This is a genomic window from Gloeocapsopsis crepidinum LEGE 06123 (genome assembly GCF_015207655.1).
GTDB classification, from domain to species: Bacteria; Cyanobacteriota; Cyanobacteriia; order Cyanobacteriales; family Chroococcidiopsidaceae; genus Gloeocapsopsis; species Gloeocapsopsis crepidinum.
Genome location: NZ_JADEWN010000024.1, coordinates 1 through 57,671, shown reverse-complemented (window position 1 = coordinate 57,671; position 57,671 = coordinate 1). Strand labels below are relative to the sequence as shown.

53 protein-coding genes and 1 pseudogene (1 of these 54 running past the window's edge) are annotated in these 57,671 nt (G+C 40.5%); 23 read left to right on the top strand and 31 right to left on the bottom strand.

Annotated features, from left to right (window positions below):
• Window positions 1-208 carry the 5' end (the start) of a sulfite reductase, ferredoxin dependent gene (sir, locus tag IQ230_RS11585; protein ID WP_193932144.1) on the bottom strand. It extends 1,778 nt beyond the left edge of the window, so the window shows 208 of its 1,986 coding nt (coding positions 1-208); its start codon is at window positions 206-208; its stop codon lies off the left edge, out of view.
• A gap of 697 nt (window positions 209-905) precedes the next feature.
• Between sir and IQ230_RS11580 the strand changes: the two genes are divergently transcribed.
• On the top strand, window positions 906-2,504 hold the full coding sequence (locus IQ230_RS11580; protein WP_193932143.1) for a polysaccharide biosynthesis protein: 1,599 nt from the start codon (window positions 906-908) through the stop codon (window positions 2,502-2,504).
• A gap of 166 nt (window positions 2,505-2,670) precedes the next feature.
• Here the strand turns inward: IQ230_RS11580 and IQ230_RS11575 are convergent, their stop codons facing one another.
• Window positions 2,671-3,192 carry an outer membrane beta-barrel protein gene (locus IQ230_RS11575; RefSeq protein ID WP_193932142.1) on the bottom strand — a complete coding sequence of 174 codons (522 nt, stop codon included), beginning with the start codon at window positions 3,190-3,192 and terminating at the stop codon, window positions 2,671-2,673.
• 858 nt (window positions 3,193-4,050) lie between these two features.
• Entirely contained in the window at window positions 4,051-5,508 is a 1,458-nt protein-coding gene (gene ffh, locus IQ230_RS11570) for a signal recognition particle protein (RefSeq protein WP_193932141.1), read from the bottom strand.
• Between the two features lie 368 nt (window positions 5,509-5,876).
• Between ffh and IQ230_RS11565 the strand changes: the two genes are divergently transcribed.
• Window positions 5,877-6,080: a hypothetical protein gene (locus tag IQ230_RS11565; protein WP_105219540.1), complete on the top strand. Its 204-nt coding sequence runs from the start codon at window positions 5,877-5,879 to the stop codon at window positions 6,078-6,080.
• A 330-nt stretch (window positions 6,081-6,410) separates the two neighbouring features.
• On the opposite strand, the gene IQ230_RS11560 is transcribed toward IQ230_RS11565, so the two are convergent.
• The 4 genes from IQ230_RS11560 to IQ230_RS11545 all read right to left on the bottom strand — a co-directional run bounded on the left by IQ230_RS11560 (window position 6,411) and on the right by IQ230_RS11545 (window position 11,074).
• On the bottom strand, window positions 6,411-7,193 hold the full coding sequence (locus IQ230_RS11560; protein WP_228054777.1) for an amino acid ABC transporter ATP-binding protein: 783 nt from the start codon (window positions 7,191-7,193) through the stop codon (window positions 6,411-6,413).
• 196 nt (window positions 7,194-7,389) lie between these two features.
• Entirely contained in the window at window positions 7,390-8,595 is a 1,206-nt protein-coding gene (locus IQ230_RS11555; RefSeq protein WP_193932140.1) for an amino acid ABC transporter permease, read from the bottom strand.
• Between the two features lie 85 nt (window positions 8,596-8,680).
• On the bottom strand, window positions 8,681-9,880 hold the full coding sequence (locus IQ230_RS11550; RefSeq protein WP_193932139.1) for an amino acid ABC transporter permease: 1,200 nt from the start codon (window positions 9,878-9,880) through the stop codon (window positions 8,681-8,683).
• Window positions 9,881-10,009: 129 nt separating this feature from the next.
• Window positions 10,010-11,074: an amino acid ABC transporter substrate-binding protein gene (locus IQ230_RS11545; RefSeq protein WP_193932138.1), complete on the bottom strand. Its 1,065-nt coding sequence runs from the start codon at window positions 11,072-11,074 to the stop codon at window positions 10,010-10,012.
• A gap of 218 nt (window positions 11,075-11,292) precedes the next feature.
• Here IQ230_RS11545 and IQ230_RS11540 point away from each other — a divergent pair, with 218 nt between their 5' ends.
• The 6 genes from IQ230_RS11540 to IQ230_RS11515 all read left to right on the top strand — a co-directional run bounded on the left by IQ230_RS11540 (window position 11,293) and on the right by IQ230_RS11515 (window position 18,680).
• Complete coding sequence (locus IQ230_RS11540) at window positions 11,293-12,267, top strand: phosphotransferase (protein WP_193932137.1); 975 nt, start codon at window positions 11,293-11,295, stop codon at window positions 12,265-12,267.
• A gap of 485 nt (window positions 12,268-12,752) precedes the next feature.
• Window positions 12,753-14,063 (top strand): ABC transporter substrate-binding protein, encoded by a 1,311-nt coding sequence (locus tag IQ230_RS11535; protein WP_193932136.1) that lies wholly within the window; start codon window positions 12,753-12,755, stop codon window positions 14,061-14,063.
• Window positions 14,064-14,146: 83 nt separating this feature from the next.
• Window positions 14,147-15,058 (top strand): carbohydrate ABC transporter permease, encoded by a 912-nt coding sequence (locus IQ230_RS11530; RefSeq protein WP_193932135.1) that lies wholly within the window; start codon window positions 14,147-14,149, stop codon window positions 15,056-15,058.
• Between the two features lie 22 nt (window positions 15,059-15,080).
• Entirely contained in the window at window positions 15,081-15,965 is an 885-nt protein-coding gene (locus tag IQ230_RS11525; protein ID WP_099701511.1) for a carbohydrate ABC transporter permease, read from the top strand.
• A 53-nt stretch (window positions 15,966-16,018) separates the two neighbouring features.
• A complete protein-coding gene (locus IQ230_RS11520; protein ID WP_193932134.1) occupies window positions 16,019-17,119 on the top strand; it encodes an ABC transporter ATP-binding protein in 1,101 nt (366 codons plus the stop codon).
• A 49-nt stretch (window positions 17,120-17,168) separates the two neighbouring features.
• Window positions 17,169-18,680 (top strand): trehalase family glycosidase, encoded by a 1,512-nt coding sequence (locus IQ230_RS11515; RefSeq protein WP_193932133.1) that lies wholly within the window; start codon window positions 17,169-17,171, stop codon window positions 18,678-18,680.
• 118 nt (window positions 18,681-18,798) lie between these two features.
• Here IQ230_RS11515 and folB read toward each other — a convergent pair whose 3' ends face one another.
• Window positions 18,799-19,155: a dihydroneopterin aldolase gene (folB, locus tag IQ230_RS11510; protein ID WP_193932132.1), complete on the bottom strand. Its 357-nt coding sequence runs from the start codon at window positions 19,153-19,155 to the stop codon at window positions 18,799-18,801.
• Window positions 19,156-19,203: 48 nt separating this feature from the next.
• Here folB and menD point away from each other — a divergent pair, with 48 nt between their 5' ends.
• Entirely contained in the window at window positions 19,204-20,976 is a 1,773-nt protein-coding gene (menD, locus tag IQ230_RS11505; protein ID WP_193932131.1) for a 2-succinyl-5-enolpyruvyl-6-hydroxy-3-cyclohexene-1-carboxylic-acid synthase, read from the top strand.
• Window positions 20,977-20,986: 10 nt separating this feature from the next.
• Here the strand turns inward: menD and IQ230_RS11500 are convergent, their stop codons facing one another.
• The 5 genes from IQ230_RS11500 to IQ230_RS11480 all read right to left on the bottom strand — a co-directional run bounded on the left by IQ230_RS11500 (window position 20,987) and on the right by IQ230_RS11480 (window position 23,581).
• Window positions 20,987-21,172: a hypothetical protein gene (locus tag IQ230_RS11500; RefSeq protein WP_193932130.1), complete on the bottom strand. Its 186-nt coding sequence runs from the start codon at window positions 21,170-21,172 to the stop codon at window positions 20,987-20,989.
• Window positions 21,169-21,432: a hypothetical protein gene (locus tag IQ230_RS11495; protein WP_228054776.1), complete on the bottom strand. Its 264-nt coding sequence runs from the start codon at window positions 21,430-21,432 to the stop codon at window positions 21,169-21,171. The genes IQ230_RS11500 and IQ230_RS11495 overlap by 4 nt, the downstream gene beginning before the upstream one ends.
• A gap of 169 nt (window positions 21,433-21,601) precedes the next feature.
• A complete protein-coding gene (locus IQ230_RS11490; protein WP_193932129.1) occupies window positions 21,602-22,219 on the bottom strand; it encodes a cupin domain-containing protein in 618 nt (205 codons plus the stop codon).
• Between the two features lie 34 nt (window positions 22,220-22,253).
• Window positions 22,254-22,625: a nuclear transport factor 2 family protein gene (locus IQ230_RS11485; protein WP_193932128.1), complete on the bottom strand. Its 372-nt coding sequence runs from the start codon at window positions 22,623-22,625 to the stop codon at window positions 22,254-22,256.
• A gap of 92 nt (window positions 22,626-22,717) precedes the next feature.
• On the bottom strand, window positions 22,718-23,581 hold the full coding sequence (locus IQ230_RS11480; RefSeq protein ID WP_193932127.1) for a helix-turn-helix transcriptional regulator: 864 nt from the start codon (window positions 23,579-23,581) through the stop codon (window positions 22,718-22,720).
• 204 nt (window positions 23,582-23,785) lie between these two features.
• On the opposite strand from IQ230_RS11480, the gene menB reads away from it, so the two are divergent.
• Complete coding sequence (menB, locus tag IQ230_RS11475) at window positions 23,786-24,616, top strand: 1,4-dihydroxy-2-naphthoyl-CoA synthase (protein ID WP_099701518.1); 831 nt, start codon at window positions 23,786-23,788, stop codon at window positions 24,614-24,616.
• Here menB and IQ230_RS11470 read toward each other — a convergent pair.
• Together IQ230_RS11470 and IQ230_RS11465 are read right to left on the bottom strand one after the other, a co-directional pair.
• Complete coding sequence (locus IQ230_RS11470) at window positions 24,595-24,915, bottom strand: hypothetical protein (RefSeq protein ID WP_193932126.1); 321 nt, start codon at window positions 24,913-24,915, stop codon at window positions 24,595-24,597. The genes menB and IQ230_RS11470 overlap by 22 nt on opposite strands.
• Before the next feature lie 414 nt (window positions 24,916-25,329).
• Window positions 25,330-25,869, bottom strand: coding sequence for a DUF721 domain-containing protein (locus tag IQ230_RS11465; protein ID WP_193932125.1), 540 nt, complete (start codon window positions 25,867-25,869; stop codon window positions 25,330-25,332).
• A 147-nt stretch (window positions 25,870-26,016) separates the two neighbouring features.
• Between IQ230_RS11465 and IQ230_RS11460 the strand changes: the two genes are divergently transcribed.
• The 5 genes from IQ230_RS11460 (at window position 26,017) to IQ230_RS11440 (ending at window position 30,315) form a co-directional block, all read left to right on the top strand.
• Entirely contained in the window at window positions 26,017-26,736 is a 720-nt protein-coding gene (locus IQ230_RS11460) for a PspA/IM30 family protein (RefSeq protein WP_193932124.1), read from the top strand.
• 217 nt (window positions 26,737-26,953) lie between these two features.
• Window positions 26,954-27,727: a PspA/IM30 family protein gene (locus IQ230_RS11455; RefSeq protein ID WP_193932123.1), complete on the top strand. Its 774-nt coding sequence runs from the start codon at window positions 26,954-26,956 to the stop codon at window positions 27,725-27,727.
• 170 nt (window positions 27,728-27,897) lie between these two features.
• Window positions 27,898-28,227, top strand: a complete 330-nt coding sequence (gene trxA / locus IQ230_RS11450; RefSeq protein WP_193932122.1) for a thioredoxin — start codon at window positions 27,898-27,900, stop codon at window positions 28,225-28,227.
• A gap of 172 nt (window positions 28,228-28,399) precedes the next feature.
• Entirely contained in the window at window positions 28,400-29,587 is a 1,188-nt protein-coding gene (locus tag IQ230_RS11445) for an LL-diaminopimelate aminotransferase (RefSeq protein ID WP_193932121.1), read from the top strand.
• A gap of 290 nt (window positions 29,588-29,877) precedes the next feature.
• Window positions 29,878-30,315 (top strand): response regulator, encoded by a 438-nt coding sequence (locus tag IQ230_RS11440; RefSeq protein ID WP_322742392.1) that lies wholly within the window; start codon window positions 29,878-29,880, stop codon window positions 30,313-30,315.
• 16 nt (window positions 30,316-30,331) lie between these two features.
• On the opposite strand, the gene IQ230_RS11435 is transcribed toward IQ230_RS11440, so the two are convergent.
• Window positions 30,332-30,511, bottom strand: coding sequence for a hypothetical protein (locus IQ230_RS11435; protein ID WP_099701525.1), 180 nt, complete (start codon window positions 30,509-30,511; stop codon window positions 30,332-30,334).
• 486 nt (window positions 30,512-30,997) lie between these two features.
• Here IQ230_RS11435 and uvrC point away from each other — a divergent pair, with 486 nt between their 5' ends.
• Window positions 30,998-32,896: an excinuclease ABC subunit UvrC gene (gene uvrC / locus IQ230_RS11430; RefSeq protein ID WP_193932120.1), complete on the top strand. Its 1,899-nt coding sequence runs from the start codon at window positions 30,998-31,000 to the stop codon at window positions 32,894-32,896.
• A gap of 677 nt (window positions 32,897-33,573) precedes the next feature.
• Here the strand turns inward: uvrC and rlmN are convergent.
• Window positions 33,574-34,650 (bottom strand): 23S rRNA (adenine(2503)-C(2))-methyltransferase RlmN, encoded by a 1,077-nt coding sequence (gene rlmN / locus IQ230_RS11425; RefSeq protein WP_193932119.1) that lies wholly within the window; start codon window positions 34,648-34,650, stop codon window positions 33,574-33,576.
• Between the two features lie 146 nt (window positions 34,651-34,796).
• Here rlmN and lgt point away from each other — a divergent pair, with 146 nt between their 5' ends.
• The 4 genes from lgt to IQ230_RS11405 all read left to right on the top strand — a co-directional run bounded on the left by lgt (window position 34,797) and on the right by IQ230_RS11405 (window position 37,578).
• Window positions 34,797-35,654, top strand: coding sequence for a prolipoprotein diacylglyceryl transferase (gene lgt / locus IQ230_RS11420; RefSeq protein ID WP_193932118.1), 858 nt, complete (start codon window positions 34,797-34,799; stop codon window positions 35,652-35,654).
• A 35-nt stretch (window positions 35,655-35,689) separates the two neighbouring features.
• Window positions 35,690-36,481 (top strand): precorrin-4 C(11)-methyltransferase, encoded by a 792-nt coding sequence (gene cobM, locus IQ230_RS11415; protein WP_193932117.1) that lies wholly within the window; start codon window positions 35,690-35,692, stop codon window positions 36,479-36,481.
• A gap of 90 nt (window positions 36,482-36,571) precedes the next feature.
• Window positions 36,572-37,051: a flavin reductase family protein gene (locus IQ230_RS11410; protein ID WP_193932116.1), complete on the top strand. Its 480-nt coding sequence runs from the start codon at window positions 36,572-36,574 to the stop codon at window positions 37,049-37,051.
• A 173-nt stretch (window positions 37,052-37,224) separates the two neighbouring features.
• Entirely contained in the window at window positions 37,225-37,578 is a 354-nt protein-coding gene (locus tag IQ230_RS11405) for a phenylpyruvate tautomerase MIF-related protein (RefSeq protein WP_193932115.1), read from the top strand.
• A gap of 2 nt (window positions 37,579-37,580) precedes the next feature.
• Here IQ230_RS11405 and IQ230_RS11400 read toward each other — a convergent pair whose 3' ends face one another.
• The 5 genes from IQ230_RS11400 to IQ230_RS11385 all read right to left on the bottom strand — a co-directional run bounded on the left by IQ230_RS11400 (window position 37,581) and on the right by IQ230_RS11385 (window position 44,569).
• Complete coding sequence (locus IQ230_RS11400; protein WP_193932114.1) at window positions 37,581-38,252, bottom strand: OmpA family protein; 672 nt, start codon at window positions 38,250-38,252, stop codon at window positions 37,581-37,583.
• Between the two features lie 130 nt (window positions 38,253-38,382).
• On the bottom strand, window positions 38,383-39,900 hold the full coding sequence (locus IQ230_RS11395) for a hypothetical protein (protein WP_193932113.1): 1,518 nt from the start codon (window positions 39,898-39,900) through the stop codon (window positions 38,383-38,385).
• Between the two features lie 222 nt (window positions 39,901-40,122).
• The gene (locus tag IQ230_RS26615) at window positions 40,123-41,436 is read right to left on the bottom strand and encodes a hypothetical protein (protein ID WP_228054775.1); all 1,314 of its coding nucleotides are present in this window, start codon (window positions 41,434-41,436) and stop codon (window positions 40,123-40,125) included.
• Between the two features lie 275 nt (window positions 41,437-41,711).
• The gene (locus IQ230_RS26610; RefSeq protein WP_228054774.1) at window positions 41,712-43,376 is read right to left on the bottom strand and encodes a tubulin-like doman-containing protein; all 1,665 of its coding nucleotides are present in this window, start codon (window positions 43,374-43,376) and stop codon (window positions 41,712-41,714) included.
• Between the two features lie 38 nt (window positions 43,377-43,414).
• Entirely contained in the window at window positions 43,415-44,569 is a 1,155-nt protein-coding gene (locus IQ230_RS11385; RefSeq protein WP_193932112.1) for a VWA domain-containing protein, read from the bottom strand.
• 735 nt (window positions 44,570-45,304) lie between these two features.
• Between IQ230_RS11385 and dnaN the strand changes: the two genes are divergently transcribed.
• Window positions 45,305-46,447, top strand: a complete 1,143-nt coding sequence (gene dnaN / locus IQ230_RS11380) for a DNA polymerase III subunit beta (protein WP_193932111.1) — start codon at window positions 45,305-45,307, stop codon at window positions 46,445-46,447.
• A 2-nt stretch (window positions 46,448-46,449) separates the two neighbouring features.
• Here the strand turns inward: dnaN and IQ230_RS27665 are convergent.
• From IQ230_RS27665 to IQ230_RS11350, 5 genes and pseudogenes are all read right to left on the bottom strand, one after another.
• Window positions 46,450-46,926 (bottom strand): annotated as a pseudogene (locus tag IQ230_RS27665) (class I SAM-dependent methyltransferase).
• A gap of 383 nt (window positions 46,927-47,309) precedes the next feature.
• Window positions 47,310-48,497: a TRC40/GET3/ArsA family transport-energizing ATPase gene (locus tag IQ230_RS11365; protein ID WP_193932108.1), complete on the bottom strand. Its 1,188-nt coding sequence runs from the start codon at window positions 48,495-48,497 to the stop codon at window positions 47,310-47,312.
• Window positions 48,498-48,540: 43 nt separating this feature from the next.
• A complete protein-coding gene (locus tag IQ230_RS11360; protein WP_193932107.1) occupies window positions 48,541-48,927 on the bottom strand; it encodes a DUF2358 domain-containing protein in 387 nt (128 codons plus the stop codon).
• A gap of 139 nt (window positions 48,928-49,066) precedes the next feature.
• Window positions 49,067-49,633, bottom strand: a complete 567-nt coding sequence (locus IQ230_RS11355; protein ID WP_193932106.1) for a hypothetical protein — start codon at window positions 49,631-49,633, stop codon at window positions 49,067-49,069.
• Window positions 49,634-49,709: 76 nt separating this feature from the next.
• A complete protein-coding gene (locus IQ230_RS11350; protein ID WP_193932105.1) occupies window positions 49,710-50,963 on the bottom strand; it encodes a DUF4912 domain-containing protein in 1,254 nt (417 codons plus the stop codon).
• Window positions 50,964-51,496: 533 nt separating this feature from the next.
• Here IQ230_RS11350 and IQ230_RS11345 point away from each other — a divergent pair.
• Window positions 51,497-52,882, top strand: coding sequence for a cobyrinate a,c-diamide synthase (locus IQ230_RS11345; protein WP_193932104.1), 1,386 nt, complete (start codon window positions 51,497-51,499; stop codon window positions 52,880-52,882).
• A gap of 63 nt (window positions 52,883-52,945) precedes the next feature.
• On the opposite strand, the gene IQ230_RS11340 is transcribed toward IQ230_RS11345, so the two are convergent.
• Window positions 52,946-53,521, bottom strand: a complete 576-nt coding sequence (locus tag IQ230_RS11340; protein ID WP_193932103.1) for a Uma2 family endonuclease — start codon at window positions 53,519-53,521, stop codon at window positions 52,946-52,948.
• Between IQ230_RS11340 and IQ230_RS11335 the strand changes: the two genes are divergently transcribed.
• Window positions 53,520-53,723 carry a hypothetical protein gene (locus IQ230_RS11335; protein ID WP_193932102.1) on the top strand — a complete coding sequence of 68 codons (204 nt, stop codon included), beginning with the start codon at window positions 53,520-53,522 and terminating at the stop codon, window positions 53,721-53,723. The genes IQ230_RS11340 and IQ230_RS11335 overlap by 2 nt on opposite strands.
• Here the strand turns inward: IQ230_RS11335 and IQ230_RS11330 are convergent.
• From IQ230_RS11330 to IQ230_RS11320, 3 genes are all read right to left on the bottom strand, one after another.
• Complete coding sequence (locus tag IQ230_RS11330) at window positions 53,707-54,726, bottom strand: ABC transporter substrate-binding protein (RefSeq protein ID WP_193932101.1); 1,020 nt, start codon at window positions 54,724-54,726, stop codon at window positions 53,707-53,709. The two genes, IQ230_RS11335 and IQ230_RS11330, sit on opposite strands and share 17 nt — an antisense overlap.
• Before the next feature lie 59 nt (window positions 54,727-54,785).
• Window positions 54,786-57,119: a TonB-dependent siderophore receptor gene (locus IQ230_RS11325; RefSeq protein WP_322742391.1), complete on the bottom strand. Its 2,334-nt coding sequence runs from the start codon at window positions 57,117-57,119 to the stop codon at window positions 54,786-54,788.
• Window positions 57,120-57,122: 3 nt separating this feature from the next.
• Window positions 57,123-57,671: transposase (locus IQ230_RS11320; RefSeq protein ID WP_193932100.1), on the bottom strand; the 549-nt coding region annotated here is incomplete at its 5' end.

The following is a 57,671-nucleotide window of genomic DNA, read 5'->3' as shown; positions in this document are numbered from 1 at the left end:
TTTCCTGTCCCTTAACCCGATTGTCGCGGTTATCTTGCTGATATGAGCCGTGGAACTTTAAGATTTGAACAGCTTCTTCTGTAAAATGCGTAGTATCCTGTAGAAGTTCTGTAGCTACAGGTTCGCGTAAAAAACTACTGCGTTCTTTAATTCCTTCTACTTTAGAAGGCTTTCTTGTTGCGGGCGTAGGAATTGAAGAATTAACCATTGAATTTTGTTTAGCAGATTTTAACTTTAATATAGATTTATTACAGACGCGAATAGTTAATCACACTATCGGCTACTGAATCTCCAGTAAACCAGTCGGCATTATGGTGAATATTTCGATCTTAACACGATAGAAAAAGGAGTTACCCTTATGGTGTTAAACAACTCCTGTGCAGATAAAACAAGGATTATGTAGACCTGTTCCTTATTAAGTTGGTTAACCAAATTCAATTTTTTTAGCTATATATTCTATATATTTAAGTAAAATATCTACGCACGCTCAAAGGTCATTCTACATACATTTGGGGTGAAGCTTGGGTAGTGCGATCGCTTCTGTATTACAACTACTAAGTAATAATTCCTAGGCTGATTCCTCAATGGAGATTTGGGATAAACATTTGTTGATTAATCAGCATTCAGTCTCAATAGCTTTGTTTTGATCTAAATTTAGTCACCAACGTCTTCATCGATACCACAACTTGCAAGTGCTTTCTGTATCAATTACACAATCCTTAAGGTAATACAGACAAAAATTAACTAATCTACCCTATTTTTTAAGATTGCATCAATTCTCTGTTGATAGCTTACTAGATAGCTTTTATACAAGATATAAAAAGATGAATAAAGCTAGGTATATTTTTTTACCCACTTTTTAAAAAGTTAACTAATTAGCTAAAGCAGATAAAGGAGAGTATCAGGTGCCTTTACCAGTGGTTCGTGCTACTAGCAAATCTGAGATTATCAAGCGCATACAAGAGTTAGTTCCACTGGGTTCGCCAGAACCGCAACATTCTCAAGTACTTGCAAGCCTAACACAATTAACATCGGACTTGATTCAAGCTTATCAAGCAGAAGAGCAATTACAGGAAGATCCTTTTACTGACGTGTGGGGACGCACGATTCATTTGTATAAGTCTGCAGTATGCAACAAAGTACAAGGAAAAGTTGTCCTGGTAACAGGTGGAGAAGGCTGTGTTGGCAGTGAATTAGTCAAAAAACTTGTGGAATTAGGTGCAAGACAAGTTGTTTCAGTTGATAAAGCAAGGTGTGCGAGTTTATACGAGTCTAAACCAATCAAAGTGCAAAAGCAAGCGATCGCTTTATACGCAGCCGATGTCCGTAACTACCACGCCCTCAAGTATATTTTTGAAACAGAGAAACCAAACATTGTTTTTCATTTAGCAGCACAACGCCTTCCTGGGCTTGCAGAAATTCAAATTAGAGAAACAGTTTCCACAGCAATTTACGGTACTCAACATATCATTCAGCTTTGCGAAGAATATGGCATACAGCACTGTGTTTTCTCATCAACCGGTAAAGCAGCGAGGTACTTTACCGCAGAAGTTTACGCTGCATCCAAAAAACTCTGTGAGTGGTTGATAGCAAAAGCTGCACAAAACAGCAACGTGACTTATGGAATGGTGCGCTTCACTCATATGTTGAACAATAGTTCTGTATGTCAGCAAATATCAGACAAAGTACAGCAAGGCAAAATTATTAATATTCATACTCCTCATCGCTACATCACAGCACAAAATATTAACGAAGCATTACATCTATTACTCAATACCCTTGTAATATCGCAGCCAAAAAAACTAAAATTTCTTACTGTACGCAATTTAGGATGGCCTACAGAAACATTAGAAATAGCCCTCTACAAAATTCTCGAATCAGGCAAAAAGCTACCAATTTATTTCCAAGGACTTCTACCAGGTTATGAAGAACCTTGTTTTTTAGGGCAATTTAATTGGAGTAAGCCTACAGAAACTAATCTACTGATTAATGCTTTAGAAAACTCCCAATTAGAAGCATCAGGAGATATGATGATTGCAGAAATTGCTAATTTTTCTGGCGAAGTGTTAGATAAACATTTAGCAATTATACAAACACTAGTAAATAATTTAAATTTACCAGAAATTAATATCAAATACGGGCTTAAAACAGCAATCAAAGAGATTACAAATTCTATTTTTTCTCAAACTTCTCCCCAAGCTTTACTCAAAATTTTAAAATGGGGCACTAATCCTAAGCAACTCTTATCAGAAGGAACATCTATAGAATGCCATCAAGATATTGTTGAATTAGTTGTTAAGGGATTGTATGGTAGACTCACTCAGAATTGTTTGCTCAGTACTTATCAAAATACTTATGAATTTGAAGCTTTAGTCAATTTGCTAAAAACACTACCTTCAATCAAACAAGAAGTAACATATCTCAATGCAGTACTTCAATACAATTGGTGTGAATTAAGTTCTGTAGTTAGTATTCCTCCACCTGCTTTTACAGTTTCTGTTTAGTTATCTTATTGATTTGACTTATTACAAGCTTGAATTACCAAGTGTGGGCATCTTACCTACCCACTCCACGTCTTTTTTCAGAGACAAAAAAGGGGTTGTCTGTGACAGCCCCAACTAACTGTAATTAAGAAGCAAGTTTTAAAATACTTGCTTTTTTTGTATCAATCTAGAAGCGGTAAGCTGCACCAGCTTGGAAACTAACAGCAGAAGCTGGGCTATTTTCATAAGCACGAATGCCTAACTTAGCATCGCTGTAAAGAACAATGTCTCTAGCTACTTGAGTTTCTACTCCTGTTGTTAAAACAAAAGAGTTTCTGTTACCTAAAGGAGTAGGTCTACCGTTTTGTTCTACGAAGGAGTATCCTCCACCAACATAAACGTTGGTGTTATTAAAAACTGGTACGTCGTAAGAAACAATTGGCATAATAGCACTAGTTTCGTCGCTAAAAAGAATAGCACCACGAGCTGAAACAGGAGTATTAGGAATTGCATAACGAGCTTGAATATTTCCACCAAAGGTAGCAGCGTCTCCTGTTTGTCCGCCATTTGTTACTCCAGCAGCAATACCACCACCAATATAGCTAGCATTAGTACCAGTTGGTTGAGCAGCAGCTTGTTCGGCTGAGAGAATAGGTGCAATAACTAATGCTGACACAGAAATTATAGCAGCTTTTAAAGAGAGTTTCATAATCTTTACCCTTACATTAATTTAGTGTTTTGTGTCTTTAGTTATAAAGTCGAATTTCTTATAAAAAAGTTCCAATTTTATTTATAAAAATATATTTTATGTATCAAGAAAAGATTTAAAAAGTAAGGCTTTTCAACTAAATTGCTACACCGTTTGTATAGCAACTAATTATATTATTAGTTATTTTTATAGACTGTTTTGCAACTGTCACACTGCTACAGCGCTAATTATTTAACTCAAATAGATAAAAAATCTAGCTTAAGATAGAGTGGTTTTTTGGGCAGCGATATCACTCTAGGGAAAAAGCTTGCAGCTACAAATAAGAGAAAGACTAAAGTGAATGTGAGATTAAATGCGATTTATTACTTAAATTAGTAAAGAAGGTGATGATATGATGAGCAACTACTCAGCCATAATGGTCTAGCTACTCATTGGTGATGATATGGCTTGGTAAGCTAGCCTAGATCCAACAAACTATGATTTTTTACTGTTTTGCCTATCTTTACGCGTGAAGCACTCCTGCTTGACTTAATACCAATTTGAGCTTGGCGGATAAATTCGTAGTTAAACAAATCATATCCACTTCCGTAGACTCATTTATCAAATTGCAGCTTCAAGTAGGGCATTGAGTAGACCTCCTATGCGAATACTTAAAGTTGTCATGTTTGAGCGCAGCGAAACATCTCCTGAGATGCTTCACTGCACTGCGTTTCGTTCAGAATGACATCGATGATTTTTTGATTCATGCAGGAGGTCTAGTGAAATAGTAACGAACAAGGAAACGGGGGAAGGTTAAAGCACCACAATCTAGTAATTGTAGATGCATCTCTGCCACTCTGACCCCCGTCTGATCGCCGTCTAAAGATTGCCAAAACCTTTTTTCTTCTTCTCTTTTTTCTTCTTCTTGGCTGTGCCACCACCACTGTAACCACGCCAACCTGGTGCTGAGGGACGATTACCGCCTGCGGCGAGAGGATTGCCCATACCACCACCGAACATTCCTGGCATCCCAGGCAAGCCACCTTGAGTCATTTGTTGCATGAGCGATCGCATTTTTTGGAAATCACCCACCAACTTATTGACATCGGCTTCTTTGTAACCGGAACCATTGGCAATGCGTTTTCTTCGGTTGGGAGAACTTGCCAGTAAATCAGGATCGCGGCGTTCTTGTGTCGTCATAGAATTAATCATTGCCTCAGCACGCTTCAGCTGGGTTTCGCCTTGCTTGAGTTGATCTTCCGATAACTTATTCATACCTGGAATCATTTTCATGATTCCGCCAAGGGAACCCATGTTTTTCAACAGCCGCATTTGCTTAAGAAAATCGGTAAAGTCAAATTTAGCTGCCATCATTTTTTCTTGCATCTTGGCAGCATCAGCAAGATCGATTTCCTCTTGCGCTTTTTCTACCAACGTTAAGACATCTCCCATCCCTAAAATTCGCGATGCCATGCGATCGGGGTAAAACGGTTGCAGTGCTTCGACTTTCTCCCCAACGCCAACAAACTTAATTGGTTGACCTGAAATCTGTCTTACTGATAGCGCCGCCCCGCCTCGACTATCGCCGTCAAGTTTGGTCAGAATTGCTCCTGTAATGCCAATTTCATCGTGGAAGGTGCGCGTTAGATTTGCCGCTTCTTGACCTGTCATTGCATCCACAACGAGTAGAACTTCGTGAGGTTGCACTACTTCTTTAATTTGGGCTAACTCTGCCATCATGTCTTGGTCAATTTGCAAGCGCCCTGCAGTGTCGATAATGACGGTGTCTACACCTTCTGCTTTCGCACGTTCGACTCCTTGTCGAGCAATTTCTACAGGGTTAGCATCACTTCCCATCTCAAACACTGGCACATCAATTTGTTTACCTAGTGTCACCAGTTGATCGATCGCTGCTGGACGATAAACGTCGGTAGCTACCATCATGCAACTGCGTTCTAATTTGCGCAGATGTAATGCTAATTTGGCAGTTGCAGTTGTTTTTCCAGTTCCCTGTAAACCTGCCATCAGCACAATCGTTGGTGGCTGTTCTACTTGTGCTAGAGGAATATTCGTTTCTCCCATCACCTGCACAAGTTCTTCATAAACAATTTTGATGAACTGCTGATCGGGTTTTACCCCAGCAATCACTTCAGCACCCTGTGCCTTAGTTTCGACTTCGGTGATAAAGTCTTTAACTACTTGTAAATTAACGTCTGCTTCTAATAGCGCACGGCGCACTTCTCGGAGTGCTTCTTGAATGTTGGACTGGGTAATCTTGTCTTGACCCCGCAGCTTTTTCCAGGCAGAATCTAAACGGTCAGCAAGTGCATCAAACATAATTCGTCAAAATCCGCTCGTCTATATTATTGTGTCAGCCGATTTATTTGCTTTCTACTACTACGTTAAATGCTCAGCAACTAGGAAGCAGGCTTGGGGAACATCAATGAAACCTGGGCTTACGCAAAAGCTAGCTTTCCCGCAGGTAGGATGATTTCCCCGTAAGGATTGCCATTAGCTGCAGGTGTTAGGCTAGGGCGCAAACGAATGAATCCTCAATATAAAGAATTTGCGATCGTCTTACTAAAATAAGAGAAATATAAATTTTTATTAAAATAGCCCATTTTGTATTTTTCGTTACAGAATTGTCTGATATATTGAATATGTAAAGAAAAAGTGCAAACAAATTATTCAACGAGGAAGCCAGTATGTCTACTCAAGATCAAGCCCGTGCCCTAATGATGCGTCACCATCACCTCATTAGAAATCGTCAACAATCCATGCTCAATCGTGCAGCAGAAGAGATGGGTTTAGATGGCACAGAATATCTCCACTACATTCAAGATATTCAAGGCAAGGTCAATCCCAGCTTCCGCAGTACTTATGACCGTAGTTCAGCAACTATGAGCTGAGTACAAACACTAATACTTGCAGTAATCAAAGTATCACAAATAACTCAATAATTTTATCATTCTACAATCTGCCACGCAATTTCAGCGCGGGTAAAGTCATAAAGAACTAAATTCCTAGCTAGGAAGATAACAACTATTCTGTTGCTTTTTGTGGGCGTTCTTTTTTATACAAAGAACGCCTTTGTTTATGCTTAACATTCTGTCTTGGAACAAAAGAGATGACACATTTGTCGTGACTCGATATGGCAAGAGTCAACACAATTTCGTTTTTAACCCTGAACCGTAGGTCTGAGAAAAGCGCGTCCTCTGACCGCTGACCCTTGATCTCTACTATAGTATTTGAGACAAAAACTTCTGCGTACGTTCTTCTTTCGGGTTTTGAAAGAATTCTTGAGGTGTCGCTTCTTCGACTATTACGCCACCATCCATCAAGACAATGCGATCGGCAACCTCACGTGCAAAACCAACTTCGTGAGTGACAACAACCATTGTGATACCTGATTGCGCAAGCGATCGCATCACATCTAAAACTTCCCTCACCATTTCTGGATCGAGGGCAGATGTTGGTTCATCAAAAAGCATAATTTTTGGTTGCATCGCTAAAGCGCGGGCGATCGCGACTCGTTGTTGTTGACCGCCAGAGAGTTGACCTGGATATTTACGCGCTTGTTCTAAAATTCCGACTTTTTCAAGTAGCTGCATCGCAACTTCTTCTGCTCTTTTTTTCGCCCAGCGTCTTACCCAAATGGGTGCTAGGGTGACATTATCAAGTACCGTTAGATGGGGAAACAAGTTGAATTGTTGAAACACCATCCCGACCTCTTTGCGAATTGCATCGATGTTGCGTAAGTCATGGGATAATTCAATGCCATCAATTTCAATTCTGCCCTGCTGGTACTCTTCTAAAGCGTTAAATGTACGAATAAAGGTTGATTTCCCTGAACCAGAAGGTCCCATAATGACAACAACTTCACCACGGTAGACATTAAGACTGACACCGCGCAAGACATGGAATTTATTGCTGGCATACCATTTATGGACATTCTCAGCGATGATCGCGGGTTTTTGTGGTAGCGAAGCATCTGTTTCTGTTGTAATAGTCTGCTGTGTCATTGTTGTGTTTCTCCTTGGTTGAATGGTATTAAGTCATTGGTATTAGTAACGCTTTATACTGATTCCTCGATGTTAGTTGCTATAACGGAGGGCGACGAAGTCCGCTTGGAGCGCCGCGCCACCTGCGCATCGTACTGGCTCCTCTTTGCCCCTGTTACTAACTACTAGCCACTAGTCACTTTTTCACTCAGCCCTTCTACCGCTGACCAACATTTAACTTGCGTTCGAGATTGCGGCTGGCTTGCGACATTCCATAGCAGAAGATCCAGTAAATTAAACCAATAAATAAGTACACTTCAGCGTAGCGCCCAATAAATTCTGGTTGTGCCAAAATAGAGCGAGCGATTCCGGTTAATTCGAGTAAGCCAAATAGTGCTAGCAATGAAGTATCTTTGAATAAGCTGATAAACTGACCAACAATTGCTGGAATTACGGCTTTTAAGGCTTGAGGTAACACAATCAATGAAACTGTCAAAGGTGCGCCAAGTCCTAATGCTTTAGCAGCTTCGGCTTGTCCGCGGGGAACAGCTTGCAAACCACCACGAACGTTTTCGGCAAGATACGCAGCACTAAATAGTACTAGTCCAGCGATCGCACGTAGCACCCGATCCAAATCGCGAAACCACGGTGGAAGAAATAGGGGTAGCATCACTTGAGCTAAAAATAAGATACCGATTAATGGCAAGCCTCGGATGACTTCAATATAGAGCGTTGATAGACCACGAACAACAGGAAGCGGACTTTGCCTTCCTAACGCTAGTAACACTCCTAAAGGAAACGAAAGAATGATACTTGTTGTTGCGGTGAGTAATGTTAATAATAGTCCTGACCAAACAGTAGTTGGGGTAGGTGCTAAACCCAAGCCCCCTTTAATCAACCACCAGACAAGAAGAAACGCAACTCCCCACATGACAGGAAGCCAGCTACTAAGATTTGGTGGTAATTGCCGTCCGGCTGCATAGCCAATAGTTGCTACAAGAGCGATCGTCACTAACCACAACCGTGATGATAATGGTATTGGTAGCAAGATGACTGCAGCAACGATGACACCTAAAGCAATCAAAGTAGAATGACTTAACCAACGCGCATCCGTGCGACTAAAACCCCAAGCAATTCCGGCTAAACAGGCAAGGACTCCTAATGATAACCAAACGCGCCAGTAGAGTTCGGGAGGAAATCTACCAACAAAGAATAACTGCAAGTTCGTTACAACAACATTCCACTGCGCTATATCAAACACCCAGCGCAATAAATTACTGATTCCGACAACGATGATAACAACACAAACTATCGTCAGAATGATGTTGTACCAAGTACTGAACAAATTGACACGCATCCATTCCCAAGGCGAGGAAGCGCGACTAATTGGAGGTGCAACAGGAGGAGGTAATTCAGTTTGCATAAGTTTAAGAGAGTTACTCGTTAAGAGTGTTGAGTTATGAGTTATTTTCTTCAATTCAAAACTTAAAACTCAAAACCTTAAATCGTTATCTTTCTTTGAATTGCACAGTACGATTAAATAAGTTCATAGCCAGAGAGATAATTAAACTAATTGTGAGGTAGGTAATCATGATGAGAAACATCACTTCTACTGCACGACCTGTTTGGTTAAACGTTGTTGAAGCAACAAAATAAACATCAGGAAAACCAATCGCGATCGCTAGACTTGAGTTTTTCGCAAGATTAAGATATTGACTTGTCAGTGGCGGGATAATCACGCGTAAAGCTTGAGGTAAAACAACACTCTGCATGATTCTTCCTGATTTGAGTCCTAAAGCACGCGCTGCTTCCCACTGCCCTTGAGGAACTGCCTGAATTCCGGCGCGGACAATTTCGGCGATGAAACTTCCTGTATAAACAACAAGTCCCAGAAGCAAAGTTCCGAATTCAGGTGATAAACGCAGCCCACCTTCAATTTGCTCGGTATCTACCATTTGTGGCAAAGTGATCCTAAACGGAATTGCACCATTGATAATGTAAGCAAGTGCGATCGCCACAACAATTGGTGCTAAAGCCCACAACATCTGATTGCCACGAACGCCACGTTCTTGCATAACTTGGGTTCGCCACTGCCACACTGCGATCGCTCCAGCAATGCCTAACGCAAGTAATAATAACCATACTCCCGCACCCGCACCTCCTTGTATCCACGGTAGATATAACCCGCGACTTGATAAGTAAGTAGAACCAGGAAGAGTAATTTGGTTAGCGACATTTGGTAATTGTAAGAAGAAAGCAAAGTACCAAAAGAAGAGTTGTAAAAGTAGCGGGATGTTGCGAATTGTTTCAACATACACTAATGCCAACTGCCGCACTAACCAGTTATTTGATAATCGGGCGATTCCCGCAACTAAACCTAAAATTGTTGCTAAAACAAGCCCAACAACAATGACGCGCAGCGAGTTAACGAGTCCAACTAAAATCGCTCGACCGTAACTGTCTGCTGGATTGTATGAGATGAGAGTTTCACCAATGTCGAAAGAAGCTTGCGAACCGAGAAAGCCAAACCCTAGTTGAATGCCTAATGCACGCAGATTGTATATAACGTTATCGACGACTAAAATCACCAATAACAAAAACAGCAATACAGCAATTACTTGTCCGGCAACTCGCCAAAATCGGGTATCTCTGAGTAAATCCTTAAATTTAGGTGTATTGCGTGTAACCCGTGGACGCTGTGTAGTCATCAGTTTGATTAGTGGCTAGTGGTTAGTTTTGAGTTTTGAATTGAAGAAAATAACTCATAACTCAACACTCTTAACGAGTATCTTTCTTAAACTCAACACGTCACGACTCCCTGTGCACTTTTTGTTCTTTTACCGGAAGGGAGGTGCATAATGTAGTCCACCATCAGTCCATAACTCGTTTTGACCACGGGGGAGATTGAGTTGCGTATCAGGACCAAGGTTGCGGTTATAGATTTCGCCGTAGTTACCAACTTCACGAATTGCCCGTGCGATAAAGTCGTTTGTTAGACCTAAACCCTGTCCTAAGTCACCTTCAGTTCCTAGTAATCGGCGTACAACTGGATCTTCACTATTGGCAAAAGAATCGATGTTTTGTGAAGTAATTCCCAGTTCTTCAGCTTCAATTAAGCCAAAGATCACCCACTTCACGGTGTCATACCATTGCGGGTCGTTATTTCTGACCGCAGGTGCGAGTGGTTCTTTGGACATGACAATCTCTAAGAGAATGTGTTCGTCAGGGTTAGGTAAAGCACTGCGTTGCGCTACTAACTGTGAGCGATCGCTAGTGACACCTTCACAACGTCCTTGTTGATAGGCAGCAAAGGTTGCTTTGTCGTCTTCAAAGACAATAGGTGTATATTTAACTCCTAGCTTGCGCATTTGGTCAGCAAGGTTCTGTTCAGTACTTGTGCCTGTTTGAACGCAAACTGATCTTCCCTGCAATCCTTTTAAGTCTTTGATGCCGCTACTTTGTTTTACCATCATGCCCTGACCGTCGTAAAACACTGTAGGCGCAAACTCTAGACCAATTGATGTATCGCGACTAATTGTCCAGGTAGTGTTGCGGCTAAGGACATCAATTTCCCCTGCTTGTAATGCGGTAAATCGCTCTTTGGCAGTGAGATTGCGAAAATCTACCGCTTGTGGATCGTCAAACATTGCTGCTGCGATCGCCCGACAGATATCAACATCTAGTCCGTTATATTCACCTTGTTGAGTCACATAGCTAAATCCTGGCAAATTACCACTCACGCCACAAGATAACCTGCCACGGGTTTTCACCCGATTCAATACTGCCCCTGATGCCGCACCACCTTCTTGGGCAGATAATTGGGGATATAAAAACCGACTACAACCCGATAGCGGAGCCGCCAACAGTGCTGCACTCAACAGCAGGGAACTCCATTTGAGCATATTTTTCTTCCTGCATTTCCTCGTGTCGTTATCTACAACCTTAAACTCAAGCTCAACTGCAATCTTTTATAAAAGTTAATATTACCAATTTGACAGCCTTAACTTCGGTTTAATCTTATAATTTGATATACATGGTAAATGCAGTTGCTGATACAGTTTGTGATTTTTATTTACTAAATAGTACAGCGAAGAAATACGCTAATAGCTAATAGCTAACCATGAGTTCTCCATTTATTCCTGTTATTCATTCGCTGCCTTCAGGAAAGGCTTTAATAGAAAAGGTGTTATGCCATTATCCTATAGCGACACAAAAGTGTAAGTTATACAAACGCGGTCTTAATGATACTTATTTAGTCGAAGCCGAACAAAATCATCAATACATTTTGCGCGTTTACCGCTATGAGTGGCGAACACTAGTGGCAATTAATTTTGAACTAGAACTATTACATTATCTGCATAATTGCAATTTGCCTGTTGCTTACCCAATTGCTAAAACAACAGGTGAATTTACAGAAGCGATCGCATCCCCAGAAGGACAACGCTATGCTGCTGTGTTTTCCTATGCACCAGGTCGGGCGATCGGTAAAAATATTAATCGCGAACAAAGTCAACAATTAGGAGAAGTTGTTGCAAGTATTCATCAAGCAACAAATAATTTTACTAGTCGTTTTAGCCGTCCAGAGTTAGATTGCGCGTATCTTTTAGATTGGGCAATGTCAGCAATCTCATTGCTATTCCAGCATCGCAACAGTGATATTCACTATCTACTCAAATTAAGTGCGCAAATCAAAGCTCAGTTAGTCAACTTAGCGCTACTTCAAACATCACCCTCTTATGGAATTTGTATCGGTGATGTCCATTCAGAAAACGCCCATTTTGTAGGAAATCAACCAACGCTATTTGATTTTGACCAATGCGGCTACGGTTGGCGGGCATTTGATATTGCCAAATTTATTCATACAACCCACCGTTGGCAATTAGATGCCAGTATTAATAAATCTTTTATGCAAGGATATCAAAAAATCCGGCAGTTGAGCCAAGCTGAAGTTAACGCGATTCCTATTTTTACACAAGTAGCACATATCTGGGTGATGGGAATTGCTTGCGCTGTCGTAGAAGAAGTTCTACCTTACGGCGAGTTTACCGAAGAATGGTTTGATAGCAAGCTAGCTTTATTAAGTAAGCTTACCTAATAAATTTCAATAATTATTGATAAAAAATAAAATTAGTAGTTTCCTATGAAAGTTGTAGCACTTTGTGTAAGAGAGTGAAAATCATTTTATCAGCGGTTATTGTATCATTTGTATAATAAGTTAGTTTAATTTTTGTACAAATTTGTTTTTTGACTACTTGCTATATCTTTAGAAAGATGTGGCATAAATCAAATAAATATTAAGTTACACATATTACAGTATTTGGTATATTCTATTCGAGAGACGCCTGTTGTTGGACACGAAAAAATGTGTCTTCAGGTAATCAAGCGCTACTGTAATACTTGCCAACTAAACTTCAAAGTTGTTGATATTTACAATCTGAAACAATTTTTGTTAAGTTAGCTGAACTTTTTCTACTGTTTTTTAAAACATAGTAGATTTGCTAACAAATGCCGAAATTTGTTCATTCAGATAGTTAAATTTATTCCTTTGCTCATGAGTTGATCGTGAATGTTGATTGAAAAATGTTGTACCGCAAACCATTAAACAAGCTGCAAAGATTTTTAAGAAGACAAGGTTTTTTACGTGTAGGTGTTTTTAGTGCTTTTTTCCTCGGCATCGTACTTTATAGCTGGATAGCACTATCACAGCAACCAGTAACGCTGAATTTACTAATGACTGCCCCTGATGCGCAACCTTGGCAACAGGGAATTGTGAGAGACTTTGAGGCGAAAAACCCTGACATTCGCATCAATATTATTGAAGGTCCTAACGCTACTAACTTATTAGAAGATCTGTATACTTCGGCATTTATTTTGGGTGATTCTCCATATGACCTGATTAATATGGACGTCATTTGGACACCCAAATTTGCGGCTGCGGGGTGGTTGATGGATTTGACTGATCGAATATCTGCTGAAGAATTAAAAGCATTTTCAGATGCAGATGTTGAAGGTAGTCGTTATGAAGGTAGGTTATATAGAATTCCGATGCGTTCTGATGTAGGGATGCTTTACTACCGCACAGACTTACTCGAACAAGCCGGATTGCAACCACCAGAAACTTTTACTGATTTGATTCAAGCCTCGCAAACTTTGCAACAAAAAGACTTAATTAACTGGGGTTATGTTTGGCAAGGGCGACAATATGAAGGACTCGTCGCCATGTTTATCGAAGTTTTAGAGGGCTTTGGTGGATTTTGGGTGAATCCAGAAAACCTTGAAGTTGGATTAGATCGACCGGAAACGCTGCAAGCGATCGCCTTCTTGAAAGACACCATACAACAAGGAATTTCGCCGCCAGGAGTGACAACATACCAAGAAGAAGAAACACGACGCTTTTTCCAAAGCGGTCAAGCTGCGTTTTTACGCAATTGGCCTTATGTTTGGCCGTTAGCACAAGAAGAGGGTTCGCCAATTGAAGGTAGAATTGCAATTAAGCCGATGGTTGCAACTCCTGGAAGAACAGGTGGTGCGTGTCTTGGTGGCTGGGGCTTAGGAATTTCCACATCGACGAGACATCCCGAAGAAGCATGGCGGGCAATTCAATACTTCACCTCTGAAGAAGCACAAAAGAACTTTATTTTGAATGCTGGTTTTGTTCCTAGTCGGCGATCGTTATTTACCGATCCAGAAATTGTTGCTAAGTACCCTCACTATCCGCAGTTACTCGAAGTCGTACAGCAAGCAGTATTACGTCCACCGATCGCGCAATATGCTCAAACATCGGATATTTTACAACGGTATTTGAGTGCAGCATTAACGAATCGGATGACTCCAGAACAAGCCATGCAAGCTGCTGCAAATGAAACTCGCCGCTTACTAAACAGAGGTTAGTAATTAGAGTTTCTCGTAAAGAATTTTGAGTTGAATCCTGAGTTCAAAACTGTTGGAAATCTATATCTTTCTTTCAAACTTCGATGTTTAATACAAAGACAATTCGAGGACGCGAACAACGGACAGCATGGATTTTGATTGTACCAGCCTTGCTGATGCTGTTGTTTGTTTTTGGTTATCCCATTCTCCGTGCTTTTTGGCTGAGTCTGTTTACTCAAAACTTAGGAACGCGACTGCAACCTGTCTTTTCTGGGTTTGACAATTATTCGCGGATGGCAGGAGATGGTCGTTTTTGGCAAAGCTTCTGGGTAACAATTATCTTCACGGTTTCCTCAGTTGTGTTAGAGCTAATTTTAGGATTAGCGATCGCACTTATTCTCAATCAAAAGTTTTTTGGACGCGGTTTAGTGCGGACATCAGCGATTATTCCTTGGGCTTTACCAACAGCATTAATTGGTTTAGCTTGGGCGTGGATTTTTAACGACCAATTTGGGATAGTCAACGATATCTTACTGCGGCTGGGGATAATTAATACGGGAATTAACTGGCTAGGAGATCCAACACTAGCAATGTTTGCGGTGATCTTTGCTGACGTTTGGAAAACAACGCCATTTATTAGCATTTTGCTATTAGCAGGCTTGCAATCGATTTCACCTGATTTGTACGAAGCGCACTCGATTGATGGTGCGACACCTTGGCAAAATTTCCGCCAAATTACCTTACCACTACTGCTACCGCAAATTTTAATTGCAATGCTGTTTAGATTTGCGCAAGCGTTTGGTGTTTTCGACCTCATCCAAGTTATGACTGGTGGTGGTCCTGGTGGTGCAACTGAAGTGGTATCACTCTACATCTACTCAACTGTGATGCGTTACCTCGATTTTGGTTATGGCGCAGCACTCGTCGTAGTGACATTTTTATTACTGATCTTAGCTGTAGCGATCGCCAGCCTCCTCCTTAATAAATTACGCGCCAGAACATCTGGTACAACTTAATTCTTCATAATCCAAAATTGCCATGACTGCAACTCCTGAAGTAGTTTCAACAACTCCTAGACAAGCCGGTGGGGCAAAGATTCCTTGGAGGAAGATATTAACAACCATCGCAGTCATACTTGTTGTCATCTTTTGCTTAGCGCCAGTAATGTGGCAGGTTTTAACTTCATTCAAAGTCAATGAAGATATTGCTGCTGTCCCAACCGTGTATTTTCCGACGCGTTATACCTTAGATCACTATATCGAGTTATTTGTGCGACGCCCATTTTGGCGTTACATCCTCAATAGTGCTTTTGTGTCAATTGTTTCTACCGCACTAGCTTTAACTCTTGGCGCACCGGCTTCTTATGCGCTGGCACGGTTACGGCCTTGGGGTGGTAAAGTGATTTTGGCAGGAATTCTAATCGTTACATTATTCCCAGGGATTTTGCTATTTATAGGACTTTTAGAAATTATCCAACAATTAGGATGGGGTAATAACTACCTTGCACTGATTGTTCCCTACACTGCAATCAATTTGCCATTAACAATTCTGGTACTGCGCAGCTTTTTTGAGCAACTACCAAAAGACTTGGAAGACTCTGCTAGGGTAGACGGCTACAACACGTTTCAAATGCTGTGGCAAATCTTACTCCCGATGACACTTCCAGCTTTAGTCACTACCGGAATTCTTACCTTCATTTTTGCCTGGAACGAATTTATCTTCGCGTTGACATTCATAACTCGCGAGGAACTCAAAACAATTCCTGTTGCAGCAGCCCAATTAGGCGGGGCTTCGGTATTTGAAATTCCTTATGGTCCGATCGCTGCGGCAACTGTTCTTGGTACATTACCACTAGTCTTGCTGGTTCTCTTTTTCCAACGCAAGATCGTTCAAGGTCTTACTGCTGGCGCTGTTAAAGGCTAGTTGCTAGTTGCTAGTCACTAATCACTAATCACTAATCACTACTCCCTAATAAAATGGCTAGACTCGAACTCAAAAACTTAAATAAAACCTTTTCTCCTAAAGTTATTCCGGTTAAAGACGTTAGTCTCACTGTAGAAGACGGAGAATTTTTAACATTACTTGGTCCTTCAGGTTGTGGTAAGTCTACAGTGTTAAGGATGATTGCGGGACTTGAGGAACCAACACGCGGTCAAATCCGGCTGGGGGGTGAAGATATCACCTTTAGACGTCCAGGCGATCGCAATATGGCAATGGTATTCCAAAGCTATGCATTGTATCCTCATATGACTGTCTCTGAAAACCTGGCTTCAGGACTCAAACTCAAAAATATTCCCCGCGCTGAAATCAAGCAGCGTGTTGCTGAAGTTGCCCAACTTCTTGGATTAGAAGAGTTACTCAACCGCAAACCAGGTCAAATGTCTGGAGGACAACGCCAGCGGGTTGCTGTTGGTCGGGCTTTGGTGCGTCAAGCCCAAGTATTTTTACTCGACGAACCTTTAAGTAACCTTGATGCATTACTACGCGAACGTGTCCGCGCAGATCTCAAACAAATTTTTGCGACTCAAAAAGCCCCAGTGGTCTACGTTACCCACGACCAAACCGAAGCAATGACACTTTCTTCTAAAGTTGCAGTGCTAAACAACGGCTATGTTCAACAACTCGCACCACCAGATCGCATTTACAGTCATCCTGCTAACTTATTTGTTGCAGGATTTGTCGGTAGCCCGCAGATGAATCTCCTGACTTTACCTTGTCGCGGGCGTTATGCACTACTCGGCGATTTTCAAATTCCGTTATTAGATATTCCCACAGTTCCCCCACAAATTGTGTTAGGAATTCGCCCAGAAAACGTCCGGATTGCACAACCAGAAGACGAACATATTATCCAAGGTAGAGTATTTTTAGTCGAACACTTAGGGATGCATAACTTAGTGAGTGTCCGTGTCAATAGTTCGCATTCAGAACCGCAGACAGTACGTGCATTGTTACCCACAGACCAAGTTTGGAGTAACGAAGAAATTACTCTTGCTTTACCACCACAAAGTATTCACTGGTTCGACGTTGAGTCAGGAGATTCATTGGTAGGAAGACAAAGAGTAGAAACGATGAGTTAGTGGCTAGAGTAATAATATCTAATTGGCTTCTCTAGCTACTTTTATTGTGATGCAGCAATTATCAAATTTACAATTTCCCTCTACCGAGCAAATTGCAGCCGTCAGAGCATATATTAAACAAAGTTGGCAAACTTTGTCGCGATCGCCTGCAGATATTTTAGCTGCAGCTGATGATTCTAAAATTGAACGTGGCGAAAACGCACCTTGGCTTGTCTATGTTTCTTCCAAAGAAGACCGCTTAACAGTTGAACAATCATTACAACAAATTCTAAGTAAAGAAGAATTTGATGCCTTAGAAGTTAAAACTTTACCCGCAGATATTTCTCAAATTCAAGAACACGGATTACTTTATCTGCCAGGTTCCTACGTTGTTCCTGGAGGACGTTTTAATGAAATGTTTGGTTGGGATAGTTATTTTATTTTATTAGGGTTACTGCAAGATCGAGAATTAGAACTTGGGCAAAGCTTAGTCAATCAACTTGTCTACGAAATTGAACATTACGGCACAATTTTAAATGCTAACCGTACCTATTTCTTGACGCGATCGCAACCTCCTGTATTAACTTTAATGGTGTTAGCACTGTTTGAGCATACGCAAGATGAACAATGGTTGCAATCAGTACTTCCGGCAATTGAAAAGTATTACACTTTCTGGATCACAGAACCACATCTACACCCAGAAACAGGGCTTTCACGTTTTTTTGACTCTGGAACAGGACCCGCACCTGAAGTTATCAGTGATGAAAAAGATGATGCGGGAAGAACTCACTATGACAGAATTTTGGAGCATTATACTACACAAGAAATCGCCGGACTAGATGTATATTATGACTCAGCAAGCGGCTTCACCGAATCATTTTACCAAGGCGATCGCTCGATGCGCGAATCAGGATTTGATTGTTCGCATCGCTTCGGATTGTTTAATCTCGAAATTACTCAATATTTACCTGTATGTTTGAATGTTTTGCTGTATCAAATGGAGCAAGATATAGCACAAATTTATCAAATTTTACGTAAAAAATCATTAGGAAAAATATGGAGCGATCGCGCCACCAAGCGCAGTCAAATTATTAATCAATTAATGTGGGACGAACAAGCAGGACTTTATTTTGATTATAACTTTGTCACGCATCAACGCAGTCAGTATGAATTTGCTACTACATTCTATCCTTTATGGGCTGGGATAGCTTCGCAAAAACAAGCTGAGAAAGTAGTGGAAAACTTATCAAAATTTTTAGCGCCAGGTGGTTTACTAACTAGTACTAATGTAACAGGCAATCAATGGGACGCGCCGTTTGGTTGGGCACCTTTACATTTAATGACTGTACAAGGTTTAAGCCGTTATCATTATCTCCCGCAAGCTAAAGATGTTGCTCAAAGATTTATTACATTAGTTGTCCGAGAATTTGAAAAATACGGCGCAATTGTCGAGAAATACGATGTAGTTAAATGTTCTGCCAACGTCTCTGATGAAATTCGCTTTGGCTATAGTTCCAACGAAATCGGTTTTGGCTGGACTAACGGAGTATTCTTAGAACTACTTAGTTTCTTAAGTCTGTAATGAGATTAGCATTTAGCACCACACAAGCTAATCGCTAATCGCTAACTGCTAACGACTTCACCCAAAGATAAAAATATTTATTTTTCAATTACCCATTACAATTTTACAATTTACTCAGTTACTTGCTTCTTGTGATTTCAACGGTAATTTTGCCACCAAAATCAGGAATTGGGGCAGCGATTTTTGTTAAGCGAACTTGAACTTGTTTGACGCGATCAGATTCTAGAATAGATGTAGCGATCGCATCCACCAAGCGTTCGATCAACGCATATTTTGAGGTTTTAACCAAGTGCTGCACGTCATTAATCACGCTACGGTAGTCGAGAGTATCCTCAATCGCATCGCTCTTACCTGCTACGGATAAATCTAACCATAGCGTCAAATTTACCTCAAACCATTGACCCAAAACCTGTTCTTCGGGCAAATAACCTGTGTAACCGTAGCAGCGAATTCCTGTTAAATGAAAACAGTCCATACAATTTTCCTTATCATTAGCTAATGGCTAATCGCTCATTGCTTGCTCATGCTTGATTTCAGCAACACCAATACCGTCTGGGCTTCTATTTTAGCGGAGACATTCAAACGGCTAGGATTAACAACAGCCGTGATTTGTCCAGGTTCGCGATCTACACCACTAGCGATCGCCTTTGCCCAAACTGATGGAGTCGAAGCAATACCTATTTTAGACGAACGTTCAGCAGCATTCTTTGCATTGGGAATTGCTCGTCAAGCAGGACACCCAGTAGTATTAGTTTGTACCTCAGGAACCGCCGCTGCAAATTTCTACCCCGCAGTTATTGAAGCACGAGAAAGCCGAGTTCCTCTGGTTGTCTTAACCGCAGATCGTCCCCCAGAACTACGTGATTGTCATTCAGGACAAACAATCGATCAAACAAAGTTATACAATACATACCCCAACTGGTACGCTGAATTAGCACTACCTTCATTAGATATTGAAATCTTGGCGTATCTACGCCAAACACTGATTCATGCATGGGAGCGATCGCGCTATCCTGTTGCTGGAGTCGTCCATCTCAATATTCCCTTTCGCGATCCTTTAGCACCCATCCCCGACACCACCGCAGCTGCATTACAATCACAACTTGAACCTGAAGACTTCTTTTATGGAATAACATCTTCACCCCTCACCCCTCACCCCGGACTTCGTCTTGCTGGGCTTCGCCTCGCTTCGCTAACGCCAACACCCCTCACCCCTCTTCAAGAGTGGAAACAATACGATCGCGGAATTATCATCGCCGGAATCGCCCAACCGCAACAACCACGCGAATATTGTGGCGCGATCGCCCAACTTGCTAAAACACTTAAATTTCCCGTACTCGCCGAAGCACTTTCCCCAGCCAGAAACTACGCGGATCTCAATCCTTATTTGATTTCTACCTACGATTTGATTGTGCGCAATCCTCAATTAGCACAACAGCTACAACCAAAAATTGTCATTCAAATCGGGGAACTTCCCACAAGTAAAGACTTGCGTCACTGGTTAAGTGTTACGCAACCGCAGCGCTGGATTGTTGATCCTTGCGATCATAATCTCGATCCACTGCATGGCAAAACAATTCATTTACGAACCACAGTAGAACAGCTAGCGCAATTGATTGAACCGAAAGCACCAACTGCCTATTTACAGTTGTGGTGTGATGTGGAAGCTAAAGTAAGGTCAGCGTGCGATCGCACAATGACTGAAATTGATCATTTGTTTGAAGGTAAAGCCGCCTGGTTACTGTCGCAAACATTACCACCAGCAACACCCCTATTCGTTGCCAATAGTATGCCTGTGCGCGATATGGAGTTTTTCTGGAAACCGAGTAATTCCAATATTCGCCCATTTTTTAATCGGGGCGCAAATGGTATTGATGGCACATTGTCCACTGCCTTAGGAGTAGCATATCGCAATCAAAGTAGCGTGTTACTCACTGGCGATTTAGCTTTATTACACGATACAAACGGTTTTTTAATTAACAATAAGTTTGTTGGACATTTAACAATTGTTCTGATTAATAATAACGGTGGTGGTATTTTTGAAATGCTGCCTATTTCTAAGTTTGAACCACCCTTTGAAGAGTTTTTTGCTACACCACAAAATATAGATTTTGCTCAACTATGTGCTACTTACAATGTAGAGCATGAGCTAATTTATTCTTGGGAACAATTGCAACAAAAACTCAATCCACTTCCTACAAAAGGTATACGAGTTTTAGAGTTAAAAACTGATAGAAAAGCTGACGCTAAGTGGCGAAAAGATAATTTAGGAAAGTTGGCAACAGAATATTTATAATTTTAAGTTTTTAATTTCCAGCTTTATCAATCACAATCCGTAGAAAATCTTGAGGTTTTAAAATTAAAATTCCGGCAAACCTTTCAAGCATTAGTAAATTGCGATCGCCTGTAACAATAGCATATACATCACCTGCAAGGCAGTAGCTAAAGAGTAAGCCTGAAACCCAAACATTGGTGTCAAGGAGAACTTTCATGCTCTCGGATTTGAAGTACGAATCTCGTGTACTATTTGACTAATCTCTTCTAAAGTAGGTTGATTAGGATCAGTACCAAGTTCTTTCACCTTCTCAAGTAGATCAGCTAGCTCTAAATTCTTTTGAACTTTCTTAAATAAAAAACCATCTTTTGTTTTCCACACAATGTATTCATCACTAGGATGAAGATGTGCTTGAATCTCTGCTGGAATTTCTAGTTGTCTTTGTTCTGTGATACTAACAATAATAGCTTTATCCATGATACATTCTCTTACTTATTAGGGAGATAAGCGATCGATTAAGATGTTGTGTGCAGTTATTTTTGCCTACCTCACTGTTTAACTAATACAGTTTTACACCAACTGTATAAAACGAGCGATCGCTTTCACTAACAAAGTTACAGTATTTTCTATCGTAGTCTTACTTCATTCACTCTAAGAATTCGATTCCGTACTTACGAGCAATTGCAGCCATCGATTTGTTATTCGAGAACTTTGGAATTGTAGAAGCAGATGTTTCATCCGTAACTCGGTTTCCCAAGCTGTTGCTCATCTCATATTCAAACTTTTGGAACCAAAGTTGCCCTGGGTTTCCTGCAATTGAGGTAAAAAGTAAGTACTTTCCTGGAGTTGTCCCAACATTTTTGTAGGCGTGAGGCGCACCAGAGGGAATGTGAATGAAATCTCCAGCAGTGGCTTTAACTGTGTCTTCGGGTGAAGCACCATAAAACTCGAATTCTCCATCAACAATGTAAAAAACTTCTGGTGGATGTTTGTGCAAAGGTGGTCCTGACTGGGGAGCAGCTGTAATTTCAATCACCGATAATTCTCCTGGAGTGTCCTCACTGAGAGTTTTGAATGTGATAAAATCGCCTCCAACTTGAAATGTTTCGCCTTTTCCAGGATGAATCAACTGAATAGGTTGATTTGATGTGGAAGGGATAGAGATTGCCTCTGGCGCTGCGCTCCGCGCAATCGCTGCCCATGCATTCAGGGGCATTACAAGCATTAAAACAGTGAATAAGACAAATGCAATAATCGTTTTCATCAGTTGATGCTCCAAATATGTAGGATGCTCAGTATTACAAGATGGGAGTTGTTTGCCCTAAAATCATTTGCCAGCGTCCATTCCGCCTTAGATATACATGAGAGTCACGCACCTGTTTTGTTTTTTGTCCTTTGAACGTTAAGGACAAGCGAAAATTGAGAATAGCAACGCTATCTCCGTACCAATACACTTGCAGTTCATCTGTGCTAAATGATTCAAGCTCTACAGTTTTAGCGTTCTCCAATTCCATTGCTTTATTTGCAACATGACCGTTTGGAAAAACACTGAGAAAATCATCCGGTAAGTCTTGCTCAAGAGTGGCTAGATCGTGCTGAAGAATAGCATTGAGGAAGGCTGTATATAAGGTTTTCAGTTCGCGTTCGTCTGCTTCTCGATTTGCATTCATTTCTCAGAATCAGAAGATCTCTTAAGAGGATACTGATCTTACGCGCTCATGTCTTGCGAGTTATTGCAAAATTTGTCGGGATCTTGCACAACTTACAAACTGTCTCGGTAGACTTTCGGTGTAACACCAATGTAGCGATGAAACAGATCAGTGAAGTGACTTTGGCTTTGAAATCCAACGAGATGGCAAATTTCGACAATTGACAAGTTTCGCTGAGCTAATAGCTGTTTAGCTTTTTCAATACGGCAGGTGGTTACATATCGATGTAATGTAACTCCCATTGCTCGTTTGAATAGTCGAATGAGATAATACTTGCTTATCTGTGCAATACTTGCTAGCTCGTCAAGGCTCAATTCTTGCTCAAGATTACTATGAATGTAATTAATGATTTGCCGTAACTGATAATTGGAAAAACCGCCTGGAGTTGGCGTGAGTGATGTCCAATGCGCGTGATGTCTTAAAAGTTGTATTGTTAAAGTTGCCATCATCGATTCAAGATAAAGCTTTCCTCCCAAACCTTGGCTTTGTAATTCGGTTTTTAACGCTAAACCAATTTGATGAATGAGAGAATCTTGACGTTTATAGTGAGGTATTAATTCCAACTGATGGCGATCGCTTAAATCTAATACCATTTGCTGCATATAAACAGGCTCTAAATGCAGAAGTAGAAATTCAATCGGTCGATCCCAAATGACTCGGCGACTCATCCCTATCGGCAAAACCGTAAAGTTTCCCGTGTCCATCTGATTTTGCTGATAATATCCGTCGTACCACTGTTCCACATTGTAGGGATTGCCAAGGTTGAGGATGATTCTGTGTTCCGTCAGTAAACAGGTTTCTGGTAGCTCATAGGCGGGTTGTTGAAAATGCTCAACAACGAAACTATCGAGCGTTGCTTTGCCTAAGCAAAGCCGAGAGGATGCAGTACTAATTTCCTCATGCATAGGCTGTTGCATATCTCTCATTCAACCTATTCTATTGATAAATTATGCTCCAGTTTAGTGATGAATGCTTAAAGATAAGTTTCAGCTAATACATTATTTCAACTTAAACGACTCTTGCGTAAGTTTTATACTATTTCGACTGAAGGCATAATAAAGGCACTTAACTAACAGAACCTGCGTTAAAATTCTCAAACTGGAAGCGCGATCGCACACTTTATGCAAAACTGGCAAACGGCTAAAACCTACGAAGATATCCTTTATCACAAAACTGACGGTATCGCCAAAATTACAATCAATCGTCCGCACAAGCGGAATGCGTTTCGTCCCAAAACTGTGTTTGAACTTTACGATGCTTTTGTTGATGCGCGTGAAGATACGAGTATTGGTGTTGTTTTATTTACGGGTGCAGGACCACATACGGATGGAAAATATGCGTTTTGTGCGGGGGGCGATCAAAGTGTCAGAGGAACTGCAGGATATGTCGATGATGATGGCGTGCCTCGGTTAAATGTATTAGATTTACAGCGTTTAATTCGTTCGATGCCGAAAGTCGTCATTGCCCTTGTGGCTGGGTATGCGATCGGTGGCGGACACGTACTACATCTGATTTGTGACTTAACAATCGCTGCGGATAACGCAGTTTTTGGTCAAACAGGGCCTAAAGTCGGTAGCTTTGATGGCGGATTTGGTGCAAGTTACCTCGCCCGCGTTGTGGGACAAAAAAAAGCACGAGAGATTTGGTTTCTTTGTCGCCAATACACCGCAGCCCAAGCACTAGAAATGGGTTTAGTTAACTGCGTTGTGCCTGTAGAACAATTAGAAGCCGAAGGAATTCAATGGGCAAATGAAATTCTAGAAAAAAGCCCGATCGCAATTCGCTGTCTCAAAGCTGCATTCAATGCTGATTGTGACGGTCAAGCTGGTTTACAAGAACTTGCCGGAAACGCAACTTTACTCTACTACATGACTGAAGAAGGAGCCGAAGGAAAACAAGCTTTCTTAGAAAAGCGCAAACCCGATTTTCGTCAATACCCTTGGCTACCTTGAGAAGGGGTGAGGGGTGTGGGATGAGGAGTGAGGGAAAGAAAATGTCGACTTGGTTCTAATGAAGTATGGTTGGATTCACAAAATATTGTCGATGGTTTAGGCACAAGTGCTGGCTCATCGGGCACAATCATAACTTTCTTAATATCCCACGAGGGGGCAAAAGCTGGAAGTGATAATTCACAAGCTTTCCAACTTCCTTGAACTGGTGCTCCCAACATTTGACAACACCCACCACGCCTTCCTTCTGGTTGATAGTAGCGACAGTAGCGACAGGCAGAAGTTGGATTTACATTTTTCATAGGAATGCTGTTTAGCAATTGTCCATCGCCTGTTATTGTGCCGCTATATAAAAAATCCTTAAAGCTAGCAAATGATTAATTGGTATAGCTTTCGGCTATTTTCATAAATCAGAAAATTCATGTTTTCTTTATATTCTTGTTATATTGCGATACAAATGTATGAGTGAAAGGCTATAGCTTTTGATTAAAACAACCAAGGGATCAGCAAGAAACAAAATAAATTGCTTTGCGAACTCAGATACAATTTATTAAAAATCAGTATAAATATGGATAGATTTAGATAAATACTATGAGGTAAGATGTATTTTCCAGTAACTACGGCATTGACATTTTTAAGTTTAATTGATAGAAGGCTTAATATTGAATTGTCCAAAAACTTAATAACTAAGCTAATTGATTGATTTGATTAGTTGTTTACCATCTTTTAGCAGCACAAAAAGAGCATACTTCCCATCGCTGTAGTTCTCCATGTGGAGTAGGGCATTGACATTGAGGACAAAGTGGTAGCCCTTGCGATCGCGATCGCGTCGTCTCTTGCCAATGTTGAAACGCAGCACGCGGATTTTGAATAGCAGCCTGCGCTTTATTTTTACGACTACCCACTGTGACAACATAGCTAGGGTGATTGTTTTTTGCTGGAGTATCTTTTTTATCTACTTGCGATCGCTGCCATCCTGCTGTAGAAAAACGAATATCGGTTAAGGGATCTAGCAAATAAGGATTTAGTTTCGTTAAGATGCGCTGGCGTTCAAAAGTGAGAGTTTGCGCCCAAGCCGCGCTAGATGTTGCCACCCACAGTATATTGCGTTGAATCGAAAGCGGTCGCGTATGTGATGCAACTGCAACACCAACAACATCAGACCAACATTTGGTAACACGTTGCAAAGGTTGCTCGTGCCAAGCAGTTTGCTCAATGAAAGCACCCACGAGTTGCTCAAGGGATTTGAAAGACATTTTTGAGTCTAGGTGCTAAGAGGTGGAGGTTAGGAGAGAGAAGGTACGATACCATGATTCTAATACTCCGACTAAGATGTTACCAATTTGGTGAGTTGCGGTCGGAACGGGCAAGATGCAGCTTTTGTAACCAAATGGAGAGCCATCATGGGACTGATTGACCGCATCGGGCGGGTATTTAGAGCGAATGTCAATTCTTTAGTAAGTAATGCAGAAGATCCAGAAAAAATTTTAGAGCAAACAGTCTCACAGATGCAGGACGATCTGGTACAACTGCGACAAGCGGTAGCAAGTGCGATCGCCACGCAAAAACGCACAGAACGCCAGGCACAACAAGCAGAATTTACTGCTGAAGAATGGTATCGTCGCGCTCAACTAGCATTACAACAAGGAAATGATACCTTAGCCCGCGAAGCCTTGACAAAGCGCAAGTCTTACCAAGAAACTGCCACCGCTATGCAAGCGCAAATTGAACAGCAAAATTCAATAGTAGCTCGCATGAAAAAGGATATGCAGACGCTAGAAAGCAAAATATCTGAGGCAAAAACTAAAAAAGATATGTACATTGCGCGGGCGCGTTCTGCACAAGCAACAGCAAGACTCAATGAAACCCTAGGCGGAGTTAATACTAGTAAATCATTAGGAGCTTTTGAGCGCATGGAAGAAAAAGTCATGCAACTCGAAGCCCAGTCAGATCTGATCGCCGAAATGGGAACCGACGATTTACAAAAACAATTTGATACTCTCGCAGCAGGTGATGATATTGATGATGAACTCGCGCAAATGAAAGCACAGCTTACAGGAACGCCAAATTTGCCTCAGTTACCTGATCCTACTAAAGATAGAGATATCAAGCGTAGGGAATAGCATTTTGTATAAATTAAGCAAGTGAAAGCAAATTAACTTAAAGGCTGGTAATCGGTAACTGGTGACTGGTAATTGGTAAATAGCTTTGTCTGCTCTTCATTGCCCATTACCTAAGATAAAAGAGAAGCTCTTTTAATTTCGGTGTTGAACTAAATAACATAGTATTGCACCACGTTATAACCTCAACCTATCTTGCACACCTTAAGAGAACAAAGTTATGGGATTATTTGATCGGATCAGTCGGGTTGTCAAATCTAACCTCAACGACATGGTTAGCAAAGCTGAAGACCCAGAAAAGATGTTGGAACAGTCACTGCTGGAAATGCAGGAAGACTTGGTTCAACTACGTCAGAGTGTCGCCCAGGCGATCGCAGCACAAAAACGCACTGAGCAACAATATAATCAAGCTCAGAATGAAGCAAATAAGTGGCAGCGCAATGCCCAACTAGCCCTGCAAAAAGGCGATGAAAATTTAGCACGCCAAGCACTTGAGCGCAAAAAAAATTATGCAGAAACTGCCAATGCCTTACGCGGTAGTTTAGATCAGCAAACAGGTCAAATTGACACGCTTAAGAAAAACTTAATTGCTTTAGAAAGTAAAATTTCTGAAGCAAAAACGAAAAAAGATATGCTCAAGGCACGCATTAGTGCCGCTAAAGCACAAGAGCAACTTCAAGGCGCTGTTGGCAGAATGGGAACAAGTAGTGCCTCGGCAGCCTTTGAGCGAATGGAAGAAAAAGTCATGTTGCAAGAAGCCCGCGCCCAATCAGCGGCTGAGTTAGCAACAGATAATCTTGAAAGTCAGTTTGCCGCGCTAGAAGCAGGAAGTGATGTTGATGATGAATTAGCAGCCCTCAAAGCGCAAATGTCCCTCCCAGAAGGTTCTTCACCGCAACAATCACTACCACCATCAGAACAGCCCTCTAAATCTCAATCTGAGCCAGTTGACGCCGATTTGGAAGAATTGAAAAAACAACTAGATCAACTCTAAATCAGTAATTATTAACTTGATAAGATGTAAGCCTTGATAGATACCTTGATGCAAAGGAACAATCAGGGCTTAGCTACCGCACTTGTCAAATTTTGTCTTCTACAATGTTTGTAAAGCTGCAAAACAAGTCAAAATACTGTAGTCAGTAATTTTGTTTGAAGAATAACGCCATGAGCAGCGTCACTACAATATCAGATCAAGAATTTGAAACCGAAGTTTTGCAAACAAACCAGCCAGTATTAGTTTACTTTTGGGCTTCCTGGTGTGGTCCTTGTCGTTTAATGTCGCCAACAATTGATTGGGCAGCAACAACTTATAGCGATCGCCTGAAAGTTGTCAAAATGGAAGTAGACCCCAACCCTGAAACTGTCAAGCAGTATCAAGTTGAAGGTGTACCGGCACTGCGACTATTTCAAGATCAGCAAGTGCTAGAAGCTACCGAGGGAGTTATTCCCAAACAAAAATTGATCGACATTTTAGAAACTCACCTGTCTGCCTAAGGCTAGATCAACACCGCAATCATTGCTGTGGACATAATGATGAATTAAAGATAAATAGCTTCACAACTGGTATAAAGCCTCAAAATTATGAGTTATCAAGTCCAAAAGAAAATTCAATTTGTACAGAGTTAACTCAAAACTTAAAACTCAAAACTCAAAACTTTGAAACGATATGGAGTTTGCCAAGCGTTTAGAATATCTCCAAGCAAATGTCTTTGCAGATATGGATCAGGCAAAGGCAAGGGCAGCCGCAGCAGGAAAAGACTTAATTGACTTGTCGTTAGGATCTTCAGATCTTCCAGCCGCCCCTCATGTTCTTGATGCGATCGCTCAATCTTTACCAGATCGCAACACTCATGGTTATTTGCTGTTTCACGGTACTCGTGCATTTCGGGAAGCTGCCGCAAGTTGGTATACTCAAAAATTTGGGATTCTTGTCGATCCAGAAACCGAAGTACTACCGTTAATTGGTTCCCAAGAGGGTACGGCGCATTTACCACTTGCAGTATTAAATCCAGGTGATTTTGCTTTGTTACTCGATCCTGGCTATCCTTCACACGCTGGTGGTGTCTACTTAGCAAGTGGTCAAGTTTACCCGATGCCATTACGGGAAGAAAACGAATTTTTACCAGTATTTGCAGATATTCCCTCTCCCGTACTCGCACAATCACGGATGATGGTACTAAGCTATCCCCATAATCCCACAAGTGCGATCGCTCCTTTGGTATTCTTCCAAGAAGCTGTTGCGTTTTGCCAACAGCATAATCTTGTCTTAGTTCACGACTTTCCTTATGTCGATCTCGTTTTTACCCAAGGAAGTCAAAATTCCCAATCTCTAGCACCCTCAATTTTCCAAGCCGATCTCGAAAAATCTGTATCGATTGAGTTTTTTACACTCTCGAAATCATATAATATGGGCGGTTTTCGTGTTGGGTATGCAATCGGTAATGCCAAGCTAATTCGAGCATTACGCCAAGTCAAGGCTGCAGTTGATTTTAACCAATATCGCGGAATTTTAAACGGCGCGATCGCTGCTTTAACTGGTTCGCAAACTCAAGTTGCAACAGTAGTCGATACTTTCCGTCAGCGCCGCGATGCATTTGTCAATGCTTTGCATCGCATCAACTGGCAAGTGCCTACTCCAGATGCCACAATGTATGTCTGGGCAAAGCTACCTAAATCACAAGACAATTCGATTAAGTTTTGTACTCAACTTGTTGAAGCTACAGGCGTCGCTGCCTCTCCTGGTGCTGGCTTTGGTAAATTTGGTGAAGGTTATGTCCGATTTGCTTTAGTACATGACCCAACTATATTAGAAACAGCTGTTGAGCGAATTGAGATGTTTCTACATTCTCCTTAAACTTGTCGTGTTGAATAATAAATGCTTAGCTATGCAATGAGCAATGTAATACGTTGCTATATTTACTTTGCTAATCGCACTTATCAGGAGTTATCTTGCTAGAAAAAGTATTTTTGCTGATATGTAGCCTTTCCATTTTTTTAGGTATATAACTGTTGAATAAAGATAAAAAATAATAAATGTTTTTTTGTACTCAATAAATTTTCAAGAAAACATGCTAATTCTATGACACAAGGAGAAATCTTTTCATAAATGTTACGGTTAGAAACCACTATATCCCAAAAAAACTTGTGAGCAGCGAACAACAAAGTTCTACAGATGACACAGGTGCCGTAATCCCATCCTCTACTACCCGTACCAAAATTCTTATCGTAGAGGATAATGATTTGAATCGCCAAATGCTTGATGATTACTTAAGTTTTTGCGGCTATGAGATATTAAGCTTAGCCGATGGCACTTGCTTTTTTCAAAAAATGACAGAGTTTCAACCCCAACTTATTTTGTTGGATCTGAAGTTACCAGATATTGATGGATATAGCTTACTTGAGAAAATTCAGCAAAGAAGCGACTGGCGGCATCTTCCCATATTTGTTGTTTCTGCCTTTGCTTTCAGTGCAGATCAACAACGTGCATTGAGGTTAGGAGCAACGAGGTATTTTGTTAAGCCAGTGAATCTGACTGAGTTAAAACAGGCTATTAAAGAAGAATTATCTGCTTTCAATCAATAGAATAGTTGATTTTCTGCTATTTTGTTTTCTGTTCGCTAATAAACTCTTCTACTGTTTGGCTAAGGTTCTGCAAATCTTTGCTAACACTAGCAATATTTGCTTCTAGTTGTGCCAGTAATAAAACTGTTGTTTGCAGTTGATTGAGACTGCGATCAATCGTGCTGCGATATTGAGACTCAAATTCTTCCAAATTCATGGCTATGCTTTAGGTAGTAGTGAAACTTACAAGTATAAAAGTTTATATTTTAGTGTCTAGATACTAATCTATGCTCTAGCAATAAAAATGTCAGTCTTACTTGCTCCTACTTGCGATAATTTCATGTTTGCAAGCCTGAATTTGATGGCAACTTTAAACGCAAAGTTTTCAAGTATTATATCAAACCATAACTTAAATTAAAATCAGTAGTATCACTAAAAAAACTGAATAACAAAATGCTGTGGTTCGCCCTAGGATTGATGTAGAAAGATCAGTAGATCTGCATAATTCAACTAAAAATGCCAACTATTAAGATTATGAATCAAGGTTCAGCGGTCAAAAATTATTTCTCAAGCTTTTTGAGATTCTACAAGCTGTCATCGTCCCTTAGTAAGTAACATTACAAATTTTTCAGATTGAAACAGATAAAGCTTCTCTCACTAGTCAAAGGTGTAATTTAACGAATTTTCAATTCTCTGATTAACAATGACATCGGATACACTGTCAGAATCACCAGTCACAAAAACACTGCCACTCGTCAAAGAACCAGAACGTTTGGCACAGCGTTTAAAAGAAATTCCTGCCGAGCCAGGTGTCTATTTGATGCGTGATGCCAGCGATCGCATTATGTATATCGGTAAATCACGGAAACTGCGATCGCGGGTGCGCTCTTATTTTCGGGAATCACAGAAGTTGAGCGATCGCATCGCGATGATGGTGCGGCAAGTCACTGAAATTGAATTTATAGTCACGGATACTGAAACCGAAGCTCTAGCCCTGGAAGCCAACTTAATCAAGCAGCACCAGCCGTATTTCAACGTCTTACTCAAAGACGATAAGAAGTATCCCTATGTTTGTATTACTTGGTCAGAAGAATATCCCCGCATTTTCATCACGCGCAACCGCCGTCAAGGTAAAAAAGAAGATAAATTTTATGGTCCCTACACTGACTCGCGGTTGTTACGCACTATTCTGCGTCTGTCCAAACGAATTTTTGCTTTGCGACAACGCCCCCAACCACTATTTAAAGATCGCCCGTGTCTCAACTACGATTTAGGGCGCTGCCCTGGGGTATGTCAACAGTTAATTTCTCCTGAAGAATACCGTAAAACTGTCCAAAAGGTAGCAATGGTATTTCAGGGCAGAACTCAAGAACTGATTGATATTCTCACCCAACAAATGCACAAATCAGCAGAAGCACTGAATTTTGAATCAGCAGCCCGAATTCGCGACCAAATTACTGGGTTAAAGTCCCTAGGTGCAGAACAAAAGGTATCGTTGCCCGATGATACTGTATCGCGCGATGCGATCGCCCTCGCCGCAGATGACAAACTTGCTTGTGTCCAGCTATTTCAGATTCGTGCGGGACAATTAGTAGGACGTTTAGGATTTGTTGCAGATGCTCATGCTGAACCTGGAGCAATTCTACAGCGAGTTTTAGAGGAACATTACCAAACTGCTGATTCAGTCGAGATTCCCATCGAAATTGTGGTGCAACACGAGTTACTCGATGCCGAAATGTTAGCAACTGTGTTGAGCGATCGCAAAGGAAGGAAAGTGACGATTGTTGCGCCGCAGCGGGCGGTTAAAGCTGAATTGGTTGAGATGGTAGAACGTAATGCGGAATATGAATTAGAACGAACACAGAAATTGAGCGATCGCAATACGCAAGCAATGGAGGATCTTGCAGCCATTGTTGATTTACCTGATTTACCACACCGCATTGAAGGTTACGATATTTCTCATATTCAAGGCTCAAATGCTGTAGCGTCTCAAGTTGTTTTTGTTGATGGTTTACCAGCAAAGCAGTACTATCGCCACTATAAAATTAAGAATCCGACAGTCACATCTGGTCACTCAGATGATTTTGCTAGTCTTGCAGAAGTGATTCAGCGACGTTTTCGTAAATATGCCGCAGATCCGCAATTACAACGTGCAGGAAATCCTGATTGGCCCGATCTTGTAATGATTGATGGTGGTAAGGGACAGCTATCCTCAGTTGTAGCTGTATTGCAAGAAATGAATTTGATGGATGAATTGCGGGTCGTCAGCCTTGCTAAGCAGCGCGAAGAAATTTTCTTACCAGGTGAATCGCAGCCTTTATTCACCGAAGCTGAACAACCAGGAGTACAACTTTTGCGACGACTACGCGATGAAGCACACCGCTTTGCTGTAACATTTCATCGTCAACAGCGGAGTGACAAGTTACGGCGATCGCGCTTAGACGAAATTCCTGGTTTGGGGTATCACCGCCAAAAGCAGCTTTTAGCTCATTTCCGCTCAATTGACTACATTCGTCAAGCTACCCCTGAGCAATTAGCAGATGCACCAGGTATTGGTTCCCACCTGGCACAAGAAATTTATGCTTATTTTCATCCTTCTTAAGGTAGAAAATAACTGCTGTATTTTTGATAAGTGCTGATGTTCAGGACATCAGCCTTCTCAGTTTTTTATGACTAGTTAATCTATCTTAAGACAGAACCGAATTCTTAAGTAAATATTAAAGATAGACAGGGAAAGCGCCACTATAAGGCAAATTAGAGATTGTTTTGTAATATAGATAACACTCTTTACTAAATAATTTAATTAAAGTTAAATCTCTACCGAAATTAGATTAAACCAGTACAATACAAAAGAAATGATATTGGGGATCAGCAAAAACAAAAGTAATTTCGAGTTTTTTTTATTATTTTCTATCCCTAAAGTTATATGACAACTTCCCTTCTAAAATGGCAAGCTAGATATAGAGAAAGCCTATTTCTTAAAGGGATAGAGGGTGATTTATCTAATAATTTAAGATTTGTTGCTTTTTGTTTAATCCTGTATATTCATTGAGTGCCGAGTTTAATTCTCTTTTTTTAAAAATTGCTTGCTTCAAGAGGTTTAAAATGCTTGTACAAAAAATTCGGTGTCCTAATTGCGGTAGTGAGGGCGAACGCCATCATATTACCCAAAGTCGTTTGATTCGGACACAATGTTCTTGCTGCGATTACTTGATGGTGACTTGTGCTGAAACAGGTAAAGTGGTAGAAGCTTACGCTCCAGGTGTTGACGCACGTCGTTTAAAATTGCGTTGTCCGCAGTTGTCCACAAGCAGCATCAGCCTCCAAACCACGCGAGTAACGCACGCTAACCGCAATCTGATGTTGATGCAAGACGTCAACGAAAGCTTGAATTCCTCGAAAACTGGGACGTTGATAGGTCGCTTCTCGAATGGGGTTGTAAGGGATTAAGTTAACGTGAGTTTGAAAACCTCGTAGCAGCTGAGCTAACTCGGCTGCTTGTTTTGTACTATCATTAACTCCAGCAAGAAGAATGTATTCAAAAGTAATTCGGCGACTTGTTATTTTGACGTATTGGCGGCACTCATCAATTAAATTCTCTAATGGGTATTGACGTGCACTCGGAATCAGTTTTTCTCGCAACGCTTGATTAGCAGCATGAAGGCTAACCGCAAGCGTTACCTGTAGTTGATGCTGTGCCAAGCGTAAGATATGTCCAGGAATGCCAACAGTAGAAAGGGTCATCCAGCGCTGCCCAATACCGACATCTTGATTGAGCGATTTGATCGCTGCGACGACATTGGAAGTATTAAGTAACGGTTCACCCATACCCATAAACACAATATGACTGACACGTCGTTGAAAGTCTTCTTGAACTGTGAGAACTTGATCGATAATTTCATGAACGGCTAAATTTCGCATGAAGCCGCCTTTCCCCGTAGCGCAAAAATCACATGCCATCGGGCACCCAACTTGCGTAGATACACAAACTGTTAAACGCTTGTCGGTAGGAATACCAACAGTTTCAACGATTTTTCCATCAGCTAATTGTAAGAGATATTTTACAGTTTCATCCGGTGCAACAGAACGATAGTGAATTTGCGATCGCCCGATTGTAACATCAGCAACCGCACAACGCCATGTTTTAGGAAACACAGAAATATCACTCAGCGATCGCACGCCTTTTTTGTAAATCCATTCGTATAACTGTCGTCCGCGATAGGCGGGTTGTCCTTGGGAAACTACCCAGTCAGTCAACTCAGATAAACTTAAACCTAGTAGTGGAGAATTTAAATACTTTTGTTGTGTTGTAAGTGTAGCTGTTTCTAACTCACGGTCAATACTTTTACTACCCATAATTAAATTTTAGATTGCAACAAGCTTGTTATTGCAATAGCTGTAGTTCGACATATACGACATTAACGTAATTTCACTACTTAGGATGGCAACTTCCCTCGCTCCTCTTATGATGATCTAGTAACAACTAATTCAAAGTGTTGCTAATGACACTAGCTATTCCTCCTCTAGCATTTCAGTTTGCTTCTCCTGGCCCCATTTTCATCAATATTGGACCAATCACAATTCGCTGGTATGGCTTACTAATCGCTTCAGCCGTATTGATTGGAATTACACTTTCCCAGTATCTTGCCAAGCAACGCAAAGTCAATCCTGATTTGATTGGTGACTTGGCTATTTGGTTAGTGATCGGGGCAATTCCTGCTGCTCGTTTGTACTATGTTTTGTTTGAGTGGTCAGAATATGCCCAAAATCCAGAACGAATTATTGCGATTTGGCAAGGTGGTATTGCAATTCATGGAGCGATTATAGGTGGTTTGCTTGCCGCTTTAATTTTTGCACGCATTCGGCAAGTTTCCTTTTGGCAGTTAGCCGATTTAGTTGCGCCATCGCTAATTTTAGGACAGGCAATCGGACGTTGGGGTAATTTTTTCAACTCTGAAGCTTTTGGTAGTCCGACAAATTTGCCTTGGGGATTGTATATTCCTCCGCAAATGCGTCCGCCAGAACTTGCCAATTTTGCTTACTTCCATCCCACCTTTTTGTATGAATCTCTGTGGAATTTGATGGTATTCGCATTGTTGATAACTCTATTTGTGAGAGATGTGCGGGGTAAGCAACGTTTAAAAACTGGTACGCTATTTCTAACCTATCTCGTTACCTACAGCCTTGGAAGAGTTTGGATTGAAGGGTTACGTACTGATAGCTTAATGCTAGGATCGCTACGCATGGCACAAATAGTGAGTTTAACAGGAATCGCAATCGGATTAGCAGGCTTGGTGTGGCTGTACGTTTATAAACGTGCCTTACCTGATGTGGTAGAAGAGGTAAGGGGTGAGGGGTGAGGTAGTAGAATCAAGACTCTACTCAATTTTTATCTATGACTGACTCGATACTACCGCTATCACCAAAAGTTTATCTTGTAGGTGCTGGTCCAGGCGATCCTGATTTACTGACGATTAAAGCACAAAAGATTCTGGCACAGGCTGATGTCATATTATTTGCTGATTCGCTTGTACCGCGCGAGATTTTACAGTATTGTCGCTCAGATGCAGAAATCATCCGAACGGCGAATAAAACTTTAGAAGATATTTTGCCTGTCATGGTAGAAAGGGTGCGATCGCATAAATCAGTTGTGCGACTCCAATCAGGCGATCCGAGTCTCTATAGTGCAATTCACGAACAAATGCAAGCCCTAGCAGAAGCTAGCATTCCTTGTGAAGTCATTCCTGGAATTAGTGCTTTTCAAGCTGCGGCTGCTAAACTCAACTTCGAGCTAACAATTCCTGGAAGTGTACAAACGATCATCCTGAGTCGTATTAGTGGACGCACAGAAGTTCCCGAAACCGAAGAACTAGCCTCACTTGCAGCACATCAAGCTAGTCTTTGCTTATATTTAAGTGCACGTCATGCAGACAAAGCCCAAAATCAACTTTTAGAACACTATCCACCGCACACCCCAATCGCAATTTGCTTCCGCGTCGGTTGGTCAGATGAGAAAATCATTCTAACAACGTTAGAAGAAATGGCAAAAGTTACTCAAGCCGAGAACCTGATTCGGACAACACTATACATCATTAGTCCTGCACTCGCAGCAACTGCAGCCCGTTCTCGCTTATATCACCCTGAACACACTCACCTCTTCCGCCCACGCCAGTCTACAGCATCTTAAAACCCTCTTTCATTCTTCTTCTCTCTGTCTTCTCTGCGTCTAGTAAGGTTCGTTAAACTTAGCGATGTAGCTTTTATAGGAGAACAACCCTTGCTAGACGAACAAGCAAAAAAAACTATACTGCGGAAAATTCCCCACGGCTTATACATATGTGGAGTAAAAGACGGAGATGAAGTCAATGGATTTACTGCTAGCTGGTTAATGCAAGCTTCCTTTAAACCGCCTTTAGTTGTTAATTGTGTCAAACAAGATTCCAAATCTCATGAAATGATTAAAAAAAGTGGAGTCTTTACTATTAGCTTTCTAGATGCTTCACAAAAAGAAGTCGCCCAAAAGTTCTTTCAACCACAGCGCCGTGTTGGCAACAAATTTGCAGATGTAGAATTTTATATTGGTGAAACAGGATGTCCAATTATCTCCGATAGTCTAGGCTACATCGAGTGTCAAGTTGTTGATGCAGTAGAAAAAGGCGACCATACAGTTTATGTTGGCGAAGTGATTGCTGCGGGTGTTCATCGTGAAGGTGATTCGCTGCGACTGGAAACTACTGGTTGGAACTATGGCGGATAGCTAACAGGTTTAGGGAGTCCTCTAGACAGCAGTTAACAATCAAAACTAGTAATGGTAAAGGGTGGAGGTTTCCTCTACCCTATCTTAATGGCAGTTTATTGGCACGAGCTTTTATAATACTTTAATTTGATGTATTAATTAATGTATCAACGTAAGTAAATTAGTGTAAGAGTATGCCATTAATTAAAGTTCAGACATCGATTAATGAGCTAGAGAAGTCTACAGTTGAAGCTCTACTTCAGCGACTTTCTTCAACTTTAGCAAAGCATTTAGGTAAACCTGAGTCATATGTCATGACAGCATTAGAATCGGGAATACCAATGACTTTTGCAGGCACTTTAGAACCGGCTTGCTACATTGAAATTAAAAGTGTTGGTACAATGAAGCCTGAGCAAACCAAAAACATGAGTCAAGAGTTTTGTCAACAAATTAATCAAGAGTTAGGAATAAATAAAAACCGTATTTATATTGAGTTTGCCGACGCAAAAGGTTATATGTGGGGTTGGAATAGTTCTACATTTGGTTGAACTTATTCAACTTTTATGGGCGCACCAGGTCGAGTAAAGCGAACTTCAATGCGTCGCCTGGTAGCATCAGGATTACGATTAACAGTTGCAAAATTACCATCTGGTAAGATTAATTGCGCTGCTGAATAAGCTCTAAAGTTCAAGCCTTGTAATCGGTTACTCGTCTTTTGGATGTTACGTAGTACTTGGACAACCGCAAGTGCCCGCATCAACCCTAAGTCAGCGTTAGAACCTGCTTTTAGTTGATTGACAGGTATAGTTGCATTTGCTACTTTTTCTAAGTTTTGGTCAAGATTGCTAGTAACACTTCCATTTCCTTGACCATCAGTATGACCAATAATTTCTACTACATTAATTTTATACTGCTGCGTGTGTTGTTCAATTTGAGGAACAATTTTATTTCTGATGTATTGATCCATGATTGCCGGAATTTCTGCGCTACCTGAAGCAAAACGATACGCTCCTTTATCTTCAATGACTAGAATAGGTGGAGGTGCATTTTGTTTTTGAGTTTCAATCGCTTGGCTTAAGTGTGTTTGGGTATTTACGCTTTTTATAATAGCTACTAGCAAAAACAACATAGCTATCATAAAAGTATTAGACATCAAGTCTGTAAAAGCAGACCAAATATTCAGTTCTTCGTGTATTTGATTATGTTTATTAGAATACCGCATATTAATTATATAGTGTTCAACTATTTGTTAACGAACCACTCCAGATGCAAGTATCCGTGAACGCAGAGAGAAGAATTAAGAGAAATTCTCACGAATGATTTAAGATTGCTATAGTATATAAAAAATAATTTTATTTAACGGTTATAGGAGGACGGTTACTATAGTTTTTGTTTGATAAAAGCTGTTTTTCTAAAAGCTTATTTAGACGGTAGTTCTCGTGTTTTGTATCGCTGAGATGTTTCGTACAGTGAGCTAAGTTCTCTAAGACAACTTGCATTTGTTGTTGTTGATTGTTTGATTGATCGCTGATGCTTTTAATTAGGCGATCGCTTAAGTTCTTCAAACGAACTGCTACTACTTGATTATATTTATTAAGAGATTCAGCTAAGGTTTTTAGTTCATTCTCTACACGTTCAAAACTATCTGCTTTATCTAGGTTCTTCTGCTGAATTTTATCAAGCGTTTCTACAGCAGATTGGAGCTTTCCACTGCCTTGATATAATTGCGGTATGATTTCATTTAAAGATTGCTGATTACTCCAATGTAGTTCTAAAGCTTGAACTGTATTTTGATTGTGATGATTAATCTGATCAGCTACATTTTGTACTTTATGATTAGAATTTACTACTTCAAATACTGCTGATTCAATTGTTGCCACTGATTTAGATAAAACTTCAGTTGAATGATTAAAGTTTTTTTGGATACTGTATAAATCTTTTGTAGCATCAGCAAGAAGTTGAGCAAAATTACTCTGCTCAAATACCTGTGCTGTTTCTGCAAATTTGATTGTAGTTGTTTGAAAATCATCAACACTTTTTGCCAGAGTTCCAGATGATTCTTGAAATCCACTGTAAACACGACAAGCAAGTTCGTTAGCCTGTTTATTAACATCCACAATTTCTTGAATTTTAGCTCCAAGAGAAGAGTTTACCGCATCGCGTACTGTTGTACCAAATCTACCTAAAAATTCTTTAAATTCAAAGACTAAACGATCTACCGCTTGATCTAATCGATGATTTCCTTGAATCTCAGGCTGATAAATATTATCTAAGTAATCTTCAATTGAAATAACTAATTTGTACTTAGCTATACTTGTGTTCTTGATTAAATTAAATGCTATTATTAAAGCACTAAAAAGTATTCCAGTTAAACTAGTAGCAAAAGCAACACTCATTGCTTGCAAAGGTTGCTGTATGTCATTTAACAAACTTTCAATATTATTACTGCTTTGTGTAACACTAGTTATTGTTTGGCTCAGTTGACTCAAGTTTAGTGTAATGCCTAAAAAAGTACCGAGCAAGCCAAATGCTAACAGTAAATTGGGTAAAACTCGGCAAAAGTATTCAATTTGATCGTAAGAAAATAAACCAATTTTTTGTTGACTATAAACTTGATCAATTAAGGCTGCTGTATTAACTTGATCGAGGTTTGAACTAGCTTCTTTAAACCGTAATTCCAATTCTCTAATAATTTCAGGTTGATCTCCTCTTGGCTCGCGATTAATCAGTCTTCTCACACGACTTTCTAAAAAAACAAGTTTGTCATAAAGAGTTAAACGCAAAAAAACAGTAGCAAAAGAAGGTAATACTATAATCAAAACTATACTTAATAATAGTACAGGAGGTAAAGTAGATATAAAACTTTGCATATAAGTCAAGTATAAAAGTCAAACATTTATAAAAAATCAATAAATTACACAGTAACCCTAATTCATTTGTGAATACCTCCCTTTATTCTTCTCCCTGTGTTCACGGACACCTTGTTCAACGGGGGAAACCACCGCACGCAAGTGTCCTCCTCTGCGTCTGAAGTGGTTCGTTAACCCAAAATTACAACTCAAATTAGGATCGCTATAACACCCACTTCATTACTAGCCCAAAGGATACTTAGCAATAATTTGTTGACGCTCTTGTTCGTACTCTTCTTGATTTAAAATACCATCAGCAAGATCTTGCTTTAAACGCTCTATTTCTAAACGACGTCGTGTTCTGTTATCTTCAATTTCAACAGAAGGTTCAAGCAACATAACTTCACCCGTCAAGATTTGAGGATTAGGTTTGTTTCCATTACCATTCTTGCTAGATATCTTATCCATAAATTTCTGCTGCATTCGTGCTTGGAAGCGGTTAACAACACCTTCTTTCGCTGTAGCAGAATCACCTCCGCGTGAGCCAACGACATTTAAGCGATAAGGATAATTTTCATCACTATCTGGCAAACTATCTACTTGTTGTACAAACTGACGAAGTTTTGGTAAATAGTATTCTTGCCATTGTCTAGGTTGTTGCTCGATTTCTTGCATGACTCCATCAAGTAAGTCTTGCAGTGCTTTGGCTTTACTTTTATGATCGATCAACTCTTGTAAAGCTTTTTTCCAAGCCGGATCGAGAGAAGCAAAGTAGTACTCTCCACGTAACTCATCAAAGTATTGAAATTCGAGTTGCTGAGTTACTGGATTAGTTTGAATTAAATTTAGTGCTAGACAAGGATAGAAAACGTCTTGTAAATCTAGTATTTCGTTAACCGGTGGTGGAATAATGTCAGTAAAGCTTTCACTTCGATGATTGTGTAATGGAGCATTACCTGGTTGATTTTTTAGCCTGACATAATGGTTCTTCAGCTTCTCTAAACCATCAATCAACCTAAGTGGAAAAGCAGCATATTCGGTAACAAGTAAAACTTTGTCTTCATTCTGAGTTGACTTAAGTTCGTTGTCAGAAATTGCCAATTTATTTGTTAAAATTTCATGGAATTGCTGAACATCTGGCTCATCACTATCTTTGAAACCAATAAGTTGACTCTTCTTGGCAGAACTATTGTGAAAGTAGGACGCGGTGAGATTAAGAGGTAGTAGTGGTTGAGCTTCGCGGATAATTTGCCCTAGTCGAACTGGACGTTCTGATAAAGTGGGATATTTTTGATTGAAGCGCTTAATCACTGATTCTACAGTATCTGCACTCCGCGAACCAAATAATTGATTAACTGTCGGATCAATTTCACGTTTGAGTTGATCTTTATTAAGATAACTTTGAGCAAGAAGAATAGCTAAAGACTGTCCTTCACCTACAGATGCTAAAACTTTTTGAGTAATTTGAATAGCTTGCGCACGATACTCTCTTTGGGGAAGCAAAGCTTCATAACAAGCTTCTATATCTTCTTCAGAAAATATTTCTTCACCACTCATCTCATCAGAATTAGATTGTTTCAGTTCAACTTGATCTTTTTCGTAGCAAACTTTTAATTCTTCTACTGAGCGACTTAGTGAAGTTAATTGATTAGCTCTTAACTGTACGTAGTGTTGTAGGAATTTGACAACTTCTAAAGCTTCTAAAGCAACCGATAGATTAAAATTTTGTTTAATTGCTGTTTCTGTATCTTTAATAGCTCTTCTTGCTTCTTCTTGTACGCGGCTATTTTTATTATTGAAAAGAATTTTAAATTCTTCTTCAATATCTTGAATTATCTTGTTAATTTGTGTCCATTTTTTTCTAGTTGCTCTAATGATTTAGTGCTGTTAACATCTTTAACTTTTAATTCAATCTCATATTGATATGTGTTTAATTCAGATTGAATAGCATCAAGCCAATTACGACTATTTGTAATTGAGAAGTTCTTATTATTAGGATTAAGTAGACTATATAAATAGCTATCAATATCTTCACAAAGCTGTGTAAATAAGCTATTTTTCCCTTTAATAATTTTAGTCAACCAAACTCCGCGAGTACTTTCTGAATCTCCAGTTTTAGTTTTATGAAACTGTTCGCGAAAGTCTCTTTGAAGTTGCCGCATCAAGCTAGCACGCTCTTCTTTAGTTTTACACTCAGTAATTTTATTTTCTAGCTTCGATTTCCATGTGTTCATCAAAGCATTGAAGTTTTTTTCATTTTCAATTGGTATTTCTTCTAACTTAGAAATAAAACCATTTTTTTGATCTGAGTTATTATACCAATGATGTTCAATGAAAAACTGTTCTAACAATTTTAGTGGGTCTGGGCTTTGCCCTTCGCCTTGCAACCAAAAGTTAGTTAGCTTGTGACTAATTCGCGTGACTGTGATTTGAGAGATGCGATCGCGTGGAAAATAAATTGCCGCTAACCCAAAAGTAAGATAGTTTTGAGTATTCGGGCGTGGATGATCGTCTTCTTGAATCAAATGTTGGGCAAAATTATCACGCATTCCCTTGACAACAGGTGCTAATTCACTCGAAAAGTCAAGAGCAATTTTATTAGCAATAACGTTACACAGTTTTCGCTGCTTATCAATAACATAATTACCTTGTTCTGTTGATTTAGAAACTAAGTAGGTGTAATCAAATGGAGGGCGTTTCTCCTGAACATGAATATCATATCTTTGGTCATAACAAGCTGCAAAAGTTGTTCCAGGGCTTGAATAGTAGTCAAGTTCCATTAATGCTGCATAAGTATTGGCACACATATTAGGTGTATTGCCATACAATTCTGGACTAATTACTAAATATCCAACAAGTTGTTTAACTTCAGGGTAAGCATACCTTAAGCTATATGCCATATCTAAAAAAGTACCGCTACCCGTACCACCACACAACGAACCGACAACAATAATATTTAATCCAGGATCAACAATTAAACCAGATTGCTTTAGTAAATCTTGCTCGTGTCCTCTTGTACGTTGTTCAGCAACTTCGATAGCCTGCTTAATTTTTAAATAGTTATGAAAAAATGATAGTCTACCAATAGGTCTAATACCTTTTGCACCTTGGTCAATTGCTTTAATATTCCTCAACAGTTGTGGTGGAAACCACTCAGAAATATGAGCATAGGGACTAGGTTGATCGCCAATAGGATTACAGTGTTCTAAACCTTGAACTAATTCAGTAATTTGCGCAGAAGTCATTGTAGCATTGATTTTTTCAGCATCTTGAAAACTTAAATCAACACCTTGATAGCTATTTCCTGTCCGCAAGCTAACCGATTGTGTAGCTTCTTTGTCGGTATCAATATGTACAAAACTAACTACTGGTAATTTAGCTAAATCTTGATAGCGATCTACTATTAACCTACGAACACGCATCAAAACCTCTTTACCAGTACTACCTAAACCAATACAAATAGTTCGGTTAATTCCTTGATATTGTCGGTCGTTCATAGAAGTTTGAGTATACATAATCAGCTTTAATTTATAAATTACTTTTTAACTTTAATATTGAGATAAAAATCTCCATGCTTGTCACTTGGACAGTTCAGTTTAATAGAACTACCCGTTAATCGAGTTCTTTTATTAACTTCTCTACCTTTCAATTCTATTGGTGCTAGTTGAGTAGGAACTAAATAAAGTTGATTTCCTTGACGTTCTAGATAAGCTCTTACTTCTGATCCAGGACAATCAATTTCATCAATACAATTAGAATCTCCTTGACCTATAGCAAAAGATTTTCCTGGTAATAGTGGGCGACATTCTTTTTCATAATCTTCCAAGTCTGCAACAACAGAAACTCGCCATTTTTTACGTAGAGCGATCAAGTGTTTGGCAAAAAATGTGCTAGAAATTATTCCTAAAATTAAAACTATAGTAGGAAACCATAATTGTCCAAACAAATAAGAGTTAACTTTACAAAAATCTTGATTGTTTGGTGCAATTGTACAAAATTCCTGTACAACTGGTTCAATATCAACTACAGCAAGTTTATATTCTCTAGAGTCAGCTGTTTGAATTGATATTTCTCTTTTATTTAAAGGTAAAGCATCAATCCAAGCCTGCCGTACTTGACTTTGTAGAGAATCTTCTAATCGAAAAGGACTATCTGCTGGAGTTTCAATCCACTCGTTACCTGATTTAGTTAATAAAGGGGCGTCTGTAATCCAGACTATTGATTGAAACTTGATTGGTTGATTTTGTTGCAGGCGATTTTGATTAAGCTGAGCTAACCCTTGATAGATAGTAAGTTCCGCTTGTTGAATATCTGTATTTTGGAAATTTAGATTAGCTGACAATGGAATTTTTTGTAAAACTTTATCTATATTTTGTTGATTTTTTTTATCAAAATGAATGGGTAGTCCTAAAGGATGTAAATTTGATATTTCTTCTGAGTTAACTATATTTGATGCAAAAGGAACAACGTATACCGAATCTCCAGATTTCAAGCTATCTTCAATAATTTGTCGTAGACGAATCCGACCTTCGTCATTAATTCCTACACTCTCAGTTAAATCAATTGCTAATATTACATCACGCTTATTATGAATACCAGCAACCACTTCTAATGCTATTTTTTGGTGAGGATTGAGTTTTTTCCCAGGAGTAGTCTTTATCGCAGAGGCTAATATTATGCGATTAGACATAAGTGTGTTTATGAACATTTTTAAAATATAGATCTATAAAAATATCAATCGAAACTAAAAATTGAATCGTGCCATATTTTTTATATATTCCTAAACCAGAGAAATAAGTAAAATAGAAGTAAAAAACATATTAAACAGAAATTTAACTTGTATTTAACTACATATATAAGCGAAATCACACTGATAAAATCAACTTGGAAAAACCTATATCAAGACTTAACTTCAGTAATCCTACTGAAGTCATTCTTTGGGTATCTCGTTTGAAAGATAAGTGTGTTTTAATGTTTATTAAATATTTATAATTAAGTTATGTTGTTTTCACAAGCTTTAAGATTTCGTGGATGTCAAGCTTAATATTGGCTTAAAGAAATATTAAGAGTTGATTAGATTGTGAAAAACTTACAGATTTCTGGGGAAAACTTTGGGAAAATCTGTGGAAAACTATTTACTTTACGAGGAAAACTGATAGTGAGTAAAAATACTATGTGAAAAACTATTCAGCTTTTCCACAAGTTTTCCACAGCAGATAAGAGATGAAATTGAACTAGATAAAGGGTTGTTGAAGTTTTTCCACAGTTTCCACAGCACCTACTACTACTACTACATATAAAAATTAAAAAGATCTTTAGTAGTCTTTATGCAACAGATACAGGCAGCAAATGCTACGATAGTGCTTCTGAGCTAGATGAAACTCAAGACGCATCCAAACCCTTTAGCAAACTCACAAATCTCCTGATGAAATTCGTTTGCAATCAAAGTGATATCAGCACAAACTTGTCGCTCGTAAGCCGTGCAGTGCCATCACGTCCGACACATCCAATTTTAGCAAACGTACTATTGACGGCAGATGCGCAAACAGGACAAGTTAGTCTTACTGCGTTCGATCTAAGCTTAGGTATTCGGACAAGCTTTTTGGCTGTAGTAGAAACAGGAGGAGAAATAACCCTTCCTGCTAAGCTCTTGAATGACATTATTTCGCGAATGCCACAAGGGGAACTTGCCATTGATGATGAAGGAGAGACACCATTAGGTGCTACGATTACTTCCACTTCAGGAAAGTATCAAGTTAGGGGTATGGGGGTAGAAGAATTTCCTGAATTGCCAGTAATAGAAAATGGCGAAGCTATTCATTTGCCAGTAGAAGCATTGACTGAAGGACTACGAGGTTCTTTATTTGCAACAAGTGCTGATGAAACTAAGCAAATTTTGTCAGGACTGCATTTGAGTATAGAGCAAGAGACTTTAGAATTTGCGGCTACTGATGGACATCGCTTAGCAGTTGTGCAAACTATCAACGAAAATGCACCCTTAGAGGCAGATGTAGCACAACTAGAGGTAACAGTACCAGCCAAAGCCTTACGCGAACTAGAACGAATGTTAGGGATACTGAATGATGGTGCAGTGCTGTCACTGCATTGCGATCGCGGACAAGTTGTTTTTGAATGGGAAAACCACCGTTTAACTAGCCGTACTTTAGAAGGACAATATCCAGCCTATCGTCAACTTATCCCCCGTCAATTTGAAATTCAAGTGTCACTCGAACGTAAGTTTTTACTCAGTGCGATCGAACGAATTGCGGTTTTAGCAGATCAGAAAAATAATATTGTGAAGTTTACGCTTGATAGCGCCAACCAAGAATTAGCTTTATCGGTTGATGCGCAAGATATTGGTAGTGGTAGAGAATCAATGCCTGCACAAATTTCAGGTGATAGTATTGATATTGCCTTTAACATTAAATATTTAGTTGACGGCTTGAAAGCACTTCCCACTTCAGAAATTCAAATGCAGATTAACACCCCAACTAGCCCAGTGATTTTAACGCCTTTAGGTGGTGTAAAGATGACTTATTTAATTATGCCAGTGCAGATTAGAACTTGAGCTTAAAAGTGGGTATAACGCCCAAAATGTGCGCCTTCATCTCCAGGTTGAATTACCTTTGCTTTCCATCCATAGTCTGCTGGTAACTTCTCTGGGATATCAAATTTGGAACGCCAATATTCTTGAAAACTAATGTCTGTGGCTGATCCTATTCCCTCGGTATTGATTACACTTAATCCTAACCAACTTCTCGCTACAGCTAGCTTTGAAACTGTTGTTAGTATATCTACTTGAGGTAAATTCAAGTAGATCCACAAGCCTTCAATTAACCATATGGAAGGTATATCAGCACGATATCTTTGAGCTAACAATAAGTGCGATCGAGATTGAGTGAGATCTGCTGCGATCGCAAACCTTTAGCAAGTAGGTGATGTATCTTTTAGTACAGTATCTTTATAACTGAGAACTTCAAGTTGATCGAGTTCGTATACTTTAGTATCTGCTGCTAACCAAGGAAGCCGAAAAGCTCGTATGTCCATTGACGAAAGTAAATTACGTCTTTGAAGATATTGTTGCCTTAACTCAAAGAAGATTTGAGCAGTTAGGAACCGTAATTATACGAGACTTCTTGCACGAATATTAACTAGCTTTCTTCTATCCATGCCAGTTCCTACAACAGAGAGAACCCCCGCAACAAACTGGCTTCCCAATTCTGGGGGGATTAATAGTTTATAACCTCAGCCCCCCATTGGTTTCTCCCAGGAGGGAGAAGATATGGAAAACGTTTAGTTCATATAGATTAGGATGGCAGAATCTAATTCATGCAGAAAATCTGCAATACTAAACCTACTGACGTTGTTATTTCTAAAATAGCTATGTTTAGCAGAGGTAGACTTTGTTTGTTTAGCTGCAACTGTAGTTGCTAAGTCCTTACACTATCAGCAAAACGAATTTTTAAGTAATCCTCCTCCATCTTTGCACCTGCTGGCTGTAATGCTGCTAAAGCTTGCGGTAATACTAAGTTACGCCGATGATTACCGATAGTAATATTCAATTCATCTCCTGTTTTGCTCAGTTGAATATTGTCTTTGGCAATTCCTGGTAAATAAAGTTCTAAGCTGTATTGATTGTTATCTTGAATAATGCGCACAGTAGTTTCTTTGTAATAAACTTGTGTCGGATCTTCGTCTTTGTAAAGTGTATCTTTGAGCCGCTCTAAAGCTGCTAAACCGCATAATTCCTCAGAATATAGAGGTACCTCTTTTACAGGTAATGGACGGAAGTTTTCGTGAATTTCATGGCGATATTGCTGTTGATTTTCCTTCCATCTTTGAAAGAAAGGATCTTGAACTTCTTCAGGAATAATACGATTGGCAACAACTAAATCTGTTGCAACATTGTACAGACTTAAATAAGCGTGGGCGCGTAGCGATTCCTTCAGTACCATCTTTTCAGGATTCGTCACTAAGCGTACCGAAGTTTGCATATTATCGGTTAAGACTTTTTCTAATGCTTCGATTTGTTCGTAGAACTCATACGGCGCATCCATCACCTCTTTATCTGGTAAAGAAAAACCTGCGATCGGTCGAAATAATGGCTCTACAAGTGGTCTTAACGCAACAGACATCTTTTGCAAAGGTTTGTAGAAACGTCGCATATACCAACCACTAACCTCCGGTAAACTCAACAATCGCAGTGCCGTACCAGTCGGAGCAGAGTCGATAATTAAGACATCAAACTCGCCTTCGTCGTAATGGCGTTTCATGCGTACTAAGCCGAAAATTTCATCCATCCCAGGAAGAATTGCAAGTTCCTCAGCTTGAACTCCATCAAGTCCCCTTGCTTGTAAAACTTGAGTAATATAGCGCTTAACGGCTCCCCAGTTACCCTCTAGTTCTAATAACGCGTCTAATTCTGCTCCCCAGAGGTTCGGGCGGACTTGTCGCGGATTGTGTCCTAGATCTAAGTCAAAACTATCTGCAAGTGAATGTGCTGGGTCGGTACTCAAAACGAGTGTGCGATAGCCTAACTCTGCACAACGAAGTCCAGTAGCAGCAGCAACAGAGGTTTTTCCGACTCCTCCTTTGCCTGTCATCAGAATTACACGCATGAATGCTCTTATCCTGTCTAAGAAATGTTTAGATTTCTTTACTCTATCTATTCTTGGTAGGAAGGTGTTGTTTTATGACGTCTAATCGCGAACATTTCCAAAAATCGACATGAGAAGTGATAATGTCCTGTTGATTGACACGTAACTCACTCCAACCAGGAACTGCAATCCGAGGTTTCCACGGTACAGGAGTATTCCAACTTAAAGTCCACTCTGTTTTGATCGTATCTCCCTCGCGGTGGATATCGTGTAGATCCATTTTGGGCGCAATGAACCACGTTTCAATAAAACTGATCATTGCTTTGTACCGCTCAACGCCACGAAATTCGTTTAAGGGATCTTTGAAGTAGACATCTTGGGCATAGAGGCTATACGTCTGGTTAGCGGGAAATCTTTGGTAATCCTGCTTAAGAATTTCAACAATGTCCATATAGAAGCTGTAAAGTGCGATCGCCTTTACTCAATTTAATCACTCCTTCTTCTTGCAACCTCTAACTTTTTCTATAGAAAGAGTCGCGTATTCATAATTTAAAAATTGAAAAGCAGGAAAAACAATCTTATCTTTAACCCTACTCGACTTCTTGCCACAAACGTTCGAGCTGTCGCCGCCATGCTGCTAATATTTCCTCGCGTGATTGCGCTCCTTGTTTCATGTCGCCTAAAATCCCTTCTTCGTAAAAGCGATCGAGATTCTGTAGTGTTGCTTCGAGTGTTAATCCTTGTTGTTTTGCCGCAAAGATGATTTGACGCATTCGACTGTCTACTAATTGCGAAAATACATCATTGAGTCCTGCTTGGTGTAGCGAAACTAAACGGGCGATCGCATCTGCTAAATCAGTCCGCGCCAAACTTTCCGTACTGTGCTGAAACACACCCCAAACAACGCCTTGTTGCAAGGCATAGCGCACCTCTTGCGTATCATCAAAATTGGCAGCTAAAAGTTGCTCCATAAAAGGTTGTGCGGCTTCGGCTGACATGATCGGTAGCAAAACACGCAACCACGATTGATCGTCAGATAAAAGTACCAATAAACGAAACCCAGAAGTTTCAATTTGCCACGAACCAGGAGCGATCGCTTGTACAGTTGCTGGCTCGAAAATATCTGTAAGCGTACTTGCAATTTCTTCAGGTATCATAATCTTTAATGAAAAGAAACCCCCGACGATTGTCGAGGGATTTTGTAATCTATTTATCAGTTTGGCAGATAATGCTTTAAGCAAACCACTCTGGAACAGCTTCTTCTTTTGTATTAGTGTTCCGTGATGGTGTTTCGCGCGTGAACTTCATATGAACTGAGCGCGTTTGCTCGCCATCAGCTGCTACTGCCACAATTGGATAGTCGATTAAACCATCTTGGAAAGACATCTGGAAACGGAACGTGCCATCAGGATTCAACTTAATTGGACGTCCACCAATTGTTACTGTAGCATCGGGTTCTGTTGCACCATAAACAATCAGCTCTGCATCTGCGATGAGCCAGAACTGACGCGGACGCATCGGAATTGCCGAAGCTGAGAAACCAGCGCCCGACATACCAACACCTGACATACCAACACCCGACATTGTTGGTACAGCCCACATCCCCATTCCAGAGGCAGTGACATAAGAGCTAATTGACTGTACGCCAACCATCTGAGCGGAACCTGGTACTTGCTGCATTGAGCCATAGAGTGAACCTGCTACTCTTTGTGCTTCAACACCTTGAGCCATACCAAAGATTTCGTCGTAGATCGGATTGCTGTCTTGTTGAACTCCAGCAGTTGCCATCCGCTTGGCTGGTGGTACAAGTTCAAAGACAGTTTTACCGCGCAGATCTTCTTCAAAGCTAACAGTAATGAAATGATCTTCAATCCAGTCGCTAGGGTAAACTGGCGGTACATGAACAGGTGCAGAACGTGCTAAAACTAACCAACGACCATCAGCACAACGATAACCAATATCGACAACATAGTCGCGATCGCTGACAGGAATCGGTAAATACCACTCTCGTGCTAACTCATCACAAGGATATTCTTGAATGCTGTGTGGACTTTGGTAATCGATGTCAATATCTGTAACGTCATAAATGCGCAGAGCTAGCTGTTGTCCGCCTTGTTTGCGCAAGTCTTCTTTATGATCGTTTGGGATATCCCAGTAAGTATAAGCCCATTGGGGATCGCGAGGCAGTAGCACAATCCGACTTTCGCCATAACCATCGGGTAATTCGGCTAAACCTTCATCTACATCAGCTAAGGAGCCACCTGTGCGGTCATCTTGACCTAGTTCAAATTTAGCTGCTTCCACTGCTTCTTGTGCCTCCAGTGTACGAGTTGGAACAACAGAAACTTTTGTGCGCTCGATTTGTTGAATTGCCGATAGCAGTTGCGCTTTCCGCATTCGGCTATAACGCGAGACACCATATTCACTAGCAACTCTTCTTAGTTGCCGTAAGGTCATCTCATCCAAAGGTGGGCGTTCTTTAGCCATGAATTTTGTCTCCGGTAATTTGAATCAACTATTCTGTTGCCGGACAAAAACTCCGTTCTGTCGGTAACATCCAGTGCCAGAATGACTGCAATCTTGTTTGACTGGTGAGGGCATCTGAATGTTTTGTTATGCATTTAGCTTCTTGAACGGCTCTTGTTGGTGCATCCTTGACAATCCTACTTATGCTAAAAAACAGCATTTTTTGGGATCGTGGGGATCGCTTGTTACTAACTATTAAGCCGCAAACTTTCTTTAGGGATCAAGAGGTAACAAGGTTGTTTTTGAGTAATTCTACGCATCAATCGGCTTTTTGGGGATCGCTTTGTTATGGTTTTATGACAAAGCGATCTTTGTGGCAGAATTTAAGTCATAGTTTCATGACATAAAATCTATGATTTCAACTTCTCGGCTTTTCTTGGTTCGTGTAGATAAAATAACTCAAAGGTAAGGAGTTAAAAGCCAAAACAAGTATTTTACGCAATTGAGTACTGAGGTTTAATCTCCGCAAGCTCCTAGTCCCTAGCCCCTAGAATATGTCTTTAATAATTGCAGGAGAACGTAGCGGCGTTGGTAAAACGACAATTACATTGATGTTACTGGCGTATCTCAGCCGACGAATGCAAGTGCAATCTTTTAAGATTGGACCAGATTACATTGACCCGATGTTTCATCAGTATGTAACAAAACGTCCATGCCGCAATTTAGATCCGCTACTGACTAATGACGCTTATGTTAGGCAGTCTTTTACGCATCACAGCCAAGATGTTGATTGTGTGCTAGTAGAAGGTGTTATGGGTTTATTTGATGGTGCTACGGGTATTGATGACACTGCAAGTACAGCACACATTGCACGGTTATTAGAGTTACCAGTTTTACTCGTGATTGACTGCAGTCGATTGTCACGATCTGTCGCAGCGATCGCCCACGGTTATCGTTCGTTCGATCCGCGAGTCAAAATTGCAGGGGTTGTGCTAAACCGCGTTGGTAGCGATCGCCATTTGCAACTTCTTAAAGAAGCATTGGAATCAATACAGTTACCTATTCTTGGTGTTTTACACCGTTCAGACGATCTCGCAATTCCCGATCGTCATTTGGGCTTGGTTCCCACCGCAGAAATTTCGCAACTCGATCAATTAATTGATAGATTTGCCCAACTTGGAGAAGCTTGCTTTGTATGGGAAAAGTTATTACCACTCCTAAAAAAGGCGAAAATTTTTAGTGTAGCGGCATCTGAGCAAAATATAACAATTACCCATTTTACTTCGCTGAGAATAGCAGTGGCACGCGATCGCGCCTTTAGCTTCTACTACCCAGATAACTTAGAGATTTTGGCACAACTGGGTGCACAAATCGTTTACTGGAGTCCATTGACAGATCCTGACTTACCAGAAAATATCCAGGGACTTTATTTCGGAGGCGGCTTTCCTGAAGTATTTACCCAACAATTGACAGAAAATAAATCAGCACGGGTAGCAGTAAAAAAAGCAATTGAGCAAGGAATACCAACTTATGCTGAATGTGGTGGGTTAATGTATTTGTCGCAGGCGATCGTCGATTTTGAATGTCAATCTTGGTCAATGGTAGATATCATTCCTGCAACAGCAATTATGGATTCTCGCTTAACACTCGGTTATCGCCAAGCAACTGTACTACAAAGTCCACTGTTCAAAACTGGTACAGTAATTTGGGGGCACGAATTTCATCGATCGCGGCTCAATCAAACATCCACAGCACCTTTATTTGAACTGCAAGGATACAACTCCAGTTTTAGAACCTTGGAAGGATGGCAAGCGTATCAAGTTCATGCGTCTTACCTTCACCTTCATTTTGGCGGGAATATCAAAATTCCTCAGCAGTTTTTACAACGCTGTCTCAAGTTTCGCGATTTACTAGCTGAAAGGCGATCACTTTTTGGCTGATAATTTTGAGTGCGATCGCCCCTCGTTGATTCAAATCAAAAAGCTCATCTACAAATACATACACTACCAAATTTGAGTCAAATTCAAGGTGAAGCCTGGAAGAACATCTTCCCCCGAAAGCGTTTCAGGTGTTCGGCATACTTCAACTGCCTTGCCCGAACGATAAACTTCAACTTGCTTTGCCTTACGATTCAGTAGCCAGCCCAAACGCGCACCATTGTCGATGTATTCCTGCATCTTAGCTTGAACTGTCACCAGCGAGTCACTCGGAGACATCAACTCCACAACAAAATCGGGACAAAGCGGGATGAACTTCTCTTGCTGTTGGGGCGTAAGCGTGTTCCAGCGCTCTAGCGTTAACCAGGATGCATCGGGAGAGCGGTTGGCTCCATTGGGTAACTTAAAACCAGTCGAAGAGTCGAAAGCAATGCCAGTTGCATCAACATCAGTCCAGTTGAATAATTGCTGAGTAAGCCGACCGTTTCGATTTCCTGTTTCCCCTCCGGCGGGCGGCATAATAATCAGTTCTCCTTGGGCTGTGCGCTCAAACCGCAAATCTCGATTGCGCTGACAAAGCTGGTAGAACTGCTCATCGGTCAAGTCAATGACTGATTTAATGTCAACGGTAAGAGCGTTCATGGAATTTCAGCTAGGTTTGGCTCTTATTGTAATACGCTTCAGAACAAAGGGACTGCTGCACAAATCTCCAAGAGCGATCGCACTTCACTTTATTTGCTTAATTACAGGCAAACTCGTGATTAGTTTTCAGGAAAACGGTTTGGTTTGTGTAGTAGGCGTGCTGCGCGGACACTATTTTCTTGAGCTTAAGGAGTATCAATAAAATATCCATAAAGACGATCAACAAATTGATTAGCTGTAATTGGACCCACAACAGTACTAGCCCAACTTACTGCATATACTTGGTTATTCTGCACAGCTTTTAATGTTGACCAGATCGGTTGTTTCAAGAACGATAGTGATTTAAGGTTTTCAGAATCGTCTTTACGGAGTATGTCAACAAATAAAATATCGGCATCCCAATCAGGCAAAGTTTCAAGGCTTAATTCTAAGTAGCCTTTGAGATTTTTATAAGCAGGGATGAGCGGTATACCGGCATCGAGCATGATCTGACCATATGGCACAAAATCAGATCCATAAACAGCAACGTTTGACCCGTAAAGGTGCAGAACCGATACTGTTTTAGTCCTCAACTTTTCGGTTAGCTGTTGCTGAAACTTTTGAATTTGTTCATTATACTCAGCCAAAATTTCTTCAGCTCGATCGCTCCTGTCCAAGATTTCGGCTAAATATTTCAAGTTTTTTTTGAAATCGACTCCACTATCCGTATCTATCATTACCGTAGGCGCGATTGTAGACAAGAGTGAATAGTATTGCTTTTGCCATATGTGCCCCACAATCAAATCAGGTTTTAGACGGAGAATTTTTTCTAAAGATGGTTGCTCCCAATGACCCACAAGCGGAATATCGGCAACGAACTGATTAAGTGTATCCGACTTGATACAGTATGGGCAGGTAGCAGCACCCACTGGTTTTATGCCTATTGCTAATAGTGGGTCGAGAAGATAACTACCATCTAGCACCAAAATACGCTGGGGATGAAGTGGAATTTCTGCTTGTCCCAAAGCATGACTCACAATTTTTGTTGCTGCTGATTTTTGTGCAGAGTCTGACTGCTCTGTTTGTTTAGTTGTTGAATTTATTCTGCCTGGCTGAAGCCACAGCGTCTTACTGTTGCAAGCAGCGATAGAGAAGACAAAAACTGCTGCTAAGAAGAGTAGAAATAGCTTGGCTTTACGGAACACTTTTTCCTCATTGTGAAGCATTACAGAATTAACCCATATTCAGCCTGTATCTTTGAGTTCTAACTTGGAGAAGCTGTTCACTAAAATTCCCAACTCACCGAACTGACAATTGTAAAGGGTTCAGTTCTTTGAACAAGAGTTCTGCTGAAGGCAAACGCTGCCTCGTCTACATCAAACAAGTTACGGATATTAATCGCACCTCTGAAACGTCCCCTTCGATAGTAAAGTGCTGCATCAGTTCGTAAGTAATCACCTAGTTGAAACGAGTTATCTAAATTACCTTGCCGTTCACCAATATAAAATAGTCCTAAACCAAATCCTAAGCCCTCTAAAGCACCTTCTTGAATGGTATAAGTTGTCCAGAGACTTGCTTGATTTTCTGGTACATTTGCTAATCGATTGCCTTGAGGAAAGGTGTTATCTTTAGTAACTTCTGCATTGGTTAAGGCATAGGACAAAATCAAGTTCCAACCAGGTAAGATTTCACCTGTCACATCGAACTCAATCCCCTGACTGCGCTGCTCTCCAGTTTGAATAGAACGAGTAGGGTCATCTGGATCGGGTGTAAGAACATTGGTTCTGGTCAAATGATAGGCAGCTATGGTTGCCGAAAGTCTGCTATCTAGAAAATCAGCTTTTACACCAACTTCGTATTGAGTTCCTCTCGATGGCTCATAAATAACATCTGCATCCGTACTCGTGTTATCAAATCCAGAAAGAGGAGCAAACGATCGCGTGTAGCTAGCATAGAGAGCAACATCTTCACTAGGTTGATAGACCAAACCCGCACGAGGACTAAAGGCACCATCATTGCGGGTTGAAAGATCAATGACATCTCCTGGTGTGGTCAGATCTACTGCAAGATCAGTTGAAACCCAGTCGTAGCGACCGCCAATTAAAAGTTTGAGATTATCTAGAAGCGCAATCTGATCCTGAAGATAAACACCGTACGAGCGCCGTAACAAATTGAAATCGGAGAAGGTAGGGATTGTTGAGTAGCTAGGAGTTGGAATATCGTAATTTGGATTGCGAATGTCTAGAGGAGGTAGAGGCGTATCAGTATCGACATTATTGCCTTCATTACTGAAGCGATTAAAATCAAACCCTGCTAAGACTTGATGGGAAATTGAGCCAGTTCCAAACTCTCCAACCAAGTCGATCTGTCCAAAAAAGTTATTTCTCTGATAATTATCTTTGGAGGCATCAAATCCACCAACAAAGCGATCGTCTTCTACTGTACTAGGAAATCCTGCCACATCATTTCTAAAATGAGTTAGGTTGATCGCAACATTGTTTCTGATTCGCCAGTCGCTATTTAATTCGTGTTCCAGACTGTATCCAAATCTGTCAACTTTAACATTTAGAAGGCTTAAACCAGGATAGTAGGGGGCAAAGTTTCGAGGAGGCAAACTACCATCGCTGAGAATTACAGTATTAGTGCCAGCAGCAGAAGGATTAGCATAAAGGTGAGTGTATTCATAGTATAGGTCTAACTCTGTTCGCTCTCCCAAATTAAAGGTAAGAGAGGGTGCGATCGTAGTTAATCTTGAGTCGGCAAAGCCTTGAAAATCACTTGAGCCTTGGTAGTTAGCAATGAAGCGATATAAAACAGAATCGTTTTCTGTCAGCGGTCCTGATAAATCAATACTGGGTTGATATAACCCATAACTTCCTGCCTCAAATGCTGCATTATAATAGGGTTCATCTAAAGGCTGCCGTGTAATGAAGTTAATGATTCCACCAGGTTCTCCTGCTCCAAACAGAACTGAAGCAGGTCCTCTGAGCACTTCTATTTGCTCAATAGTTCCAATCGGTAAGAGGCTAAAAAAATCGGTATCGGGAAAGCCATTGCGGAAACTGGTAACTCCTGAAAATCCCTGGTCAAATCCTCTGATGATTCTGTTGTATGTAATTGATCCATTGCCATAAAGTCCGCCTCCACGAGCAACACCGCTAACGGTCTCCGCTGCTTCATTCAGATTTCTCACCTTGCGGTCTTCCAGCACCTCTCGCGGCACCACCTGAATCGATTGAGGAATATCCCGCAGCGGTGTATCCGTTCGCGTTGCTGTAGAAGCACTTGACGGGTTGTATCCCTCATCCTGCTCGCCTGTCACCACAATCTCAATTGCATCCTCATCCGCTACAGTATTAACATCCCCTAGTGTCACTGCCAGCACTAATCCTTGAGCTTCTGATGTCACCTCAGCCACAGGTGGCGCATCGGTTCCTGTAATCGTTACCTGTACTTGATTATTGGGTAAACTTGTTACACTTACCAGCGCAATTCCCTCAACTGGGTTTGCTTGGGAAAACGTTTGAGCGATCGCCGCACCTGCAATATCCACAATCAGCGCATTGCCTACGACGCGAGTTTCCGGCACTTCAAAATCGCCATTTGCTGTTTCCAGCACTACTCATATCTTGCACCTGGAAATTTGAATGTCAATTCCTTGACTAAATGCCAAATCTCTCAGGCGTTCAATGTCTAGTAAAAGAAGTAACAGCACCAATTGTGGAAATATAGTTTGGAGTGCGATTTGTGCGGCTTGTCCCCAATCAGGTAAATTTGTAGAGGCGAGCGCTGTGGATAAGTAAGCCCAATGCGCCAAAATATAAGAAATAAGGGATAGCACTAACCAACGATAAACGCCTAAAAGTGTCCCTTGTCCAAAACGATGCAAACCGAAACGGTGCTTGGCTGTCTTAAACCAACTCTCTATCTGCCACCGTCGTTTACCCCACCAAGAAATGGTGCTGGCTTTGAGAGCTTTGGTAGACAGGACAAATCGTTTTTCATACTTACCATCATCACGCTTGAAATAATACCAGGATACAGAGACAGGAAACTTCAAGCCCCGAAGACGAAGTTGTTGCCCTCGCTTGTGTAGTTGAGCAACACAGCGCCCATCAACTAACTTACGGGTACAAGCGATGCCTGCAATTACGTGAAACTTTCGCTTTCG

What these genes read in the sequence shown, in the direction of transcription:
- IQ230_RS11550 (WP_193932139.1), bottom strand. Translation starts at nt 9,880, where the DNA reads ATGACTACACAGCGTCCACGGGTTACACGCAATACACCTAAATTTAAG.
- IQ230_RS11565 (WP_105219540.1), top strand. Translation starts at nt 5,877, where the DNA reads ATGTCTACTCAAGATCAAGCCCGTGCCCTAATGATGCGTCACCATCAC.
- trxA (WP_193932122.1), top strand. Translation starts at nt 27,898, where the DNA reads ATGAGCAGCGTCACTACAATATCAGATCAAGAATTTGAAACCGAAGTT.
- folB (WP_193932132.1), bottom strand. Translation starts at nt 19,155, where the DNA reads ATGGACTGTTTTCATTTAACAGGAATTCGCTGCTACGGTTACACAGGT.
- IQ230_RS11555 (WP_193932140.1), bottom strand. Translation starts at nt 8,595, where the DNA reads ATGCAAACTGAATTACCTCCTCCTGTTGCACCTCCAATTAGTCGCGCT.
- cobM (WP_193932117.1), top strand. Translation starts at nt 35,690, where the DNA reads ATGACTGACTCGATACTACCGCTATCACCAAAAGTTTATCTTGTAGGT.
- IQ230_RS11525 (WP_099701511.1), top strand. Translation starts at nt 15,081, where the DNA reads ATGACTGCAACTCCTGAAGTAGTTTCAACAACTCCTAGACAAGCCGGT.
- uvrC (WP_193932120.1), top strand. Translation starts at nt 30,998, where the DNA reads ATGACATCGGATACACTGTCAGAATCACCAGTCACAAAAACACTGCCA.
- menB (WP_099701518.1), top strand. Translation starts at nt 23,786, where the DNA reads ATGCAAAACTGGCAAACGGCTAAAACCTACGAAGATATCCTTTATCAC.
- IQ230_RS11460 (WP_193932124.1), top strand. Translation starts at nt 26,017, where the DNA reads ATGGGACTGATTGACCGCATCGGGCGGGTATTTAGAGCGAATGTCAAT.
- IQ230_RS26615 (WP_228054775.1), bottom strand. Translation starts at nt 41,436, where the DNA reads ATGAGTGGTGAAGAAATATTTTCTGAAGAAGATATAGAAGCTTGTTAT.
- rlmN (WP_193932119.1), bottom strand. Translation starts at nt 34,650, where the DNA reads ATGGGTAGTAAAAGTATTGACCGTGAGTTAGAAACAGCTACACTTACA.
- IQ230_RS11560 (WP_228054777.1), bottom strand. Translation starts at nt 7,193, where the DNA reads ATGACACAGCAGACTATTACAACAGAAACAGATGCTTCGCTACCACAA.
- IQ230_RS26610 (WP_228054774.1), bottom strand. Translation starts at nt 43,376, where the DNA reads ATGAACGACCGACAATATCAAGGAATTAACCGAACTATTTGTATTGGT.
- IQ230_RS11435 (WP_099701525.1), bottom strand. Translation starts at nt 30,511, where the DNA reads ATGAATTTGGAAGAATTTGAGTCTCAATATCGCAGCACGATTGATCGC.
- menD (WP_193932131.1), top strand. Translation starts at nt 19,204, where the DNA reads ATGCTTGATTTCAGCAACACCAATACCGTCTGGGCTTCTATTTTAGCG.
- IQ230_RS11540 (WP_193932137.1), top strand. Translation starts at nt 11,293, where the DNA reads ATGAGTTCTCCATTTATTCCTGTTATTCATTCGCTGCCTTCAGGAAAG.
- IQ230_RS11480 (WP_193932127.1), bottom strand. Translation starts at nt 23,581, where the DNA reads ATGCAACAGCCTATGCATGAGGAAATTAGTACTGCATCCTCTCGGCTT.
- ffh (WP_193932141.1), bottom strand. Translation starts at nt 5,508, where the DNA reads ATGTTTGATGCACTTGCTGACCGTTTAGATTCTGCCTGGAAAAAGCTG.
- IQ230_RS11330 (WP_193932101.1), bottom strand. Translation starts at nt 54,726, where the DNA reads ATGCTTCACAATGAGGAAAAAGTGTTCCGTAAAGCCAAGCTATTTCTA.
- IQ230_RS11515 (WP_193932133.1), top strand. Translation starts at nt 17,169, where the DNA reads ATGCAGCAATTATCAAATTTACAATTTCCCTCTACCGAGCAAATTGCA.
- IQ230_RS11495 (WP_228054776.1), bottom strand. Translation starts at nt 21,432, where the DNA reads ATGGATAAAGCTATTATTGTTAGTATCACAGAACAAAGACAACTAGAA.
- IQ230_RS11365 (WP_193932108.1), bottom strand. Translation starts at nt 48,497, where the DNA reads ATGCGTGTAATTCTGATGACAGGCAAAGGAGGAGTCGGAAAAACCTCT.
- IQ230_RS11335 (WP_193932102.1), top strand. Translation starts at nt 53,520, where the DNA reads ATGGAATTTCAGCTAGGTTTGGCTCTTATTGTAATACGCTTCAGAACA.
- IQ230_RS11490 (WP_193932129.1), bottom strand. Translation starts at nt 22,219, where the DNA reads ATGAAAACGATTATTGCATTTGTCTTATTCACTGTTTTAATGCTTGTA.
- IQ230_RS11575 (WP_193932142.1), bottom strand. Translation starts at nt 3,192, where the DNA reads ATGAAACTCTCTTTAAAAGCTGCTATAATTTCTGTGTCAGCATTAGTT.
- IQ230_RS11520 (WP_193932134.1), top strand. Translation starts at nt 16,019, where the DNA reads ATGGCTAGACTCGAACTCAAAAACTTAAATAAAACCTTTTCTCCTAAA.
- IQ230_RS11360 (WP_193932107.1), bottom strand. Translation starts at nt 48,927, where the DNA reads ATGGACATTGTTGAAATTCTTAAGCAGGATTACCAAAGATTTCCCGCT.
- IQ230_RS11500 (WP_193932130.1), bottom strand. Translation starts at nt 21,172, where the DNA reads ATGAAAGTTCTCCTTGACACCAATGTTTGGGTTTCAGGCTTACTCTTT.
- IQ230_RS11530 (WP_193932135.1), top strand. Translation starts at nt 14,147, where the DNA reads ATGTTTAATACAAAGACAATTCGAGGACGCGAACAACGGACAGCATGG.
- IQ230_RS11485 (WP_193932128.1), bottom strand. Translation starts at nt 22,625, where the DNA reads ATGAATGCAAATCGAGAAGCAGACGAACGCGAACTGAAAACCTTATAT.
- IQ230_RS11345 (WP_193932104.1), top strand. Translation starts at nt 51,497, where the DNA reads ATGTCTTTAATAATTGCAGGAGAACGTAGCGGCGTTGGTAAAACGACA.
- IQ230_RS11340 (WP_193932103.1), bottom strand. Translation starts at nt 53,521, where the DNA reads ATGAACGCTCTTACCGTTGACATTAAATCAGTCATTGACTTGACCGAT.
- dnaN (WP_193932111.1), top strand. Translation starts at nt 45,305, where the DNA reads ATGAAATTCGTTTGCAATCAAAGTGATATCAGCACAAACTTGTCGCTC.
- IQ230_RS11385 (WP_193932112.1), bottom strand. Translation starts at nt 44,569, where the DNA reads ATGTCTAATCGCATAATATTAGCCTCTGCGATAAAGACTACTCCTGGG.
- IQ230_RS11535 (WP_193932136.1), top strand. Translation starts at nt 12,753, where the DNA reads ATGTTGTACCGCAAACCATTAAACAAGCTGCAAAGATTTTTAAGAAGA.
- IQ230_RS11400 (WP_193932114.1), bottom strand. Translation starts at nt 38,252, where the DNA reads ATGCGGTATTCTAATAAACATAATCAAATACACGAAGAACTGAATATT.
- IQ230_RS11395 (WP_193932113.1), bottom strand. Translation starts at nt 39,900, where the DNA reads ATGCAAAGTTTTATATCTACTTTACCTCCTGTACTATTATTAAGTATA.
- IQ230_RS11355 (WP_193932106.1), bottom strand. Translation starts at nt 49,633, where the DNA reads ATGATACCTGAAGAAATTGCAAGTACGCTTACAGATATTTTCGAGCCA.
- IQ230_RS11470 (WP_193932126.1), bottom strand. Translation starts at nt 24,915, where the DNA reads ATGAAAAATGTAAATCCAACTTCTGCCTGTCGCTACTGTCGCTACTAT.
- IQ230_RS11350 (WP_193932105.1), bottom strand. Translation starts at nt 50,963, where the DNA reads ATGGCTAAAGAACGCCCACCTTTGGATGAGATGACCTTACGGCAACTA.
- lgt (WP_193932118.1), top strand. Translation starts at nt 34,797, where the DNA reads ATGACACTAGCTATTCCTCCTCTAGCATTTCAGTTTGCTTCTCCTGGC.
- IQ230_RS11405 (WP_193932115.1), top strand. Translation starts at nt 37,225, where the DNA reads ATGCCATTAATTAAAGTTCAGACATCGATTAATGAGCTAGAGAAGTCT.
- IQ230_RS11465 (WP_193932125.1), bottom strand. Translation starts at nt 25,869, where the DNA reads ATGTCTTTCAAATCCCTTGAGCAACTCGTGGGTGCTTTCATTGAGCAA.
- IQ230_RS11445 (WP_193932121.1), top strand. Translation starts at nt 28,400, where the DNA reads ATGGAGTTTGCCAAGCGTTTAGAATATCTCCAAGCAAATGTCTTTGCA.
- IQ230_RS11545 (WP_193932138.1), bottom strand. Translation starts at nt 11,074, where the DNA reads ATGCTCAAATGGAGTTCCCTGCTGTTGAGTGCAGCACTGTTGGCGGCT.
- IQ230_RS11455 (WP_193932123.1), top strand. Translation starts at nt 26,954, where the DNA reads ATGGGATTATTTGATCGGATCAGTCGGGTTGTCAAATCTAACCTCAAC.